We start from the raw sequence: 57,671 nt of genomic DNA on the forward strand, positions 1-57,671 counted from the left end.
TGCATGCGGCTCTTCCAGGTGTCGTTGATACCTTCCAGCTCGGCACTGAGTTCGGCCACTTTCTGCTCCAACTGCGGCAGGCGCTCGGCCTGGCCGGGCATCTCCTGCAGATCGCGGCTGGGAATCCATACGGTGTTGCCATTCACGCCGCGCACCTGGCTGTAATCCCCTTGGGTGCCCAACAGCTCGACCCTCTGCCCGGAAGTGAGCGTACCGACAATGCGGTAGCCGTCAGTCGGACCACTGCGCACATAGGTGCTTAGACGATCGCTCACCCAGCGCGCATTGTCGGCGGTCTCCTCGGCCTGCACCGGGGCACCGGTCGCCAGCAGGCCCCCTAGCAGGCAGGCGCCGAGGGCGAGGGTCTGAAGCGGGAAAACACAGGCGGTGAAATGACGGGATAGGGACATTGGGCAATCTTCACATGACGTTAGAGCGAAACCCTGCAAACGGGCGCGATAAAAGCCGGCCAGGCAAATTGTTGTAGATCGGAATGCGATCGGAGTGAACCGGGGTACAGCGCAGCGGTCCAGGTGTCGAACGGCCATGCAATCCCCCAATGGGCCGACAGGAGACAGACACCAGGCCACCTGCGGGAGTTCACTCGGGGTAATGGGCGTGGGATAGGTGGTATGAAAGGACTGCAGCGAAACACATGCAGCCGTGACTTGGTTCGGGTCATTCCAAACCAGGTCACGGCTTAGAGGCATAAACCTTTGTGCCTAGCCTCAGAGATCACGCAAGGTCGAAGCGATCAAGGTTCATCACCTTGTCCCAGGCTGCCACGAAGTCACGCACGAACACGTCCTGTGAGTCGCTGCTTGCGTAGACTTCAGCGAGGGCCCGGAGCTGGGAGTTCGAACCGAAGATCAGGTCAACGACGGTTCCCGTCCACTTGAGCGCACCCGTTGCCCGATCGCGCCCCTCCAGCACCCCGTCATCTGCCGCCGATTTCTCCCACTTCGTGCTCATGTCGAGAAGATTCACGAAGAAATCATTGGTCAGTGTTTCCGGCCGTTGGGTGAAGACGCCGTGTGCGGACTGCTCGAAGTTCGCATTCAGGGCGCGCAGACCGCCGATCAGCACTGTCATTTCAGGCGCGGTCAGGGTCAGCAACTGAGCTTTGTCCACCAGCATCTCAGCCGCCCATTCCTTGTGTTCCTTGCGCAGGTAGTTGCGGAATCCATCTGAGATAGGCTCCAGCACAGCCATTGCAGCCATATCGGTCTGGTCCTGCGACGCATCCATGCGCCCCGGCGAGAAGGGAACCTTCACGTCGTGGCCGGCTTGCTTCGCCGCTGCCTCGACGGCGGCGCAGCCGCCCAGCACGATCAGGTCAGCAAGCGAGACCTTCTTGCCGCCGGACTGCGAGCCATTGAAGTCCTTCTGGATCGCTTCCAGCTTCGGCAGGACCTTGGCCAGTTCGGCCGGCTGGTTGACTTCCCAATCCTTCTGCGGCGCCAGGCGAATACGCGCACCATTCGCCCCACCGCGCTTGTCGCTGCCGCGGAATGTTGCCGCAGACGCCCAAGCCGTCGTGACCAGTTGGGAGATGGAAAGGCCCGCCGCGAGGATCTTGGCCTTCAGGGCTGCGATGTCCTGTTCCTCGATCAGCTCATGGTCCAGTGCGGGAATCGGGTCCTGCCACAGCAGTTGTTCTGCCGGAACAAGCGGACCGAGATAACGAGCCACAGGCCCCATATCCCGGTGCGTCAGTTTGAACCATGCCCGAGCGAACGCGTCGGCGAACTGATCCGGGTTTTCAAAGAAGCGCCGTGCGATTTTCTCGTAAGCAGGGTCGAGGCGCAGGGAGAGGTCCGTGGTCAGCATGGAGGGTGCATGACGTTTGGACGGGTCGTGGGCATCCGGTATGGAGCCGGCGCCGGCGCCATGCTTCGGTCTCCATTGATGCGCACCGGCAGGGCTCTTCGTCAGTTCCCATTCGTAGCCGAACAGGTTCCAGAAGTAGTTGTTGCTCCACCTCGTCGGTGTCGAAGTCCAGGTGACCTCCAGGCCACTGGAGATCGTGTCCCCCCCTTTGCCTGTGCCAAAGCTGCTGATCCAGCCCAGGCCTTGTTGCTCGATGCCGGCCGCTTCCGGCTCAGGGCCCACCGCCGTCACATCGCCGGCACCGTGAGTTTTGCCGAAAGTGTGACCGCCAGCGATGAGCGCGACCGTTTCTTCATCGTCCATCGCCATGCGAGCGAAGGTCTCGCGGATATCCCGCGCCGCGGCGATCGGATCCGGGTTGCCGTTCGGTCCTTCCGGATTCACATAGATGAGGCCCATTTGCACAGCGGCGAGAGGACTCTCGAGCTGACGGTCGCCGCTGTAGCGCTCGTCTGCCAGCCACTTGCTCTCGGCGCCCCAGTAAATGTCTTCTTCGGGTTCCCAGATATCCTCCCGCCCACCGCCGAAACCGAAGGTCTTGAACCCCATCGATTCCAGGGCAACGTTGCCCGCGAGGATCATCAAGTCGGCCCATGAAATCTTCCGGCCATATTTCTGCTTGATTGGCCAGAGCAGCCTGCGCGCCTTGTCGAGGTTGACGTTGTCGGGCCAGCTGTTGAGGGGAGCGAAGCGCTGGTTCCCGGTCCCCGCGCCACCGCGACCGTCTCCGACGCGGTACGTGCCAGCACTGTGCCATGCCATGCGGATGAACAAGGGGCCATAGTGGCCGAAGTCCGCGGGCCACCAATCCTGCGAATCCGTCATCAACGCATGGAGATCCTTGATCACGGCATCCAGGTCGAGGCTCTTGAATTCCTCGGCGTAATTGAACGCCTCCCCCATGGGATTGGACAGAGCGGAGTGCTGATGCAAGACCTTCAGGTTCAGCTGATTGGGCCACCAATCTGCGTTCGTAGGGCCCGCCGCCGCTGTGTGTTTACCAGCCCCGCCTGAGAACGGGCACTTTGCTTCGTCTGACATGGTTCGCTCCTTTCGTTATCTTCATCCAACCGCTCGATACAGACTGGGCTGTCGGGTACGGACCTATCCAATAAGTTTCGGCAATGGGATTCATAGTAGTCAGGGAATACGAGTCCGATGAGCAGAGCGTCGCCGTCCGGAAGAAATCCTGCACGCGTGGATTCTGGATAACGCCATTGAGCGTGGTGGACAGGTTGTCGACGGCTTTATGGGCAACTCCCGTAGAGCGCTTGCCGTGATCCGATCTTGTCGTGGAGGCGTTCGGCTTTGACCTGGGCAACGGCAGGTTCCTGACGATCTGCGGTATCGAGCGCCGTCAGCTAACCATTGATGCTGGACTCGATCTCAGCCATTCGCCTTTGCAGCTTGGCGCTGGTGAAGTTGCGGTCACGATTGTTGACCGCCTTGAACTTGCTGCCATCGATGGCCACAAGCGCTTCCGCGAATAGGCCAAGCTACCGGCACAGCCCTACGAACTGCCGGCAGACGCCGCGGATTGCCTCGCCGTTATCCTTGCGGAAATTGGCGATGATCTTGAAGTCCGGTATCCGACGTCCGGTCAGCCACATCAATTCGACCTTGCGCTGGGCCTCTGGCTCAAGACGGCGGCGGGACTGGATGCGGTGGAGATAATCGTAGATGTAGATCTTCAGGAGGTCGGCAGGGTGGTCGGCCGGTCTGCCAGTTTGCGCCGGGACGACACCGTCGAAACCCAGCGTGCCGAGGTCGAGTTCATCGACGAACACATCGACCACCCGCACCGGGTTGGTGTCCGCTGCGTAGTCAACCTGGCTCTCGGGAAGCAGCGTGCTTTGGCCTTGACGCTGCTCTCCCTGGATAAAACGCTTCATGGGCCAGGAGCAGCCACCAAGCTCCTTCAATGACTCCTTGCGCAAATTTCCAGAACCAGCTTTCGAAGCCATCGATGAGCTGGGTCAGCACTGAATCGCGGATGCCAAAGCAATGAAACGGTGAACTCCGGAGTACGGACTGGAAGCGGAAAGCTGTACATCCCCTGGCGCAAATTCGCAGTATGGCGTTCGGGAACGCTGGCGATCAGGTCGGATCCACGAGCCAAACCCAGAGCAGTCGAAAAGCCGCCAACGATCGTGACAATCTTTCGCTCAAATCCAAGTGGCAGCAACGCGTCATCAATAGGACCTTTGTCACCTCCCTCTCGCGACACGAAGATATGCTTGCCTGCAGCATACTTCGCCGGTGTGATCTTCCCTCGGCTCAGTGGATGCCCGGATCGCACAACGCCAATGTAATTGTCTCGGAACAACGCTTGTCCCCGTAGCTCTGGAGCGGTCGACAGCTCTACAACACCGGTTTCCAGATCAACAACCCCATCGCGAAGTGGCTTGCTGTCTTTGTCTGGCTTCTGCAAAAAGCACAGCCGCACTCCAGGAGCCTCTTCCCCGATGCGCGCGATAAGCTCCGGCCCAAAACACTCCGCAAAGCCTTCGCTGGTCCTTAGCGTGAACGTCCTGGAGAGTTGTTTGAGGTCGAGTATTTCTGCGGGACGCAAAACCTCCTGCACATCCCGTACGAGTTGACTGACCCGGTCACGGAGCTCCATCGCTCTGGGGGTGGGGACGAGCCCCCTGCCCGCCCTGACTAAAAGTGGATCGCCAGTTGTCTCTCGCAATCGCGAAAGTGCTCGGCTCATCGCCGACGGGCTAAGCCGCAAGCGTTTGGCTGCACGAGCAACACTCCCCTCAGCGAGCACTGCATCAAGAGTAATGAGCAAATTGAAATCTGGAGTCGGCATGCGTTGATGATAGCTCAGCCTGCTGGTGACATAGCGTCAAACGCATCAATAAAGTGCAAATGGTGCGTCTTCCGCCATATCCAAGCACTACTTACAGTCCGATCTATCGGCACATCCGTACCGAACAGGATCGGGAGAGAATGTATGAATTCGTTGGAAAAATTTGTTGGCGGAGTCAGGTCGATTTGGGGAGCTCTCAGCTCTGAAGTGGTTGCAGGCTGCCAGCAGCAACTGGATGAACTCTTGAAGACTCCGCTCACGGAGCAGTGGCTGGCGGCATTGCACCTGGAAGCATTGGCTCAACAGGAAATGTACAGAGATCCGACTAATGGATTTGTGCTGCTGGCGCACACTGAGCCTGAAGGGCTCTACAGACCACCGCATGATCATGGCAGGGGATGGGTCATCTATGCGGTTCAGCAAGGTGAGATCGAAATGGGGACCTATGCCCGAATCGAGGACCAGGACGGCAGGGTGAAACTCGTGAAGCGGGGCTCCACTCTGGTCCGCCCCGGTCAGACTCAGGTGTACCTGCCCGGAGACATTCACGATACACGCTGTATTTCAGGGCCTGCGCTGTTATTCCGCTTTACAGATCGGGATCTGAAGAAGGAGGACAAAGAGGCCCATAGGCTGACGAGGTATGTAGAGCAGGACGGCGTCTGGATCCCAGGGGCGAGGCTGTGAGCCCCCGCCTGGTTAAAGCCATGGAGCTCCGGTTGCCTCCGGAGCCCATTCGCTCTTGCGAAAAGCCTGAACCGATATCGCCTGTGCGACGCCCTTCAGTGCATGCCGCTGACGCGCTGTCAGGTCTGCCTGAGCCAAGGCATGCCATTGCTATCGGCTCCGTGCTGGCTGCCATGGTGCTAGTGGTGCTGAACACGGCGGTAGCAAACGTCGCCCTACCAACGATCGCCGAAGCGCTGCAAGTGACGCCTGCCATGTCCATCTGGATCGTCACGGCTCACCAGGCAGCCCTCCTGATGGCTTTGCTGCCGTGTGCGGCGCTCGGAGAAAGTCTTGGTTATCGACGGGTATTCAGGTGGGGAGTTGCGCTGTTCACAGGCGCCACCTTGATGTGCGCATTGGCGCCGTCCCTGTCTTGGCTTATCGCTGCCCGTTTCCTTCAGGGGCTTGGAGGGTCGGCCGTCATGGCTCTCGGGATTGCACTGCTTCGTCTAGAGGTGCCGCATCGGCAGCTAGGTGCCGCTATCGGCTGGAATGCCCTTGCTGTTGCTCTGTCATCGGCTACCGGCCCGGCAATCGGCGCGGCGATACTCTCAATGACAAGCTGGCCTTGGCTCTTCGCTGCCCACCTCCCCTTAGGGGTGTTGGTGCTTCTGTCTACCAGTGCGCTAGCTGACGTCAAGGGCACTGCTCGTCGAACAGATCTGTTGAGCGTCGTGTTGAATGCCGGAGCCTTTGCGTCGTTGGTCATTGCTGCCGGGCTCTTGGCAGACAGGCCCCTTCTGGCTGGCGCGCTGCTCGCCATATCAGCCATTCAACTGATTTTGCTGGTGAGGCGAGAAATGCCAAAGGAAGCACCACTGATCCCGCTTGACTTGCTCAGATCCAATTCATTCTGCGTTTCAGTGATCGCCTCGACTTGTTGCTTTGCAGGACAGACCGCAGGGATGGTGGCGCTACCTTTTTACCTGCAGAACGGCCTTGGGCAAGAGCCTCTAATGGCCGGCCTCTATATGATTCCTTGGCCATTGACCGTTGCAATTATCGCACCGCTCGCTGGCCGCCTTGCAGACCGATGGCCGACAGCCTGGCTTTGCTCCGCAGGAGGCTTATGTCTTGCGGCCGGGCTAGGGGCCGCTTCACTGTGGCCGCTCAAGGGCATCCCCTTTCTGCTCGTACCATTCACCATGCTGTGTGGTCTCGGTTTCGGCCTGTTTAATATCGCCAACAATCGCAAGATGTTCTTATCGGCACCCATAAAGCGAAGTGGCGCTGCCGGAGGCATGCAGGGCACCGCTCGACTACTTGGACAAACCGCTGGTGCAATAATCATGACGCTGCTCTTCAACCTGCTCCCAATCGACTCTGCGCCTCAGATCGGTCTTGGTGCCGGAGCTGTTTTGACCCTGCTCGCAGCCCTGACGAGCACGCTACAAGGCAGACGGACGGAAAGCACCCATTCGGAAGTTTCATAGGCTCTTTATCGCCGCAATTTGCTCCTGCTCATGTGTTGCCGATGCCTCCTTTGGGTAAAACCCGGCCTGTCATGACTGAAGGTTAATCGCTGGCCGAGCGTCGTAGCGATGACGGGGGCACCCCCAGCAAGCGCATGAAGCTGCGCCGCATGCGCTCGACGTCGCCGAACCCACATTCAGTGGCCACGCGTTGTACCGAGTTGGCACCGTTCTCAAGCGCAGTGCGAGCGGCCTCCACGCGCAGGCGCTCCACGGCCTTGGCCGGGGTGACACCTGTCTTTGCGCGGAACTCCCGCGCGAAATGGCGCGGGCTCATGCAGGCTATGGCCGCGAGGTCTTCGACGCCATGCCGCTGTGCGAGGTGGCAGCGTACATAGTCGAGCAGCACATCGAAGCGGTCGTGCGATCCCTGCATCGTGAGCAGCGCGGAGAACTGCGACTGCCCGCCTGGCCGACGGTAGTAGACGACCAATTCCTGCGCGACGCTGCGAGCGAGTTCGTGGCCATGGTCCTCAGCAATCATTGCTATCGCGAGGTCGATGCCAGCGCTGATACCGGCACTGGTCCACACGGACTCCTCCTTGACGAAGATGCGGTCGGCGTCGAGGTGCACATTCGGGAACTGGCGCTCGAACTGCCCGGTGCGCGACCAGTGCGTAGTCGCACTGCGCCCATCGAGTACACCTGCCGCGGCGAGCAGCAGGCTGCCCGAGCACACGCTGGCAACGCGCACCTGCCGAGCCACCGCGCGGCGCACGAAATCCAGCAGGCGCTCGTCGTTCATTGCCTGGTCGACGCCATCACCACCTGAGACCAGCAAGGTGTCGATGTCGCACAGCCGTGGCAGCTGCTCGGCCTGCCAGGCCACGCGCGACGAACTGTGCACCAGACCAGGTTCGAGGGCGACCACCTGGATGGCGTAGCCCCCCGCCGCCTCGAAGGCCGCGATCGGCCCGGCAGCATCGAGCAGCTGGAAGTCCGGAAACACGAGCATTGCAACGCGGTGCGACATGGCAGGAATAGAGGTTTAGCTAGAGATTCAGCCAGCACGTTAGTCCACGGCGCTAGCCGCGTCAAAACGGCCTGCCTTCCCCCCCGTGGGAAGGGCTCTCACCGGCTTCGATCGCCGAGCCCATCTGGCTGCGCCGGGGCGTGCGGATGCCATGCGGCGCGTCGATGAATGCAACGCTGGCCACACGTCGCGGTTCGCGCATCGCGAGCAGCGCGGCCAAGGTCCCCCCATCGAGCTGCCGGCGATATGGACACGCTTGAGGCCCAGGCGCTCGAGCAACATCACGAGCCGTTGCATCTGCGCGGCATAGCCGTACGACTCGCCGGCCAAGCGGCTGTTGCCGCCGAATCCGGGAAGATCCGGAACGATGACGCGGTAACGATGGGTGAGTTGCCGATCGTAGTCGACCCAGTGGTCCTTCTCGCCGAAGATGCCGTGCAGCAAGACCACCACCTCGCCCTGGCCACCCTCCAGATAGCGCACCTCATGCGTACCCACACTCACCGTTCGTTCCGAGGGCCCGGCGACCTTGCGGTTCAGTTCCACCAGAGGCAGTTTCCACTACGCCGGAGCCCGGTAAAAAGCTGCCACGGCGCTGGTCAGCACCGCGGCGGCAAGGGGGACCACGCGTTTAAGCTTCAAAATGGGATTTCACCTGCAACTCAGCATTCATTGGGTAGCCCGTTGCGAGGCCGAGGTGATCAGGCGGTGATAGAAGGCGATCATCCCGGTGTAATTTTCGATCGAGATGCGCTCGTTGGTGCCGTGAAAACGCGACAGGTCACTCTCGGTGGCACGCACCGGTGAGAATCGGTAGATGTGGTCGGCGATTGGCAGCATGTGACGCGAGTCGGTGGCCGCTACCATCAGGCCTGGCGCAACGATGGTGCCCGGAAAGATCTCGCGGATCGTGGAGTTGATCAGGTGATAAGAATCCGACTGCGTGCCTGAGATCGGCGAGGCTTCCGAGACAACGCCCTCGCGACGCACCAGCACTGACGGGTTATCGATAACAGCATGCGTATGCTCGATCACCTCGTCCTGAGTGTCCCCTGGGAGCATGCGCACGTTCACAAATGCCTCGGCTTGTGCTGGCACCACGTTCACCTTGTTGCCCGCATGAATCACCGTCAACGCCGACGTCGTGCGTGTGAAGGCATTCGAGCTCCTGGTCTTCTCAAGCTCCCGTTTGACCAGCGGACCGAACAACCACAGATTGGAAAGCAGCACGCGCTGGACTCCGCGCATCTCGGGTGCGAGGGTGTCAAACATCTCGGCGGCCACCCCGCCTATCGCGGCCGGCATGGGGACCTGCTCAAGGCGCGCCAGCGCAGTGCTGAGCATGCCGATGGCCGTCTCGCGTGGAGGCATCGAAGCATGGCCGGGGTCGTCATGCGTGGACAGCGATAGCGTCATGATGCCCTTCTCGGCCACGCCGATCAGCGCGACCGGCTTGTCGAGGCCCTTCATCACGCCCTCAGTTATGAGCGTGCCCTCGTCCATCACGAAGTTGAGTTGGACCGACCGTGAGGCCAACAACGCGGCGATCTCTTTCGCGCCGCGACTGCCGCCGACTTCTTCGTCGTGGCCGGCCACGATGTAGATCGTCTGCTTCGGCCGGAAGCCCTGGGCCAGCAGGACTTCTATGGCCTCCAACATTGACAGCAGGTTGCCCTTATCGTCCCAGGAACCTCGGCCCCAGATGTAGCCGTCCTTGATGGTGCCCGCGAATGGATCGACAGACCAGTTCTTCTCCGTGCCCTCGGCGATGGGTACCACATCCTGGTGCGCCATCAGCATGAACGGCTTGGCCTTCGGGTCGCGCCCCTCCCACGTGTAAAGCAGGCTGTAACCTCCCACCAGTTCGCGCTTGAGCGTGCGGTGCACCCGCGGAAACATTTGCTGCAGGTGCTTGTGTAGTTTGAGGAACTCGGGCGCTGCATGGTCCGGCTTGCCGTCGTACGAAACGGTGCGCAGCCGCACCGCCGCAGCCAGCCGTTCAGCGGCTGCCAGGCCATCTATCTCGGTATGCTGCACGGCCTGTACCTCAATCTGCTTCGACTCCTTGAGAAAGGTGTTCGCCAACAGCACGAGCGCCAGGGACACCAGAGCCGCCAGTAGCCCTAGTAACGATTTCTTCAACATCAATGAGCTCCTCCACGAAACTGCTCGATTGCGGCTCACGGGTCATGCTTCGGCAGGGGGCCCGGTTTCGATGGAAGCCGCACAAGGAAGCCTACCCCGGAGATCGCCGGCACACGGCTACAGCCGTACCACCGCTTGGGCGATGCGCGCTTCGACATAAGCCACACGGTCGGCCTGCAGCGCGCTCAGGTGCTCGACCAACGCAGGGCCGGCCTTCTCGGGCGTGCCGCAGTCGAACGGCGGCTCAGGGTCGTACTCGAAGGCCAGCTGCAGTGTCTTGGCCACGTCGTCACCGGCCAACTCGGCGGCCAGGGCGAGGCCGAAGTCGATGCCAGCCGTCACCCCGCCGCCCGAGATGCGATTACGGTCGCGGACGATGCGCCGTGCCACAGGCTCCGCACCAAAGCGCGGCAGGTACTTGCGCCACATCCAGTGGCAGGCCGAGCGGTAGCCCTGCAGCAGCCCGGCGGCGCCGAGCAACAGCGCGCCATTGCACACTGAAGTGACGTAGCGCGCGCTCTCGCCGTGGCGGCGCAAGAAGTCCAGCGTCTGGCTGTCGTTGAGCTGGTCGCCGATGCCGAAGCCACCTGGCACGCACAGCACGGTCAGTGGTGGGCAGTCGGCGTAGGTTGTGGTCGGCACGATCTCGAAGCCAACGTCGGTGAGCACCGGATCGGTGGTCTTCCACACTAGATGCACCTTCGCATCCGGCACACGGCTGAGTACCTGGGCCGGCCCGGTCAGGTCGAGCTGGGTGACATAGGGGAAGAGTAGGAATCCGATGTTGATGGGGGAGTTCATCGTGGCACCTGGCGACGTAATGGGGACCGGTCCCAAGAATCGTCGCCCGGCGCAATGGCTGCAATGTCACACTTACAGCTTTTTCTGCCATCCAAACCGAACCGCACCGAACGCGTTGCCAGTATTACGGATCTCGGCGCCGACTACGAAAATGTCGTGCACCAACCCGACATAAGTTTGCCCTAGCGACGCTTGGCTCCCCGCTGCGCGAACTACAGAATGGCCGGGGCGGTAACACCCACTACCGACCGGATATATGCATGCAACCGCACTGACGGCAGGGCAGCATGAATAGCCTCGGCTTCTCCTGAGCCCGTCCAGTGTCCTTGGCTCGTGGTGTTCTGCCTCGGCTGAGGCTTACGCCGCTATAGCCCCTATCAATTCCCGCCGCCGCGGCCCGTTGCAGCCGTCTGCTTCGTTGCAGCCTGCCCGATATTGGCCAGAAGCAATGGGATGGACTCCCCCTCACTTCGGCATCTCGAGTGACAGACTGAAGGTGCGAACCAGAGTCAACCGTGAGAGGGAGTCCAGACATGAAGCTGCAGAAATCGCCATTGCTGCAGCGGTTCTTGATGATGCCCATCCAGCTTTTGCCAGCCTTGAGGTAGTCCCACATTTGCCCGAATACCTGCTCTGGCATGTCCGGGTGGCGTACCAGGTTTTTGCGGGCTTCCGATCAGTTGCTCGCGGTTGAAGCCGCTGACAGCGGCGAACTCGTCACTGCAGTAAATGATGATGCCGCGGCAATCGGTGACCGAAGTCAGATGCTGCTGGGCCGGGAAGTTGCGTTCCCGTTGGGTGATCGGCATGTTCTTGCGCATCTGTATACCTGCTAATAGCAACGCTGCGGATGTGTATGGGAGCCAGGGAATCCCAGCGTCGACAGGCCAAGGAATATCGGTGTGCAGGGTCACGTTGCTGCGTGACGCAGTCCCGGTCCGGTGCTCAAGACCCTAGGAATGACGGTTCGTCCCGACTTCGCTTTGGCTGCCAGGCCCTTTCTGTTTCGCGACGGACGCCAAAGGGCGGGTTCGTCAGAGACGGGCCGATTGCCCGCCGTCTGTTGGACTGCAGGTACTTGGGAGGCAGCCGCATCAGCGGCTGCAAGGTGGGGGGAGGTATGTCCAGTTCAGGGGACGGGTGTCAGCACCGCAACCGCCAGCTCGTCCAGATCGACGGAGGCGCGATTGAGATAAAACTCGGCACCACCGCTGCCAGCGTTACCACCACTCCTCACCTGCTGCAGTTGCGGACGTACGAACAGGTAGCTGGCCTTGACCTTCGACAACACATCGGCATGCTCGACATGGCGCGCCAGTAACGTCTCGAAACGCTGCTCGATCGTCTGGTCCAGCTCCTTTGCCTGATCTGGCGTCAGCGTCAGGCCACCCTTCCGCGGCAGCGGGTAGAGACGAACCTGATAGTCCAGCAACACCGTGGCCAGGGCCTGGCTTTGCGCCTCCAGGTCGGCGGCGGCCAGATCGGGCCCGGCACTGGCATAAGCAGCGGAGGCGGCTTGCTGCAACTGTTGCTGATGGCCGAGCAGTTGCTGGATCAGCTCCGGGTAACGCTCGCGCTCGGCCGGAGGCAGTCGATCGAGGGTTTCGAAAACTTCCTTCATGGCCCGCAGTGGCTGCACCAACGCCTCGGGCTGCCCCAGCTGTACCATGTAGGTTTCCATTATATTAAGGTGCTCGAAGGTAGCGTTTAAACCTCGCGGGTCCGGTGTGCGTTCGGCCGGATTGAAATAGACCATCGCACTGGCACACATCAATTGGCTGCGACTGAGGATTTCACTCAACTTCCCGGCGCTTCGTCCATCCCCCCAGACCAGCGGGCAAATCAGGCACAACAGGAACAGCAGCAACTTCTTTTGCATGATCCATATCCTCAATTCTTGTTGTTATGTTGGGTTGCAGCGCAAAGCCATGCAGCCCGTCCGACCGGCTCCCCATGCGTCCAGCCTCCGGCGCAACGAGGTTCATCGCGGCTCGCCAGGCCTACAACAACGGGGCATCAAGACTCCTGCACAGGTGAGAAGCTGGTCAGCCAGCTGGCGGATAGTAATCGGGACCCAAAAGGGGGGGCATACTCCAAAAGGAGGACAGATTAATTTTCGCTACTCCAATCTCACCTCATACGCCACGCATCTCCATGCGCCATGCGCCATGCGCCATGCGCGCAGATAAAAAAAGCAGAAAATTAATCTGTCCACGTTGCCCTGGTCAGGCTTGTACGCTCGCCAAGCCCATCGGCCAGGAGTCCGCCTCCAGGCGCGACACCTTGGCGAACACGGCCACCAATTCCTCGAAACGTCGCTCCGTCATGCTGCCCACCGCCAGTTCGCCGAGGTGTTTGCGTGCCGCTGCGGCCACGCCCTGATACACCTAGCCCACGTACTCGCCAATCCACTCGCGGTCGGGAAGATCACCCAGCGCCGCAACACCGTCGGGCGTCAGGTTGCGACCCAAAGCGAACTGTGGGTGGCGAATGGTCGCGTGTACATCGAAGTGTCTCTTGCGGCGATAGCTGATCATCGTGCCCCAAGTAGCGCTGTAGGCCCCGCGGGGGGCGTGCACGCACGTGCGCATTGCCTACTCAGCTAAGTTGGCTGGATATATAGTGCGTGCCCACCCTTCATGCCCACCAAGCAGCGCAACTCGGCACGGCATTGCGAGCGTTCCGAATGTGCGACTGGAAGGACACCCGACAATGCATCCGAAGAACCTCGATGGAGCCACCGATGAAACGCTGCTGCTCGCGGAGCTAAAGCGCTTATTGAAGGATCGCAATATCCGCTATTGCGATATCGCCGAGCAGCTGAGCGTGAGCGAGACAACCATCAAGCGCAAGTTGACCGGGCATGGTCTGAGCGTCGCGATGCTCGAGTCGGTTTGTTCCATTGCAGGCGTCCGCCTCATCGATCTTGCCGAGCTGGCGGCGCGACGCAGCGATACCAAGATTCATGCGTTGAGCATCGAGCAGGAGCAGGGATTGGCCGACGCCCCGTTCACGGCGTTCATCTTCCTACTGTTGCGCTATGACTGGACACCCCGGGAGATACAACAGGAGTTCGAGCTAGACGAGCCGGGCATCTTCCTTCATTTGCGGCGACTCGAAAAACTCCGTTTGCTCGACTTGTTTCCCGGCAACCGTGTCCGTCTGCTGACTGTGCGGCATCCGGAGTGGATTCCGGGAGGCCCGTTGCGACGGGCAGTGGACGATGCGATGCGCCGGCATTTTGAAACGATGGATTTCCACGACCCGCAGTCGCTTTGGCAGCTCGAAACCGTCAAGTTGTCGCGCGGATCAATAGACCAGTTGCGCCAGATGATGGCGTCGCTTTCACAGCGCATGCGAGAACTCGCGACCGACGACCGCTCCCTGCCTGCCGGGCAGACAGACTGGTACAGCATGCTTTACATGGCTCGCCTTACCGATCCCCGAATCTTCTGGGCCAAGTGACACCGGCCGTGGTGCTGCCATTCGTGCGGCGTACCGCAATGCGCCACCGAAAAGTATCACCTTGAGATACTTTATCGAAAGCTCACTATTGGGCGGTTATTGCAGGATCTTCCGCTGATACTTTTCCTCAACGACAACGTGTCGATATACCGAGGACAGGAGAGGCAAAGATGAGCAAGAGCGGATTCCCAGATGGCGCCACATTGGTTTTTGGCGGTAGCGGTGGCATCGGACAAGGCGTTGCCGTTGAGTTCGCCCGCGCTGGAGTACCGGTCGCAGTCGGCTACCGGAGCAAGGCCGACGTGGCACAGCGTGTCGCCGACCAGATCCGGGAAGAGGGCGTCAACGCGAGTACCCACCAGGTCGACGTAACCGATGCCGCCCAGGTCAAGGCAACGCTGGATGCAGCCATTGAAGCCCACGGCCGCGTGCACACCATCGTCTGGGCGGCTGGCCCTTTCGTGAACCAGCGCCATATCAGCGAAATGAGCCGTGACGACTGGCGGCGCGCCATCGATGTCGAAGTCATGGGGTTCTTCAATGCCGCCAAGGCTGCGCTGCCACATCTGCGCGCCTCGGGGGGCGGTTCGTTCGTTACGCTGGGCTCTGCCGGCCATTTGCGCTGGCCGGATCGCGACGGCTTGTCGGTCGCGCCGAAGGCCACCAATGAATCGCTTGTAAAGGGCCTCGCCCGCGAGGAGGGCCGCCACAACATCCGTGCGAATTCCATTCTGGTCGGTGTCATTGAGGCCGGCATGTTCCCGCAGCTCCTGGAGCAGGGTCAGTTCAACCAGAAGTGGATCGACGAAACGATGAAGATGCTTGCACTCAAGCGCTGGGGCAAGCCCGAGGAAATCGGTCGTGCCGCCGTGTTCCTGGCATCCGACAACGCGGGCTACATCACTGGGCAGCAACTGAACGTGTCAGGCGGATACGGCATCTAGGGCATTGGTGATGACGCACATTGCGTGGCGAGGCCGCCAGCTGCGCAATGGCGCCGGTGTACCAAACCAAGGTTGGACCGCTGACGGATCGGTATACCCGTAGCTGGCATTGCCTCGAGCTTGCGACGAATGAATCGCTCCCAATTTCGTAAACACCTCCAAGTCTCAAAATGAGGCCCATTAAGAGGTGTAGTCTGTTCACTCAGTCCGGGACAGACCAGGCCCTGGATGGCGCGTCATTAGGTGCCAGTGCTTTGAGTTGAGCTTTCATCAGGGACACGATCATCAGCGCCTGGTTGGAGCCCAGCAACTTGTCCAGGTGGACCTGCTGCTCGAGCTGGCGCAGATTTTCCGGATTGCGCAGCAATAGCCAACGCGCCTGCTTGATGCCCGTCGCGTCGGTTTGCCATGCTGGCGACGGTTCACCGGACCTCACGAATCAAGCTGCAGGAACAGGCTGGCCTGATGAGTCAGCAGAATATCCAGCAGAGTTGCCGTCGCCGGTGACTTGTAACCCTCGGAGCGATAGCTCACCCCGATTGCCCGAGTCATGGTGGTTTCTGCCAGAGGGATTTCCCGCAGACTGGCTTCCGCCTTCCCACCTAACAGGTGTTCACGTGCAATGAAGCTGAGTAAGTCAGTACGGGCAATCAAACGTGGCATCAAGGAAATCGACGAGCTTTCCACCTGCACCATGGGTGTCGGCAGTTGCCGGCTGATGAAGGCATTGTCGATCCACTTGCGCGCACTGGCTGAGAGAGGCGGTAGCACCCAGCGGTAACGGCACAGCTCGCGCTGGCTGATAGGCCCGCTGAAAAGCGGATGATCGCGGCGTGCCACAACCACAGCTTGGTCCTCCAGCAGAGCATGGGTTTCCAGTCCCTCCACCTTGTCGACGAAGGGGCTAATGACCAGGTCTAAATTTCCCTGTAATAGCCCCTCGCGAAGCACATCATCCATCCCAACTGTAAGCGTCAATGTCACATTGGGAACGAGGCTCAGCAGTGTCGCTGTGAGCTGCGGCAGCAGATATTCGGCCATAGAGACTGCACAGCCCAGTCGAATATTTCCTACCAAACCATTGGCGAAGTCGCGTACCTCACGGCGCGTCTCATCAACGCTGTGCCGTAACTGACGGCTTCGCTCCAGGAGCAAATGCCCCGCAGGGGTCAGCTTGATGCGTCGGCCATCACGCTGGAACAAACTGGCTCCAAGGGATTCTTCTAGGCGTTGAATGCTCTTGGTTAGAGCAGGTTGGCTACGACACAGGCGCTCCGCAGCACGGCCTAGGTGGCCAAGCTCAGCAATGATCTCGAAATAGGAAAGGTCACGCAGATCCATAATCGATAACTCTGAATTATCGGTTCATCACAATTAGAAAATAGACTTGATGAATCAGCACCAGAATACTGCCGTTGCGCGTTGGACACACCCTGCCCCACTGCGCGTACGGAGAATCGCCTTGCCTACCCTTCCCCCTCTCGACTCCATTGCCCTTATGCGGCAGTGGCTGCTTCTACTCGTTCTTGCGGTAATCGCTGGCCAAGGGCTGCGACTGATCGGAATGCCAGCTGCCGACTTCCTCGGCTCCATGCTGGTAGCCATTGGACTTGGCGTGCGGGGGGCGCACATCCGCGTACCAGCGCTCGCTTTCAAGTTCGGTCAGGGTTGCATCGGCTTGCTGGTGGCTCATTCACTGAGTGCCGAAACGCTTGCCAGCATTGCTCATGATTGGCCTGTTATGCTGCTGGCCACCGCGATAACGGTGGTTATGAGCTTGATCGTCGCGCTTTTCCTCGTTCGCTACGGTGACCTACCGGGTAGCGCAGCGGCCTGGGGCCTGTCTCCCGGGGCGGCGTCCGCCATGGTGGCTATGGCCGAGGATCACGGAGCAGACTCCCGAGTGGTCGCCACTATGCAATACGTGCGAGTGGTCTGCGTCGTGCTAATAGGTGCAGTCGTCAGCCACGCCCTCGGTAGCGAAATTACTTCCCTCGAGATCCCGACTGGCACAGCTTCCCTCGGCTTCGCTATGCCTGCCAACGGCATCCTCACTATCCTTGTTCTGATCGGCAGTGTGTTGATCGGTGCTCGCTTCCCAGCAGGCGCTCTGCTCGTTCCGCTACTGGCTGGGGCGGTGATGCAATTGGGCGGTGTATTCATCATCGACCTGCCACAGTGGCTGTTGTGCTTGGCCTACGGCGCCCTTGGTTGCTACGTGGGATTACGATTCGATCGCGAGACCTTCGACTTCGTCGTCCGCCGGCTTCCCGCCATGCTCCTCAGCGCACTTGCTCTGATTGCTCTTTGCGCCCTGTCCGCACTTTTCATTGCGAAACTGCTGGGCAAGGACTTCCTCTCCGTTTATCTCGCCACCAGCCCGGGAGGGCTGGATTCCATGGCAATCATTGCTCTGGATACCGAGGCGGATGTCGGTCTGGTGATGGCCATGCAGACCATGCGCCTATTCGGCGTCATTCTGGTCGGCCCATGCCTAGCGCGACAGATCATCCGCCTGTCCCGATGAGCGCACCGTCAAATGCTTAGATTGATGGCGCCAGTAAGCAGGGCCACAAGAGTCATCACCAAGGAAGTCAGCATTGCCCACTTCCAGGCGAATCTCTGGAAGTCGCCGATATCACGATCCAGCATCCCCACCAGCAACAGTGTCGAAGCTACCAGGGGGCTCATCAGGTGCATCGGCTGGCCGAGGATCGATGCGCGGGCGATTTCTACCGGATCGATGCCATAGGCGGCAGCTGCCTGGGCGAGGATCGGCACTATCCCGAAATAGTAAGCGTCGTTGGACAGCACGAACGTCAATGGCATGCTGGTAATTGCCACCACGAGCGGAAAGAAGCGCCCCCAGGATGTCGGAATCATCTCCACCAGTGTATTAGCCAGGGAGTCCACCATCTTGGTGCCAGAGAAGATCCCAGCGAACACGCCAGCGGCGAACACCAGTAGCACCACAGTCAGGGCATTGCCCGAATGGGACAGGATGCGCTCCTTCTGCTCTTCCAAGCGCGGGTAGTTGATCATCAACGCCACCACGAAACCGAGCATGAACAGGACCGCCGCGTTCATCACGCCGATCACCAGCGCAGCCATCAATGCAATTACCAGCAGCAAGTTGAGCAACAGCAACCGTGGCCGCTTGTGCGGACTGTCGGCCAGGATGGCCTTGATGTAGCAGTCATTACCGCCGATCTTAAGGTGAGTGTTGCCGATCCGTTTCAGTTCTTTTCGCCCAAGAATCCAGGCCGTGAACACCACCCACAGTGCGCCGCCGGCCATGGTCGGCACCATGGGTATGAAGTACTCGCTGGCGTCCAGCCCGAGTACGGCAATTGCACGGGTGGCCGGACCGCCCCAAGGGGTCATGCCGCTCATGACGCTGAGTGAAAGCATGGCGAGGCACGCGAGAATCAGTGGGTTCATGCCGATGCGCTTGTACAGCGGCCACATGGCGGCCACGGTGATCATGTAAGTGGTCGTGCCATCACCGTCGAGCGCCACCATCAATGACAGCACGGCGGTGCCGATGGCGATCTTCACCGGGTTGCCGTTGACGGTCTGCAGAATGCGGCGGATCAGCGGGTCGAATAACCCGGAATCGATCATGATGCCGAAGAACATAATGGCGAACAGCAGCAATGCCGCCGATGGAGCCACGGTCTTGATGCCGTCCAGCATCAACTTGCCGAGGTCGGGAGCGAAGCCGCCAAGAACTCCGAAGACGATGGGAACCACTGTCAGGGCCACTACCGGGGATAGGCGTTTGGTCATGATCAGGTAGGTAAACATGACTACCATGGACAAACCGAGCAGAGAAAGCATGGCGTTGGACTCTTGTAATTATGGGGTTCCCCCCTCGCGAAACCTCCCCAGTTGAACTGCGGTGATCGCGAAGGTGCTCATTCGCCGGGGCGCACAGACGCCCCGGAGGCCACAACTTGAACGGATGGCCGGTTCCGATACTTTCCAGGTGAGGGACCAGACCTCTGCGGCGCTTAACCCGAGGTCTGCTGGATGTGGACGCGCTACTCGCTGCCGAGATTGACTTTTTCTGACTGGCGCTTTTCGATTGCGAACTTCAGCAGCGCGGCGCTGCGAAATATCCCGTGTGCAAACTTGCCGTAAGGCAGTGTCAGGAAGAACGCCATCACGCTTCCCAAATGGATAGCGAGGAGGATTGCCATTGCAGGGCTATCGCGACCAACCAATAGGGCCAGGCCGGTGAGACTCACAAGCAGCAACAGCACGATGAAGCCACGATCCATTGGTTGCTGGGTGATGTCGCCCTGGAGCGGGTCACGGCGATAATTGAGCACCAGAAGGCCGGCGGGCCCGATCAGCAAGCCGACACCACCCAATGTGCCAAGCACCACTGGGAGACTCAGCACCGAATAAGGAGCCACTTTACCTAGCAAGTAGTGATAGCCGGTGGCGACACCTGTAGCGGCGAAGCACAGCATGAAACCGTAGAACGTCAGATGGTGGAAACGACGACGCCAGAGCGTGTATCGATCACTTTCATTGTTGCAGCCCTGTCCATGTCCACCATCCAGGTACTTGAGGGTAAGCACGGCCGCTGAAGCTTCACGGACTGCACCAGGTTGTGTTTCCACTGGGCCGGAGGCAGGTGTCACATTGCGCCAGAAGCGGCGCACCGCCACTGCCAAGGCAAGCACCGCCCCACCGAACACGCCACCGAACATCCACGCCAGGGTGTTATGCGGGAACACTGCGTAGAAGTCACCTTTGAGGCTGCCCGGAAGCAGCGTGCCCTTCATCACCAGGGTCAGTACCAAGAACAGCGAGAGCCCAACCGCCAGCGCAACAGCAAGGAATGTACCGTTGTGTCGGTACAAGCGACCAAACAGGCTGGGCCAGGCGTAGTCACCGTAGGTCTGCACGCGCACCTTGGCCATCGCCTGCGGCACGTTGACCGCGAACTCATGGGGTGCTGCGTACTGGCAAGCATGCAGGCACGCGCCACAGTTGTGGCAGAGGTTAGCCAGGTAATGAATATCGGCCTTGGAGAAGTCCAGCCGGCGCGTCATGGCCGGGAATACGGCGCAGAAGCCCTCGCAATAACGACAGGCGTTGCAGATTCGCATCTGTCGGTCCACTTCGCTCTCGTCAATGTTGAGCAGCGGAATCAACTGGCGGCTCGCCTCTGCGGGATCGACTAATCGTGGTTCAGGCAGTTGCGCAGTCATGTTCGTTCTCTCTGGAAGTGGTTCGGTAGCCAGCAGCCATTGCCGCACTGGTACCCGCTATCCGGCCGAATGCGGTGCCAATGGACATGCCAACGCCCGCGGTGTAGCCCTTGCCAAGGACATTGCCGGCCATCATTTCTCCCGCTACGAAGAGATTTGGGCTGGGTTTTCCGTCGAAGTGCACGGTGGCTGTCTCATCGGTGCGTAACCCGAGGTAGGTGAAGGTCACCCCTGGACGCAGCGGATAGCCGTAATACGGCGGCGAGTCGAGCGGCCGCGCCCAATGAGTTTTGGCAGGTTGGATGCCCTCGGTATGGCAGTCATCCAGGCTGGTGTGGTCGAAGGTCCCGACCCGGCAGGCTCGGTTGTAGGCTTCTACAGTGGCAACGAAGGTAGCTTCGGGCAGCCCAAGCTGGCGTGCCAGTTCATCCAGGGTGTTGGCTGTGGTGCCGGGGAATACTGGCGGCATGAAGCGTCCCAATGCCTTCTGGTCGATGATGGAAAAGCCCACCTGCCCCGGTTGCTGAGCGACCAGACGTCCCCAGATGGCGTAACGCTTAGGCCAGAAATCCTCGCCTTCGTCATAGAAGCGCTCGCCATTGCGGTTGACTACCACACCCAGCGATACGCAATCGATCCGGGTGCAAATGCCTCCGTCGTAGAGCGGCGCGCGAGCATCGATGGCTACCATGTGGGCTTGAGTTGGATCGCCGATAGTATCGGCCCCCTGCCCCATCAGTTCGCGCAGCAGTACCCCATTGTTGAATCGGGTACCCCGAACCAGGAAATTTTCCGCCGGCCATTCGCCTCGCTCATTCTGGCCCCAGGCTTCGCGTAGCCATTCGCGATTGGATTCGAAGCCACCGGCAGCCAGAACACAGGTCCTGGCCTCAAGGCGCTCAGCAGGCAGGCGTCGGCCGTCCACCTCACGCTCACCGATGTGCGCGGCGATGAAGCGGCCACCTTTAACCTCGACGCGAGCCACGGGCGAGTCGTAGCGAATCTCGACGCCCAGCTTTTCAGCGCTGCGGTAGTAGGCGTTCACCAAGGCCTTGCCTCCGCCCATGAAGAAGGCGTTGGTTCGAGCCGTGTGCAGAGCTCCAGACAATGAGGGCTGAAAGTGCACTCCATGGCGACGCATCCAACCTCGGCAGTTGGAGGACGCACGAATTACCAAGCGCGCCAGCTTCTCATTGGTCAGGCCACCCGTGACCTTGAGCAGATCCTGCCAGAACTCCTCTTCGGGATAGGCATCCACCAGCACGTCCTGCGGCGCATCGTGCATGCAGCGCAGGTTGCGGGTGTGTTGCGAGTTACCACCGCGCCAGGCCCGCGGCGCCGCCTCCAGCAGCAGTACGCTGGCGCCAGCTTCTCGAGCCATCAGCGCCGCACACAGCGCCGCGTTGCCGCCCCCTATGACGAGGACATCGATCATCTTCCCTCCTCTGAGCGAGGAGTCGGAAGTTAAGCTGCTCCCCGCAATGGCGAGGACTTTAGAGCGGGGGCGTTTGGCCCGAAACGCGCTGCGGCTGTGCAGGTATTTAGTTTTTCTAAAGATCTACGAACACAAAAGCCGTGCGCCCGGCCATTGGCCACACGTGACCAGATCACGAGCCACATCCAAGAGGACAATACGAGTGGCCAGGGCAGCCGGGGACAGCTCATCGTCCGACAGACTGACCAGCAGATTGCGCCGCTCTGCGTCCACGTCAGCAATCGGGAGAACCCTGAGACCCGCCTGCAACGAACGCGCCACCGTTGCACCAGGCTGAATCGTCGCGGCGTGACCAGCGATAACCGCATCCATCAATAGTGACAGGCCATCAATCTCCATGATTACCCGCGGCTCATGTCCGATACGTTCGAAAGCGGCATTGAGCGTGGTACGCAGGCCGTGCTGTTGGCTGGGCAATACCAACGGCAACTCATCGAGTTCAGCCAATGACAGCTCCTCACCCCATTCGGGTCGAACCAGTTTGGGCGGCACAATGACGAACAGGCGCTCCTGCAGCAGCGGGCGAATACTCAGGCGAGGCCCCACTTCTGACTGGAACAGTACCGCCAAGTCCAGATGACGCGCGTTCAACTGGCTAACCAGGTACCCCGATAGCATCTCGACCAGATGCAGGCGCACCTGCGGATAGCGCTCACGCATGGCGGCAATCAGCGGCAATGCGAGGACCGAAGCTGTAGTCGGTGCCAGGCCGACGCTGGTATAGCCGCTCATACGGCCACTCTGGGCTGCTAGTACGGCGTGCTCTGCTTGACGCAGGGTAAGGCGTGCATGGTGTTCGAAGGCAAGGCCAGCCGCAGTTGGGGAGACACCTGTAGTGGTGCGGTTCAGCAGCCGCGTGGAGAGTTCGCTCTCCAGCTTGCTGAGCTGTTGGCTCAGGGCCGAGGTGCCAACCCCCAATTCCAGCGCTGCGCGTCCCAGACTGCCATGTTCCAGGACACTGAGGTAGTAACGCAGCTGACGCAGTTCCATACAGGACCTCGGCGATGGGTAGAGGGCAGGATGGTAGCCGGATTGCTAGCACTACTGCAGCTTGGATCCCACTCCATACCTGGCTAGCACCGAGATCCAGCAGGCGCGTCGTTTGACTAATTGGCCAGCGCTGATGCTCGCGCACGCAGCAATAGACCAACGCCCATCACCAAGGCAGCGCCACAAGCTGCAGCCAGGTGCTTCGACCAGACATCGTTCGAAACCCAGCTCGCCACGGCGATGTCGGTTACAGCCATACCTCCGGCAATCCAGCCCAGTAAGCCACCACCCAGCGGTACAACCTGCGGGAAGCGATCCATCAGCTTGAGCACCAGTTGGCTGCCCCAGACGATTATCGGGATGCTGATCAGCACACCCAGACTGACCAGGAACAGGTTGCCGCCCGCGGCGCCGGCCACGGCGAGCACGTTGTCCAGACTCATCACTGCATCAGCGACGATGATGGTCTTGATCGCCGCAAGAAAGCTCGCCCCGGCCTTCACCTCATGGGCTTCCTCCGGTTCAGGCAACAACAGCTTGATGCCGATCCACAGCAACAGCGCCGCCCCCACCAGCTTCAGGTACGGCAGGGCCAGCAGTTGCATGGCGAAGAACAGCAATGCAATGCGCAACAAGATCGCGCCTGCCACGCCACCGACGATGGCCTGGCGTCGTTGTTCCTCGGGCAGGTGCCGACAGGCCAGTGCGATGACCACGGCGTTATCACCACCCAGCAAGATGTCGATGGCGATAATCTGCATCAGCGCCATCCAGAAAACTGGGTCACTCAGCCACTCCATAAGTCCGTGTCTCCGCTATCGATAAAAAAATGCCAGGGGCAAAGCCCCCGGCTTCGGAACCTCTGCTGGCGCAACGGTTAGTCGAGACGGCAGGTCGGAAAGCGTGGTTTGAGAAAGAAGGGCCCGCGGGCCTTGTGAGCACGCGGGCGCGGCGCCCGCTCTTCTAAGCGCCACTTCGGGCTGGTAAGCCCGCATTCGAGACCTACCAGAGCGCGATGTCGTAGGTGAAATACAGGCGATTGTTGTCGCGGCCCCGGCTGTAGCTGGAGCGATAGGCGATGTTGCGCAGCTTCACACCAAGCCCCTTGAGAGCCCCCTGCTGCACCACGTAGGCAAGATCAATATCCCGCTCCCACTCGTGGGCGTTCACTTCGCTGCCGCGCAGTTCGGTCGTGCCATCCTGGCCTTTGAAATAGCGAACGCCAACAGTCAGTCCGGGCGCCCCGATGGCAGCAAAGTCGTACGCGTAACCGAGCATCCAGGTGCGCTCGTCCTCCTCGACGAACTTGCCAACACCGGCGTTGCTAAAGCTGTACACCGTGGCGCCATTGACGAATGGAAGGCCACCTTCGCCATTCAGTTGCTGGTAGCCTGCGCTCACAGCATGGCCCTTCCGGGTGTAGGTCAGCAGTCCGCTGTACATGTCGTTGTCCAGTTCGCCATTGCGCGCCTCTCCCGCATCCTGGCTGTGGAAGTAGCGCAAGTCGCTGAGCAAGGTGCCTGCACCGAGCGCAAGGCTGTGCACCAAACCGACATAGTGCTGTTGGTAAAACTCCTCCAGCTCGCCGTAGTAGTAACTGAGCGTCAGCGTCTTGCGAGCTTTGTAGTCGGCACCGGCAAACCAGAACCCCTCACCGTCGTCGCCTGCGTAACCATCGGCAGTGATCGAATGGTTGCCACTGGAATCGCGCATGCGGAATTCGTCGAAGTAACCACCGGTGAGGCTAAGGTCGGCAATTTCGGTGCTGGTGACCTGAGTGCCTTCGAAGGTCTGCGGCAGCAGGCGCGCATCGTTGCGGACCAGAACCGGCAGCTTGGGCTGATGCGTGCCGTGCTTGAGTGTGGTACCGGAGAAGCGCGCTTTGGCGGTGAGTCCCAAGCTGGAAAAATCGTCGGCGGCACGACCGTCGCCATGCACGGGCAGCAGGTTGGTACCAGCTCGGCCGCGGCCGGAGTCCAGTTTCACGCCAAGCAATCCCAACGCGTCGAGGCCAAATCCCACCGTCCCTTCGGTGTAGCCGGATTGAGCATCGAGCAGGAACCCTTGTGCCCATTCCTCGCGCTTGGACTGTGCGCTGGCGGCAGCGCGAGCGGACATGCCCGACTCGTCCTTGAAGTCGTCGTTGAAGTAGATGTTGCGCAGTTGCAATGTTGCCTTGCTGTCGTCGAAGAACCCTGCGGCCCCAACATCAGGAGCAATGCAGGCGGCCAGACAGGCCAGGGATGCGCCGGGCAAGTGGCGCGCTAATGCGAACATGATCTTCACCTCTAAGTCTTTCCGGGCGAACCCGGCCCGCAGGCCATTCAGGTGGCCCGCAGCAGAAGTTGGTCAGGGCGCGCCCGAGTGACGGGCTACGAAGTCAAGCGAACAGGCTGATGGCGCCGGTCAGGAGGGCCAGCACGGTGATGACCAGGGAAGTCAGGATCGCCCACTTGTAGGTGAAGCGCTGGAAATCACCGATATCGCGATCGACCATGCCCACCAGCAGCAGAGTGGAGGCCACCAGCGGGCTCATCAGGTGCACCGGTTGGCCAAGGATGGACGCACGGGCGATTTCCACCGGGTCGATACCATAGGCGGCAGCCGCCTGGGCGAGGATGGGTACCATGCCGAAGTAGTAGGCGTCATTGGACAGCACGAAGGTCAGCGGCATGCTGGTGATGGCCACCACCAGCGGGAAAAAGCTGCCCCACGAGGTCGGGATCATCTCTACCAGGGAGTTGGCCAGGGAATCCACCATCTTGGTGCCGGAGAATATGCCGGCGAATACCCCGGCGGCGAACACCAGCAGCACCACGGTCATGGCGTTGCCCGAGTGGGCGAGGATCCGTTCCTTCTGAAGGTCCAGCTGCGGGTAGTTGATCATCAAGGCCACGACGAAGCCGAGCATGAACAGCACCGCCGCGTTCATCAGCCCTGCCACCAGAGCGACCATTACCGCGATTACCAGCAGCAGATTCAGCCAGATCAGCTTCGGTCGCTTGTTCGGGTTATCGGCCAGGATGGCCTTGATGTAACAGTCGTCACCGCCGGTTTTCAGGTGGGTGTTGCCGATCCGTTTCAGTTCTTTTCGCCCCAGAATGTAGGCGGTGAACACCACCCAAAGAGCCCCGCCCGCCATAGTCGGGAGCATCGGAATGAAGTACTCGCTGGCGTCCAGCCCGAGTACGGCAATTGCACGGGTGGCCGGACCGCCCCAGGGGCTCATGCCGCTCATGATGCTCAGCGACAGCATGGATATGCAGGCGAGGATCAGTGGGTTCATACCGATGCGCTTGTATAGCGGCAGCATGGCGGCCACGGTGATCATGTAGGTGGTGGTGCCGTCACCGTCGAGGGCCACCAGCAGCGACAGCACGGCGGTGCCCATGGCAATCTTCACCGGATTGCCGTTGACGGTCTGCAGGATGCGGCGGATCAACGGGTCGAACAGCCCGGAGTCGATCATGATGCCGAAGAACAGGATGGCGAAAAGCAAAAGCGCTGCCGAGGGCGCCACCGTCTTCAGGCCGTCGAGCATCATCTTGCCGAGCTCCGGCGCGAAGCCGCCGATCAGGGCGAAGACGATGGGCACCACTGTCAGGGCCACTACCGGGGACAGGCGTTTGGTCATGATCAGATAGGTGAACACGACCACCATGGACAAACCGAGCAGAGAAAGCATGGCGTTGGACTCTTGTAATTATGGGTTCCAGCTCCATTTGGGCGTACAAGCCGCCGCACATGAAGCCGCTAATCGCCAGGGCGTGCAAGCGCCCCGCCCAACCTCACGACGAGCGTAGGCGGCCGGTAGCGGCGCAGGGGTGATGCAAGCAGAGTGAGATCAGAAGTTTCATATCAGTTACCCGTCTTGTGATTGTTGTCGGGGCGTTACGAGACGCGTGTCAGTTGAATGCGTTCAGTGGATTGCTTCAGGCATGCGGTAGTAGAGGCGGCCATCCATGATCTTGCGGGCGGTCCTTATTAACGAAACTCGCGCGATGTCCATCGGGTTGCCATTTCGCAACTCAACCCGCAGATCCAGATGACCGGATGGATGCTCGATTCGGATCGACTCCAGAGTGCCTCCGGCTTCCAGACGGCCGCTTTCCTGGACAATGCGCTGGGCTACGCTGCCGGGGACATTCACTGCCGCTCCGAGGGCAATGGCGCCGGTAACCGCCAGTGCCTTGTGGCAGCGCTGCGGCACGAAGTAACGGGCGCAAACCGTCGCCTCACCATTGACGGCCGGTGACAGCAGAATCGGTTTGGGCAACACGGACTGACTGACATCTCCCATACCCATGCGGCGACCAGCTTCGCAGCGGATACGCTCCAGGCGCTCCAGCATGGTGCTGTTGGCATCCAGCAGAGCGGGTTCGGCATGCCCATCAACACCGAGGTCGCTGGCACGAATAATCACCGTGGGAGTAGCGGCATCCAGGCAAGTAACTTCAACACCTTCAATCTGCTCAACGGCTTGGCCAGTAGGCAGCAGCGCACCAGTCTTGGCTCCGGCGACATCAAGGAAGCTCAGGCGGATACCTGCTGCAGAGCCAGGTACTCCACTGATACAGGTGTCACCCTCGTATTCCACTCGGCCCCGCGGAGTCGGTACGAAGCACTCGATGATGCGCTGAGTGTTGATATTGAACACCCGCACCCGGGTCTCCCCGTAGGTCGCCGCGACCAGACTGGTCTCGATCGCGAACGGGCCAACGGCAGAGAGCATGTTGCCGCAGTTAGGAGAGAAATCGACGCGGCGCTCGGTTACGTCTACTTGCGCGAAGAGGTAGTCCACGTCCGCATCAGGGCGATCGGAGCGGCCAACGATGGCCACCTTGCTGGTGAGGGAGTTACCACCGCCAATGCCATCGACCTGAAGGGGATGGCCGGAACCCATGAGATCGAGCAGTACCTGGGCTCGTGCTTCCTGCGATTCAGGCAGGTCGGCCATGTGAATGAAGGGGCCGCGTGAGGTGCCGCCACGCATAATCATGCAGGGGATGCTGTTCATCATTTTGGTCTAACCCGTGACCGATCCAACGATGGCTACAGCTTGTCAGCACCCTTTTAATGCTTCAAATGCAAAGATCATGATCGACTGATAGAATCCAAGCATTAATGCGCAAATCAACGCCAAGCGAGTATTTCCATGCATAGAATAGAATTTCTGGACCTCGCAGCCTTTGTACGAGTTGCTGAATCCCAGTCCTTTCAGGAAGCCGCCCAGGCACTCCATTTGTCACAGCCTGCGCTCTCCCGCCGGCTTCAGAAACTGGAAGAAACCCTTGGCGCCAAACTGCTTGAGCGCACCACCCGACGCACCTGGCTAACCGAAGTAGGCAAAGAATACCTGCCCCGCGCCCGGCGCATGTTGGAAGACTACGAGTCTTCCCTCCAGGGCATCCGAGAACTCAAGACCCATCAAAAAGGTACGGTCACCATCGCGTGCATCCCGACTGCGGCGTTCTACTTCCTGCCCAGCGTGATTCGAGTCTTCAATGAGGCGTATCCGGGCATACGGATCCGAATCCTTGACGTCAGCGCCAATGAAGGCCTTGAGCGGGTGGTAAGCGGTGACGTCGACTTTGGCATCAACATGATCAGCGCCCAGCATCCGGACGTGAGCTTCACGCCGCTCCTTCGTGACCCTTTCGTGCTTGCCATGCGCAGCGACCATCCTCTCGCCGCGCTGCCTGAGGTGAGTTGGCAAGATTTGCAGGGAGTGCGACTCATCACTGTCAGCCGGGACAGCGGCAACCGCATGTTGCTTGACAGCGCCCTATCCGGCCACGGAATTCGTCTCAACGGCTTTTATGAAGTGCAGCATCTGTCCACCTCACTCGGTCTGGTCGAATGCGGTCTTGGTGTAGCAATTTTGCCGCGTATGGCAATGCCCGATGCCGAGCATGAGAACCTCTGCTCCCGGGACCTACCTCCGCCTCACATTGAGCGCACTATCGGTCTGGTGCGTCGGGATGGCGAACCGCTGTCGAGCACCGCAGAGCTCTTTATCGAGATGCTACTCAAGCGATGGCGTGAATAAGCTTCTGCAGCAAGTTCACTTAAGCAAGAAGGGAGGCAGCTACGTCCGTTCATGGACTCCCATTCACTTCGGCATATCGACTACCTGACTTAAGGTGCGAACCAGAGTCAACCGTGAGTGGGCGTCCAGCCACATCAACTCGATGTTGCATTGCGCCTGGCGTTCGATGCGACGGCTGGACTGGATCCGATTGAGGTGGCCGCAGATGCAAATCTTCAACAGAACGGCGAGGTGGTTAGCGGGGTGACCAGTTTCGGCGGGGACCATTCCGCCGAGACCCAGCCGACCAAGGTCGAATTCATCGACGAACACATCGACCACTCGCACCGAATTGGTGTCCGCGACGTAGTCATCCAGGCTCTCGGGAAGCAACATGCCTTGGCCTTGATGCTCTCTCCGGATAAACGCTTCATGGGCCGCCCCTGCTGAGTCTGCATCCATCAGATCACAGCAAGGTCGATGCCAACGTAATGGGATGGTCACCCCCTGCCCACGCCCAAGGCTACGCTTTCGCAGGGCCTTGTATCTTGGAGACCATCGCCATGAATCCAGACGCACAGGTAGGCATTGATCCGGGCAAACACAACTTACACCTGCTCGAGACAGTTGAGATGACCCAGTCCCTGCCTGAGCGTGAGAACCCGGATCCCATAGCACCTACGAAATCCGCATCTGGGCCGTCAGGTTCTGCTGCATGAAGTCGAGGAAGCGGCGCTGGAACAGCATGGTGTGCTCGTGCGCTGCATTCTCGGCGGCATCCGCGTCTCGCGCAGCGATGGCCTCGACAATGTCCTCGTGATCTCGCCACAAGCCCGATGAGGTCGCAGCGCTGACGATGGAATCGAAATGCAGGTGCAAGAGCCGCTGTCCCTCGCCCAAAGAGTACGAGCAGCGTCGCTAACCAATTTTGTGTCGGGCTGATTGTGCCGACGCTGTTCGCACCCGCAGATCGTGATTGCGATTTGCGATCCCTCCCGGCATCGAAATGCCCACGTGCCGGGAGACCCCAGACAGATGTGACTTAGTCGAAGGCCAAAAGCCTGAGACCTCGCCGCCGCCACACTGGCGGCTTTTTATATCTAGTGCACCACGGTGTCCGCTTTCAGCTGCCAGAAGCAGACAGTGGAAATCGTCAATCTTCAGTATTCAACTGCGCGTACTGCCTGAACCAGGATGATGTTCTCTCCAATGCAGCGCTAGCCCTGAGAATCGTGTCCTCATCACCGAAGCGCCCGATCAGCTGAATACCGACAGGAATTCCCTGTTCATTCCAGTACAGCGGTACGTTGGCTGCCGGCTGGCCGGAGGCATTGATGATCGCCAGGAACATGGTGTACCTCGCCGCCTTCAGCCTGAACGTTCTGAAGTCCTCGTTCATCGACAAGGTTCCCAACTTGACGGGGAGCTGCGTGAGCGTTGGAGTCAACACCAGGTCAAAGCCGAGCATGTACTGTTCCATCACACGCGATATCTGATGAAAGCGCGCAATCGCCGCAATGTAATCCGTAGCGCGAAGTGCCTTGCCGTATTGGTAGGCATCCAGGATTGCAGGCTCCAGAAGTCTGCCCCAATGATCAATCCGCTGACTTTTGACTACGGTATCGACGGAAATGACCGCATTGGCAGCAATCACGTTGATGAGTGAGTCTACAAACCCGTCGAAATCGATTTCAGGCGGGTTGACCTCGACGACCTCGTGGCCATTCTGAACCAGTAATTGTTCAGCCCTATCCACGGCAGCCAGGCAGTCAGGGTCGACGTTGATATCGTTCCACGCCGACACCCATTTGGCCACGCGGAGCGGTCGATCGAAAGGTCTATCCAGATTCGCCAGGTACGAGGCTGGAGTTGGCGGCGCCGCGTACGGCGCCCCGGGATCAGGGCCCTTGATCGCATCGAGAACGGCGGCCGTATCCCTGACCGTCCGGGTAATCACGCCGTCCGTGGCGAGGCCTCCCCAGCCCTCCCCTCGAGCGGGCCCCATCGGCAGAAGCCCGCGCGATGGCTTCAAGCCGAATACACCGCAGCACGACGCCGGGATACGGATGGATCCGCCGCCGTCGCTTCCATGCGCAATGGGTACGACGCCCAACGCGACGGCTACTGCCGCGCCGCCGCTGGAACCGCCAGGGGATCGGGTCGCATCCCAGGGATTCAGCGTTGGGCCGCCGTACACGACTGCTTCAGTCGTGGGCGCCATGCAGAGCTCGGGAACCGTCGTCCTGGCGAAACTGAGAAAGCCGGCGGCCTCGAACCGCTCCACCAGGGTGCTATCAAAGGTGAATGGCATATCGCGGAATAGCCGCGATCCCAACGATGCAGGCAAATGCCTGGATGGAAGGCCAGAGTCCTTGAGCAGAAAAGGCAAAGCTCCAAATGGCCCGGTCAAATGCGCCGTCTTTGCGATCTTCAGGGATTCTTCAAAGCGCTGGGAGCACAGCGCATTCAAAGGCATCGCCCTCTCCTGAGCGAGCTTCACAGCGATGCTCATCAGTTCGAACGGAGAGATTTCTCCGCCGCGCAGCATGGAGGCAAGTGCGACCCCATCAAGCTTGTCATAGTCCGCTGGAGACATGGCTCCTCCTGACGAAAGCATTGCTATCGCTGATCCAACTACCTTCGCTGCTTCTCAACTCAATGCTGCCTTCACGACCAGGTCGCTCTGAACCACGGGAGTTGCTGCTATCAACGCGATAGTAACAATCTGGGGCCGTTTTCACTCCCGAACAAGCGGCAGGTGTTATCCCAGGCTTTCGAGTATTACGCTCGCCGAAAGTGCTCCCAACATGCTCGAGGGTTGGACGCCCCCATCAAGATGGAGGAGAGATCCATGAAGATCGTTGTAACGAGTGTGCTCGTTGACGACCAGGCGAAAGCATTGGCTTTCTACCGGGACGTGCTCGGTTTTGAGCTAAAGCACGACATCCCTATGGGCGAGCATCGCTGGCTTACGCTCACATCCCCCGGCGATCCCGACGGGGTTGAGTTGCTGCTGGAGCCCGACGTCCACCCTGCCGCGAGGCCATTCAAATCGGCGATCAAACAGGACGGAATACCCTATACGTCCTTCGGGGTCGAAGATGTGCACGCGGAATATGCCCGGCTTTGCGCAGCCGGTGTCCGTTTCACCCAGCCGCCGACTGCCATGGGGGCGGTCACCACCGCTGTATTCGACGACACTTGCGGCAATCTCATCCAGATCGCCCAACCGGCTTGAACCGCTGACTGCGCCTGCCAACGACCAGAACGGGCGGAAAGCTTCCCTCCTCGCAGGCAGCCTCCGGCTAGCAGCAGCCCCCCCGCCGCCGGCTGACCGAGCCAAAGTTTCGGAGCGCAGCTCATTCAGCGGGTTCCAGGACGCCCCGCAAGCGCTCCTGGTTCTCTGGGAGCGGACGGGGCGAGCGGCCGACATGTTGAGGGCCACAGCGACGCGAATCAGCGCCTCCAACGCCATCTGGCAATCTCGCCCCGGGATTATCGCAAGCGTTTCTCGCGATAGCCCGGTGGAGGCACACGATGCTGCCTGCCGGAAATCTGTTGCTCTGCCATCCGCATCGAGTCGGAAGCTGCCTGCCGGCCATGGCCGCTATGGGCCCAGGAGCAGACGTTTAGAGCAGGAAAAGTAAATGTGTTCCCTTTTTACCGAAGGTGGCCGCTGCACCCTGAAAACTTGAGCAAGCGTGGGCGGATCGGCTTCTTCTGACGTGCTTGCGGATAAGCGTCAGCGCACTGCCGAGGTCTCTGTAGTGGTCTACTGATTCCGGACACCGATTTAGAAATAATGGGGCAGATTTATTCTTCTGCTCCGCCCGCTATAAGCCCAGACCGTTTAAAAACGCACCAAGCGATAGCGATCGACTGCTGAGTGATTTTCTGAGTACCAAGAGGCCGTGGGAGACGCAATCAGGCGCAATTTGTGATTCTGGTTGTTATGAACACTTCCGGCTTCGGCGCGCCTGTTGAGAGGGGACAGGACTCCTAAAGCAAGCCTCAGGCCTTCATCGCGGCCATCACGCTGCCCAGCAAGTTAAATACGCGCTTGAGATTGTAGGCGAGCACATGCAGGCTCATCTCGGTACTCACCCGGTCGAGCGTTCTCGTGAGGAAGTGGGCGGCGCCCATCCAGGACTTCAGCGTGCCGAACGGGTGCTCGACCGTTTGGCGGCGGATCCGCATCATCTCGGGCGCTTGATCCAACCAGCGGGCGCAGCTCACGATTGCGCTCGCTATAGGATTGATGAGCGATCAATCATTACTTTTGGATCGGGCCAGCAACTGAGCCCATAGGGGTATGGGCTCACCAGGAACCATAGGGAATCCCGAACTTCTCAATGTAGGCTTTGGACTCCGGCTCCAATGGCAAGGCATATTGGTCGCCGCTCTGGCCTCCATCCGGGCCTTCCTTCACGACAGTACCCTGCACCCGCGCCACGTCGATGGCAGAGAGGCAAGCGCCCATGAGCCAGACCCTGGCGATGCCTCCAGGCGCGAGTCCAACCGTCAGCACATCGCGATAGCCAGTGATCCACTTAGCGTCGGCTTGGCAGAATGCCTTTTCTCCCTTCACCATCGCCTGCCGCGTGGCCTCGGGAATAACGAGATAGGCCTCGTAGGTCTGCGGCTCGGCCAGCGACTGCCAGCGCACATAAATCAGCCGTGGCAGGTCGGCCCCCAGTACCTGCTTGCCCGCCCCCGCCCCAGGCCGCTCCGGCCAACCGCGAGGATCGCCGGTAAGGTCTTTCGGGGTATTGATCGCGGCAATCCCGCTCATGGCGCGGCGAAACACGCGCTCCTGCACGTCCACCGCGTCGGCGGTCTCGATCCACACTTCCATGTAGTTCGGTGCAAACAAGCCCAGCCGCCACGAATCATACGGCAGCCGATGGGCACCGTTGGCACAGCCAGCCAGCCATAGCAGCAGCCCCAACCACACTGCGGCTCGGAACTTAGTCATTGGGTTGCTCCTTGCGCTGCATGCCCGCAGCCGGGCGGTTGATGAAGACGACATCCAGCGCGCTGTTGTTCCAGCCCTTGGCGGCATTCCAGTGGGCCGAGAGATGGATGTAGCGGCGGCGCAGCAGGGTGGCTTCCTCAGTGGTCAGCGGTGAGAACGCTTCGCGCAGGGCAAAGGCCTGGAGTTTGGCAGCGATAGGTTGCAGCTCGGCGGGCAAGGCGAAGGCCTGAGTGTTCGGCACTGCTCTAAATGCCACCCCAGTGCGCACCGCCAGCTCCCGCATGATTCGCAGGTATACCAGCGACAGCTCGCCGCGCACCTCACGCTCGCTGGCGATGGCGGCGTACACGCGCTTTTCGGCCAGGGTGTCCCGCGCTCGGTGCTGGGCGGGTACCGCCCAGGTGACGATATCGAGCCCCTCGGGCGGCACATAGGCCAGCCAGTGGCGCGCCTCCTGATTGAAGCGCAGTTTGGTGCGCGAAAAGGCGGCACTGCGCTCGTTGGCGAGCAGGTCGAGTTCGACACTGCTGTCCGGCTTGCTCAACAGAAGCTTCTCCCGCATCAAGGGCAGGTAGCCGCCGCCGATGTCCGAATGGCAGCCAGGGAGTACGATGTCCTGCTCGGCCTGGGTCAGGGAGAAATTGTGACGGTACTCATCCCCGGCCACCAAGTGGACCACCTGGCGGGCCATGCCGGGGGCGAGCCGCAGCTGGAGCCCGGGGTTGTCGGCATTGTGCGGGCTGAAATCGCCCTCGCCCAGCGCGACGATGCCGGCCACAGTGTCGAACAGCCCAATGAAGTTGAGGACAAAGTCGCTGCGATGGCGCCAGGTGAACCCGGACACCAAGAAGGGCGAGCCGGCGGGCAGCGACCGGGCCAGCACGCTGTTCGGCCCCTTGAGCAGGTCATTGGCACAGTGGCGCGCCGCCGCCGCGCCCCGACTAAATCCGAACAAATCAATCTCGATCCGACGGATCTTGAGGCTGGGATTAGCATCTCGTAGCAACCGTAATTGCTTCAGAGCCACTGCTGGCATCTGTTCGACCCGCGCCACCACGCCGGTCTCTCCCCGACCGCTGCCCTGGCTGTAAACAGAGTCACCCAGGCCGCTGCGGGTGCCTATGCCTTCGAGATAAACCTTGAGATAGGCCTCTTCTGTCCCAGACGGCAGCTGTTCCTCGGCCTGATCCAGATAGAGGCCGTAGAGACGCGCGACGTTGCTGACTTCATTGCCGTAGCTGTTGTCCGGCGTGTTGCCTTTGCCGTCATAGCCGTAGGTGGCGCAGTATTGGCGAATGTCCTCGCCGACCTCTGCCGACATCCCCAAGTTGACCGCATAGCATCCAGCCGTTGCGGCACTATTGGCCTGGTTGTTGCCGGTGCCGTCGAAGAACAGCCCCAGGCGCAGCACGATGCCGGCCTCCTCCAGCTCCTCCTCTTCTTCCTCCTCTTCCAGCAGATTGTGCGCGGCCGGCTTGGGGGAAGTCCTCAAGGGCGGTGCGGCAAGCGGTACCGCAGCAACGGCGGGCGAAGAGATGGTTGTCGCGGCTTTGGCTTCACCGCGATCCGACTGATAGGTAGCGCTGAACAACGATGGCAGCAGCCTGGCCCTGCACGGGCAGCCGCTGAGGCTATCGAGGGTGCCCGCCACCGGAGATCCGTGGCTGTGGATGAACGAGACTCTGCCTATGATCCGGTAGACCTTTCCATCCTTGCCGCAGGAAACCCGATCCCCCTGGCGAGCATGCGCAATGCCGAACATCATGACGCGATGATCTGCTTCCAGCACAACGCCACCACAGGTGGTCTTGTCGCCGCGACGAATGAAATATCCGATAGCCACTGAATTCCCTCTCTACAAGTCGCCCCACGCGGGTAGGGCGCACCTTTCCATTGACGATGGAGGCACCGACTCACCAGCAGACTGGTGTTGAGCAAGGCACCTAGTCCAAGGCTCTGCGGATGGTGTGTCGCAAGTAAATAGGAAAAGTCCGAAAGCCCTGGGGCAGGGTCAGAATCATCAGTGCGGTGGATCACATTCACTGTATTGGGTGGGTCAGAACCTCCAGCGCCGATGTGTCACAATCACTCGAATTGGGCGTCAACAGCTCTGGAATACACAGTTGGGTGAACGTTCCTTTATCTGCGGCGATCGCTAAAGCATTGCAGATGCACTCCTGACGCCAATGCTCGACGACCTGGCTGCCGTCCCCAGACCGACCGGTTGGCTGGAGCGCTGGCCGCGGCTTCGTACCTTTCGTGACCGCACGCAATCGTGCCCATCCGGCCGTGCCGTGCTACGGGCTCGTGACCTGAAGGACGCGTAGGGAGAATCCGATCCAGTGCTGGTTGGCGTGGGCTGTCTCACGCTACGGCTCGCGCGGCGCGCACTTTCGCGTATTTCGAGAATCCGATCTTGATGCCGACCAGCACGGGGGCGGCGGCTACAAAAAGCAGGGCAACTGCGTTGAACGCGGTGTCGAAGGCAATCACACTGGACTGACCTGACACGAGCCGGCCCAGCAGGCTCGTCGCTGCCCGGCTAGCGGCCGCTGCATCCATCCCTTTCACCGTCAGCATGGCTGTCGTGGTCGTCAACCGCTCGATGACCGAGGTCCCCCCTGCGGTGACGTCAGTGCCGAGAACCACGACATTGGTGACGACGTTGTGGTCGATCAGTGTCTGAAGTCCTGCAACCCCCATCAGGCCACCCAACTGGCGACCGGTGTTGAAGAGGCCGATTCCACAGGCGAGATTTCGGCTGTTGAGGTTGCTGAAAGCGATCAGCGTGATCGATAGAAACAGAAAGCCAAGCCCCAAGCCGCGCAGCAAGATGGCCGCCATCATGTCGTCGGCGCCGCTTTCGCTGGTCGAACCGGACAGCATCCACATCGCCACCATGATCATCAGGATTCCAAAGGGCACAGTAGCAAACGGCGGAACGCGGCGGACCTGCATGAGAAAGGCAGCAAGGAGGAGCGCACCGATGAAAAAAGCGCCACTGGGCAACAGGAGCTGGCCGGCATCGGTAGGCGTGAACGCGAGGACGGACAGGGCGAACGCCAGAATCAGGAACGCGCTGCCGAACAAGGCTGCACCGGCGACAAAACTGACGATAAAGGCGAAGGAAAAATCACTCGATTTGAACAGGTTGAAGTCGAGCATACCTTGGCCTTTGGCTAACACTTGCTGGCCGAGAAATGCCAGCAGGGCGGCTGTACCGATCACGCTCAGCCACAGGATGTGAGGCTCCTCGAACCAGTCCCATCGACTGCCCTGGCTGAGAACATAGGTGAAACAGAAAAGGGTGGCAGCGATCAGCGAAAAACCAATCCAGTCAAACGGACTGGGCCGGGTCTTGATGGGCATTGGACGGTCAGCAATCAGCAGAAGTCCGGTAGCCGCCAATGCAATCGGAACAACGCTGAAGAAAATCCATGTCCAGGATTGGCTGTCGATCAACCATCCTTGGAGGGCCGGGGCGATCGTCGCAGGCGCAACAACGGCCCCCATGGCAAACAGGGCCTGATGGATGGGTTGATGGGCGCGCTGATAGGCGCGAAATATGGCCACTTGGCCCCCGACCAGCAGGGTGCCGCCGGCGAAGCCCTGAACAATGCGAAGTGCGACCAGCAGGTCCAGCCGTGCGCTGATGGCGGCAATAGCGCACGCCAGGCCCATCACCAGGGTCGAGCCGATGATTACATGCCGCGGATAGAAGCGGCTCATCAACCAAGGGGCGGTCATGAACCCGATCAGCTTGAACGCGGTGTAGCCGATATCCAACCAGGCAAACTCATCAGACGTTGCATAGATGTCGCCGATGATGTCGCTGCGTCCGAGAGACAGAACTGTGCTGGCGATCGCTTCTGTCAGTGCGGCAAGCACGATACCCGCAATGAGAAGGACGCCGGTCGTTGCTCTGCCGGTGCTCGGCATGGCGGTGGCAGTCGTGTTCATGAGCCGCCCCCTTGCGCAACCTCGACACGCGCGGACAGGCCAGGAACGATGCGCCCTGGTAACGGATTGTGGGCAAGCCGGATCTTTACCGGAACGCGCTGCACGACACGCACGAAGTTCCCGGTCGCGTTGTCCGTGGGGAGCAAGCTGAACGCCGACCCACTACCCGGAGCAAAGCTGTCGACCACACCTTCAAGTGCCCCGTCGGGGTAGCCGTCGACCGTGATGCGCGCGCTCTGACCGGGGCGGATATGTTCGGCTGGGTTTCCTTGAAGTTCGCCACGACCCATACATCATTGACCGGCACGATATCGAGCAAGGAAGCGCCCGGGGTAACGAACCGGCCGATGCGAACCTGGCGGTTACCGATAACGCCATCGATTGGCGCGCGTACCACCGTGCTGTCGAGATCGATCTGGGCCAGATCGCGGGCGGCTTGTGCCTGTGTCACAGCAGCAACGGCAGCTTCTCGCTGGGCCACCAGGACAGAAATGTGTTGCTGTTGCGCCTCCACCGATGCCGATGCTGCCGATACGACCGCCTCGGCTCTGGATCGTGCCGTGCCGGTTTCATCGACCAGGGCTTGGCTGACCGCGTTGCTGACGATAAGTTTGCGGCTACGATCATGGGTCTTGGTCGCCAGATTCATCTCGGCTGCGGCCGAACGTCTTTGGGCTTGCGCCTGTCGAATCAGGGCCCGCTGAAGCTGGGTCTGGGCATCGACATGGGTCAGGCGAGCCTGGGCAGCGCTGACATTGGCCACGGCTTGCGCAAGCCGTGCGCGATAGTCCCGGTCATCGATGCGGAACAGGACGTCGCCCGCCCGGACGGTTTGATTGTCCTCCACCTCCACCGCCGTGACGTAGCCGGCAACCTTGGCGGCGAGAGAGGTGACGTCTCCGCGCACATAGGCGTTGTCGGTCGAGACCTCGCCGCTCGACAGAGCCATGGCCCCCCCGGCAGCCACAACCACGACTGCGCCTACACACAGCAGCAAGCCGATCATCTTTCTCTTGTTTTGCCGCACCACTACGACACCATTCTCTGAGCTTGCGCCGGTGGCGATGGCGATCTTGCCCTTGAGCGATTTCATTTCTCGTGTCCTGTTCAATGCCAATGACCCCGGCAGCCCAGGCGGAAGTCGCCTGGGCTGCCGAGCGTCGACCGGCGCGTAGATCAACTATTTCTTGGCGGGCGTGACGAGTTCCTTTTCGTTGCTGTCGAGGACGAACACGGCCAAGAGGCGTGCAGGTTCCGTATCACTGGCGTTCGCACTTACGCCGTGAAAGGAGCCAGGCTCTTCGACGAAGTTTTCGCCGACCTTGTAGACCTTCTCCGGGGTGCCGTTGACGCTGCTGCGGACCGCACCCTCAAGGACCGTTGCATAGATGAAGGCAGAGCGCGGATGCAGGTGGGCCGGCGACGCGGCGCCCGGCGCGTACTCGACAAGCACCCCCTTCATGCTCTTGCCAGGGACGTTCGGAAGGGGGCGATCGAATACGACCGTCACCTTGCCTGGGGGCGGGTCACCGGCCGAAGCTGTGGTGATCGAGAACGCTGCGAAAACAGCGGATAAGAGATAGCGAGTGAGCATGGCAACTCTCCTTGGTCGATATGTTTCGTGGAGGCGCGGCCCGGGAGCAGGTCGACGCTTTGCTGGTTTGTCCTTGGGCGCCTCAGCGCCCCGCTTGCGCTGTTGACTGGCCAAGCCAGTCCTCGAAGTGGATTACGCCCAGGCGCGGGTTCTTGCCGGGGGTCAACGATTGATCGTCGAGCAAGGCGCCGAAGTAGCGCGCATGCACGTCCGGCACGACCTTGCGCGTGTCTTGAGTTGCCCTCAGAAAGCGCCTGACCAGCTCGTCAAGTGGCATGGCCTCGGGACCGGCGATTTCGACCGTGCCATTGACCGGTATTGCCAGTGTGAGATCGGCGAGTGCCGCCACCACGTCGTCGGACGCTATCGGCTGGATCAGTGCCGGCGACAGGCAAATCTCCTCGCCAACGGTGGCCGACTGCGCGATACCGCCGACAAACTCGAAAAACTGCGTGGCACGCACGATGGTGTAAGGAATGCCGGACGCCTTGATGAGGTTTTCCTGCGCGACTTTGGCCCGGAAATAGCCGTTCTCGGGAAGCCGTTCGCTACCGACAATCGACAAGGCAACGTGATGGCGGACGCCAGCGGCCGCTTCCGCAGCCAGCAGGTTACGGCCCGACGTTTCGAAAAATTCGAGGACGGCCTTGTCCTCCCACGAGGGCGCATTCGCCACGTCGACGACGATCTCTGCACCATCCATCGCTTCGGCCAGGCCCACGCGGGTGATGCTGTTCACGCCCGTATTGGGAGAGCCTGCGAGCACGTCGTGGCCGCGCTCGCGGAGGTTCTTCACAAGTTTCGATCCGATGAGGCCAGTGCCTCCGATGACGACGATCTTCATGGCTTCTCTCCGCTTTCCGACGGCAACCATTTGCTGTCGATCTAGAGAAAGAGTGCCTGCGCATATGGGGGAAGTCCTTGTGGCGTCCTTGAGTTTGCCTCCGGCCATGCTTGTTTTTTCGTCCAAAGGCGCCGTTGGCAGACGGGCATTCCTTGCCGTGGGCAATGCGGCGACTCAGGCGCTGCCGTAATATCGATAGCACCTACTAATCGCCAACTTGGACACGGAGTCGAGGGCGCTCGACTCGGGGATACTCACCTTGCAATTCGCCTTTGAAGACTACGTGCTCGATCAGGAGCGCCGGGAACTGACCTTGCGCGGGCAAGTCGTGGCCGTCGGGCCGCAGGTCTTCGATCTATTGCTGCAGCTTGTCAGCAACCACGATCGCGTCGTCAGCAAGGATGACCTGCTCCAGGCGGTATGGGGCGGCCGGATCGTCTCGGAATCGACCGTCACCAGCCACATCAACGCGGTGCGCAAGGCAATCGGCGATACCGGTGAAGAGCAGCGCCTGGTGCGCACGGTCGCCCGCAAGGGTTACCGCTTCGTCGGCCAGATCAAAGTCGACGAGCGCGACGAAACGCGACAACCGGACTGGCCAGGCACCGGCGAGCGCGCGGCCATTGACTCGACGCAAACGCCTCCAGCCGCGCTCGTGCTGCCGGACAAGCCCTCCATTACCGTCTTGCCCTTCCACAACCTGAGCGGCGATCCAGATCAGGACTATTTCGCCGACGGCATGGTCGAGGACATCATCGCCGCCCTGTCGCGTATCCGTTGGCTGTTTGTCATCGCGCGCAATTCGAGTTTTACCTACAAAGGCCGGACGGTGGACGTCAAGGGCGTCGGACAGGAACTCGGTGTGCGCTACGTGCTCGAAGGTAGCGTGCGCAAGTCCGGGAACAAGGTACGCATCACCGGACAGCTCATCGACGCGACGACCGGGATGCATATCTGGGCGGAGCGCTTCGAAGGGATGCTCCACGACATCTTCGAGCTGCAGGATCAAATTACCGAAAGCGTCGTCGGCGCTATCGCGCCGCAGCTCGAACGGGCGGAAATCGAACGTGCCAAACGCAAACCGACAGAAAGCCTGGACGCCTATGACTATTACCTGCGTGGAATGGCAAAACTGCACAGCGGCACCCGCGAAGCCATCGAGGAGGCACTGCCGCTGTTCTACAAGGCCATCGAGCTCGATCCAGAGTTTGCATCGGCCTATGGCATGGCGGCCTGGTGCCACTTCTGGCGCAAGGTGAATGGCTGGATGACCGATCGGACGCGCGAGATCACCGAGGGCGTACGACTCGCACGTTTGGCGGTGGAGCTCGGCCGAGATGATGCGGTGGCGCTGACGCGAGGCGGACATGCACTTGGCCATCTCGCCGGCGATGTCGATGGTGGAATTGCCCTCCTCGACAGGGCACGCCTACTCAATCCCAACCTCGCCCCCGCCTGGTACCTCGGCGGTATCCTGCGCGCACTTCGCGGTGAAACAGACGCCGCGATTGAAAACCTGACGCATGCCACTCGCTTGAGTCCGCTAGATCCGGAAATGTTCCGGATGCAGATCGGGATGGCGCTCGCGCACTTCTTCGCCGGGCGCTTCGACGCCGCTTCAACCTGGTCGGAAAAGGCTCTGGGCAACCTGCCGAGCCTCCTGGTTCCGGTTGCCCTGGTGGCGGCCAGTCATGCGCTAGCCGGACGGATGGACAAAGCGAAGCAGGCGATGCAGCGCCTACACGAGCTGGATCCAGCTTTGCGCGTCTCCAACCTGAAGGACTGGCTGCCAATCCAACGGCCCGAGGATCTCGCGCGGTTCGCCGATGGACTGCGGCTGGCTGGGTTGCCCGAGTGACCGGCCGGCGAACGTGATCTGGGGGCCAATCGCGCCAGATCGAGTACTGGAGCGCCATCACTGATCCTCCAGCCTTTCTTGCCCGTGCCGCAATCCGCTACAGCAGGTTGGATCCGCCGGATTTCTCTAGAAGTATTTCAACCAGGTCATGTCTCGGCGGAGCGCCTTCAACCGGGCAAACCAACACACCGGCAGATACAGCCCCACCGCCAGTAGCGCCGTCGTCAACCACAATGCCGAAACCGAGTCGAACCCGAAGTACTGCCCGTGGTTGGGGCCCCAGATTGCCAGGCAGGCCACGTAGAGCGCCTTCAACACATAGAGGTGGAGCAGGTAGAAGAACATCGGAGCAGCACCGAACCCCGCCAGCCATCGGACCAGATGGCCATCGCCGCGACGCTCGAGAACCACCAGCAGCAGCACGCCCACCCCCAGCGTCAGCGCCAGGAATAGCAGGGATGGCGGATACTTGGTGACGTTAAGGAAGCTCATCAGCGTCTGGACGACGGTTTCCCCAGTGAACCAAGGCTTCTCGCCATAGCCGTTGAACAGGCGCAATACCAGGAACGCAACCAGCGCAGAGACGCCTGACGTGAGCAGCCAACGGTAACGCCGGTCAGCATCGCTCGCTCGGGCGAACCAGGGGCCGATGGCATAGCCCAACGCAATCACACCGATCCAGGGCAGCACCGGATAGGAGGTGCGTAGGCGCAGCCCCTCGGACACCTCGATCCAGCTGCGGTCATGCAACACTGCCCATGGGATGTGAAACCAGGACGCCGCGGAGAAATGCACGCCATCGAGCAGGTTGTGCCCGCCAATGAGCAGGAGCGCCAGGGCGATCAGAAACGCTCGCGGCAGCCAGATCAGCGCAGAGAGTGCCAGCATGCTCAAGCCGATGGCCCAGATCACCTGCAGATAGATCACACTGGGCGGTAGTTGGAAAGTCCAGGCGAAGTTCACCAGGGTGATCTCCAGCATGACCAGAAACAGCCCGCGCTTGAAGAGAAAGCTGGAAACCGCGCTGCGCCCGGCCTGCCTCTCGCCGTAGAGGAAGGCCGATAAGCCGGTCAGGAGAATGAACACGGGTGCACAGAGATGCGCAAGCGTACGACTGGCGAACAGAGCGGGATCAGTCTGCAGGACGTCCATGGGATCTAATACCTGCAGGTGCAGGTAAAAGGTCTCTCTGACGTGATCCAGCAGCATGAACAGAATGACCAGACCACGCAGGGCGTCGATCGAATGGAGGCGGGTCGAGGGGGATAAGGTCATGGAGGGCAACTCATGAAATGTAATATAATTACATTTCATTTAGCCCCTGCCAATTCGCCTTGATCAAGGCTTGACGATACCCCGTCGCAGACCTGCCCTACTCCCCGCCAAGCGCGCCGCATAGCGACCGGGCTCCGCGAGGGTGGCTGCCGCTTGGGCCCACGCATCCCACCCACGCCCCCATTGGAGATCCACCGCCTGCATTACGCCGAGTCTTCGCCGGTCAGATTGGCCCGCTCTCGGTCCAGGTGGGAGCAAGCGATCCAGAATTTGCTGTCTCAGCCCGAGAGCAAGGGGTACCTACCGTCGGCAGTTGACCAAGAGCAGGCATTTGTATAGGCCTACGAAACTGGGGACCACCAATGGTGATCGATCACTGGACGATCTTTGCCATCTCGCTGGTAGCCACCCAGCCCAGTCCTTCATAGACGGGTTTACCGCTCGCGGTCGCATGCAGTACCGCGAAACTCAGCCCACGCTGGACAAACTCAGCTTCGGCCAACTTCATCAGCGCAGAAGCCAGTCCCCGGCGTCGGTAACCGGGTTCGACGTACACATTGAGCACATAGCCGCGCTGATCCAAGGTCGGATGGGACGGATGGGGCGGCCAGTCGATATTCATCAAGCCTATGGCAGCCACCGGCTGCTCGTCCTCCATCAGCGCGAAACCGTAGTAGCGCCCATCGAGCAATCGCTCGCGCAACCAGGGCCGGAAGTGCTCGGTCATCAATCGCAGTGCCGATGGCTCTCCTCCCGCTTCCAGGAACATCGTCTCGCGCTGAACACAGATGAGTTCGAGGTCATTCGGAACCAACCGACGCGCCGTCAACCCTGAAAAATGAATACCACCGGGAATCTCATTCATCGCAAGCACCTTGGTAAGGGAGACGATGCTAGATCGGATCAAATGGCAATGTCAGACACAGAGTGAACTCAAATTTTTCATACAGTGATCACAGCACAGACCGGCCGCACGTGGTTTCAACGGCGTGCCGGGTCTGGAAATCGGTAAGTGGCTAGCAAGGCAAGCGTCTGCCACAGGAATGTTTGGCTACGGGTCTCACCCCTTCTTTCCTATCAGAGCGACAGGGTTCGATGTCTGCTTTCTTTGGGCAGCATGTTGGGACACGATCCTTGTGAGCGTACCGCCTGCCCACACGGCCATTCGACAAGCCCCTACGCCAATGCAGGAACCGCTCCTGCTGATCGGTTGAAGCCCTGCGGCCCGTCTGGAAGCGCAGAGGACTGACCTCAATCCGAGGCTCCTACCCAGGCTCCGACTGATGTCTGGACCAAAACCTGCTGACTGGCGAACAACCGATTCAGAAAAGGCCGAGCTGTCCATCGATCAAGCGGCTGAAGTCTGCCTGCACGAAGGGCAGAATCGCATCCGCCACTGGTTGCAGCTGGCGGGTCACGTAGTGGTCGTAGTCGATGGGCGCGCGCCGGGTTTCCAAAGGCTCCGGACCGGCTGTGGTGATCACATAGCTGATCCATCCACCGCTCTGGTACTGGAGCGGCCGCCCCTGGCGGGCGTTGTAGTCATCGGCGATGCGCGCCGCGCGTACGTGCGGCGGCACGTTGCGCAGGTAGTCGTCCAGTCGACGGCGCAAGCGCTTGCGATACACCAGCAGGTCGTCCAGTTCGCCCGCCAGGGTACGGCGCACGTATTCGCGCACGTAGTCCTCGAAGGGCTGCTGGTTGAAGATGCGCTGGTAAAGCTCCTGCTGGAACTGCTGGGCCAGCGGTGACCAGTCGGTGCGCACGGTCTCCAGCCCCTTGAAGACCATCTGCTCGCTGCCGTCCGCACACCTGACCAAGCCGGCGTAGCGCTTCTTGCTACCCTCCTCCGCCCCACGGATGGTCGGCATCAGGAAGCGCCGGTAATGCGTTTCGAACTGCAACTCCAACGCACTATCCAGGCCGAACTCATCCTGCAGGTATTCACGCCACCACTGGTTGACCCGCTGAACCAACGCCCGGCCGATGCGCGTTGCGTCCTCTTCCGCGTGGGCGCGGCGGAGCCAGACGAAGGTGGAGTCGGTGTCGCCGTAGATCACCGCATAGCCCTCGGCCTCGATCAGCTCCCGCGTGCGGCGCATGATCTCGTGGCCGCGCATGGTGATGGACGAGGCCAGGCGTGGGTCGAAGAAGCGACAGCCGCTGGAACCGAGCACACCGTAGAAGGCGTTCATGATGATTTTGAGCGCCTGCGAGAGCGGCTTGTTGTGCTCGCGCTTGGCTATATCGCGGCCCTCCCACACGCGCGCCACGATGGCCGGCAAGCAATGCCTGGTGCGCGAGAAGCGCGCCCCACGAAAGCCTGGTACCGAGTCGGTGTCGTCAGGATGTTTGAGGCCTTCCACCAGCCCTATCGGGTCGATCAGGAAGGTGCGAATGATCGACGGATAGAGGCTTTTGTAATCCAGCACCAGCACCGACTCGTACAGACCGGGCCGCGAGTCCATCACGAAGCCGCCGGGGCTCGCCTCCGGCATCCGCTCGCCAAGGTTGGGTGCGACGAAGCCCTGACGGTGCATCAGCGGCATGTACAGGTGAGTGAAGGCTGCCACCGAGCCGCCGCTACGATCCGCGGGCAGGCCGGTGACCGTGGCGCGCTCAAGCAGGAAGGTCAGCAGCTCGGTCTTCTCGAAGATGCGCGTCACCAGCTCGCAGTCCTTGAGGTTGTAGCGCGCCAGGGCGGGCTTGTCCTCGGTAAACATGCGGTCGATTTCGTCCATGCGCTGGTAAGGGTTGTCGATGGACTTGCCTTCGCCGAGAAGGGTCTGTGCGACGTTCTCCAGGCTGAACGAAGGGAAGCTCCAGGTGGCTGAGCGAAGTGCCTCGATGCCATCGATGATCAGCCTTCCGGCGGCGTCCGCGAAGTAGTGGTTGTTGCGACTGCCGTGCTCGCGCCAGCCCATCTCATCGCCACCGCGGCCAAGCCGCAAGGGTACCTTCAGGCGCTGGGCATGGTCGCGCAACACGCGCAGGTCGAACTGCACCAGGTTCCAGCCGATGATTGCATCAGGATCATGGCGGGCCAGCCATTCGTTCAGCCGTTCAACCAGCTGGCCACGGCTGTCGCAGTACTCCAGGCGGAATTCGAGCGCATCGCCCTGCCCGTTCGCCGGGCCGAGCATGTAGACCTGGCGCTGACCGCAGCCTTCGAGGGCTATGGAGTACAAATCGCCATGGGCATTGGTCTCGATGTCGAGGGAGACCAGCTTCAACGCCGGGCGATAGTCCGGCGCGGGCTTCATCTGCGCGTCGAGCAGCACGCCGCTGCCGTCTGGCGTACCGCCGAACAGCACCGGCGCGGTGATGAAACGCTCCATCAGGTAACGTTCTGGCGGACGGATGTCGGCCTCGTACACGTCCACACCCGCGCCCCGCAGCAGCTTGTCGAGGCGCATCAACTGGCGGTGTTGCTGACAGTACAGACCAACCACGGGGCGATGGCGAAAGTCACACAATCCCAACGGGCGCAGTTCGACGTCACGCTCGCCGCGCAGCAGCGTCTCGGCGCGTTCGCGTTGTTCCGCCGGAATGAAGGCAACCGAGGTCTGGAGCGGTATACGAATTCGCCGGGAGCCTTCATCGGTCGCCAGCCAGAACTCGACTTCCGCGCCGGCGGACGTATCGCGCCAGTGTCGGGTCAGGACGAAACCCAGATGTAGATCCACCGCAGCAACCTTGAAAAAACCTTCAATGGCGTGATTCTACTTGTCTTCAACCGTGGGGCCTCATTCGTCGGCGTCTGCTGGCCACAATTGCCACATGGGATGGATCGGAACGGTACCCATCGCTCGCGCCTGGTCACTCCGAGGATGCCGAATCAGCAGTCGCAAACTCCATCCCAAGCATCCAGTCGATCCTCAGGGCCGACAACAGCAGACGCTGAACCGGGTCGGTGGATGGAGCCATCGCCAGGTGTAGCCGCCATGAGCGCCCGTCGCCGGATTGCGCCTCCAGCTCCCAGACGTCGCCGGGCAAGAACTCAGTGACGAAGTGCGCGATGACCGACTGCGCCACAGCACGGGTTGAAAGCAGGACTGTCAGGGACATGGAGAACTCCTGGGAGTCGCTTGTGCATGAACGACCGCCCCGTCGTTCGACGGGGCGGAAACTGCATTGACCAGAGGTCTGCCGTGATCAGACCACGGGGATCATCGGATCCGCCGCCGCCAGCGCTTCGGCACGATTTGCCGCCGGCGGGTAGATCCAGATGCTGTTGATCTGGGTCTTGAGCTGCTTGCCGGCCTCCCGCACGAACTTGATCTGGCGATCCCAGCCCTCGGTAAAGACCGCGCCCCAGCCACCCAGGTCCAGGCAGGTCACATACTTGGGCTGGCTGTAGGGGATTGGCTCGACGCCGAGCAGGCTGGCGGCCACGTTGTTGCCGGCCGAACGGCCCAGGGCGATTGCGTGCTGGCAGGTCATCAGCGCGTAATTGCCCTCGTCATCGGTCGCGGCGTAGGCGACATCGCCAGTGGCGAACACATCGGCGTGGCCGAGCACCTGGAGGTTGCGATCCACATGCAGGCGGCCGAAGCGGTCACGCTCTGCCGGAACCTGTTCGGTCAACGAGCTGGCGCGCACGCCTACGGTCCAGATTACCGTCTTGGCCTCGATGCGTTGGCCATCCGCCAGGGTGACACCGTCAGCGTCGACCGACGCCACCGTGCTATTCAGCCTCCACTCGACGCCCAACTCTGCCGAAGCCTCCGCAATGAGCGGACGCGGGCCGTCGCCCAGGGCGGCGCCGATCTCGCTGCCACGATCCACGACGATCACGCGGATGTCGGCATCCGCGCCCAAGGCGGAACGCAGGCGGGCCGGCATTTCGGTGGCGGTCTCGATCCCGGTGAAACCACCACCCGCGACGACCACGGTATTGCGGGCGCTCGACGCCGGCAGCTGGCTCAGGGATTTGATGTGTTGCTCCAGGCGCACGGCTTCTTCGATCTGATCGACGTCGAAGGCATGCTCGACACCTGCCAGGCCCGGGCGGAGGACTTTGCTGCCACTGGCCAGGACGAGCCGGTCATAGACCAGTTCGCCGGCCACGCCCTGCCCATCGCGGTACTCGACTTTCTTGCCTGCCACGTCGATCCGATCGGCCATGCCTTTGACGAATCGCACTCCGACGGCTTCGAAAAGCTCACCGAGTGGCGCGCTCATCTTATGCACGTCCGCCTCATAGAAGCGCGGGCGAATGCGCAACTCGGCCTGGGGTGCCAGGACTACCACCTCGGTATCTGTGTGACCGTGCAGGTCGAGCAGTCGAGCCGCGCTCAGGGCGCTCCACATGCCACCAAAGCCAGCGCCGACGATCAGAATGCGTTGTTTCATGCTTGTCTCCAGATTGGGAAAGGAATCGTGTTCCAAACGAATGCACACAGGCATCGAGTCGAACGGTACGGGATGGGCAGGCTTGTCAGCAGTGCTGGTTTTGCGTCATCGCTCATCTCATAACTACGACTTTAATAGTCGTAGTTAATGTGAGCAAGCTTTTTCCCTTGCTCCGGCCGCCGCTCGTCGCCATCATTTCTCCAGCGAGGCTCGTGAACAGCACTGAATCTTATAAAATGCGAACATTAAGCAGAGGAAAAGAGCCGCATCGGCGGCAACAAACAACCGCTTCCCGGGGTAAAAGGCTTGTGAAGGCCCTGGATAAGCCGCAGATTAGTACGACTACTATTGTCGGAGTTAAAGATGGCTCTTTATAGCGCAGGGGTGGAGTACGGCATCCACTGCCTCCTCTACCTGGCGGATGAGAAGGGAGACAGCCGCGAGTCCAGCGTCCGCGCCCTGGCCGAACTGCAGGGTGTGCCTCAGGAGCTGCTGGCCAAGGTGTTCACCAGACTGGCGAAAGCGAATCTGGTGGTCGCCACCGAAGGCGTGCGGGGAGGCTTCAAGCTGGCTAGGCCGGCCGATGAGATCACGGTGCTCGATATCGTTCGGGCCATCGATGGGCAGAAATCCATCTTCGAGTGTCGCGACATCAGGGGGCGGTGCGCCGTCTTCGATGGCTCGCCTCCGGACTGGGCTCTGAGCGGCACCTGCGCGATTCACGCGGTCATGCAGACGGCCCAGAAACGAATGGAAGAAGCGCTGGCCCAGCAAACGGTCCTCGATCTGGTGCGACGGGTTGGTCGCAAGGCTCCCCCCGGTTTCAATGAGGAGATCGTCCGCTGGATGGATATGCGTCGCGAAAGCAAGGCAAATGCTGACTCATAGCGGCACCCGCACAGGGCAAAAGGTAGGGCCTGGGCGCCTTCAATTCGAGTGCGCAAACGTAATCCGGAACCAGCTACTTCCGCCCCCACATCCCTTGCCCCCAGGTCAACTCCAAGGAAACGCGCCATGACCACTGCACTCCTGATCATCGACGTCCAACAAGCACTTTGCACCGGGGAAGAAGTAGCCTTCGATATCGACCGGGTCATTGAACGAATCAATGCGCTTAGCGAAAAAGCACGAAACGCTGGCGCGCCGGTCCTTCTGATCCAGCATGAAGAAGTCGACGGGCCTTTTCAGTTCGCCACGGATGGTTGGCAGCTCGCCGAAGGGCTGAATGTGCAGCCGGAGGACATTCGAGTTCGCAAGACGACGCCAGACTCCTTCCACCGGACCGAGTTGAGCCAATTGCTAAAGGAGCGTGACATCACCAGGCTTGTGATGTGCGGCTTGCAGAGCGACTTCTGTGTAGACACGACCGTCCGGCGCGCACTGGCACTGGGATATGACGTGGTGCTCGCAGGGGACGCGCATTCGACTGTGGACAACGGCGTCCTGACTGCTGCGCAGATTACGGCCCATCACAACATCACCTTGGGGAACATGACGAGCTTCGGCCATCGGGCGGTCATCACCCCCGCGAGCGACGTACGAATCGAAGCCTGACGCATCGCCCGGGAGCGGGTCCCGGTTCATCCATTAGCCACCGCTCCCGTCGGCACTTCCAGTCCAACCTTGACGTTGCCCATGGAGACCAGCGTCTTGAAGCGTTTGACGTTGTTGTTCTCGAAGAACAGTTGCCGGGTCAGCTCGGTGTACTGCTCCATGCTGGTCACGCTCAGCACCAGCACGAAGTCCCACTCACCGGCGACGTAGTAGCACTGCTGCACCTGTGGGCACGCCGCGAAGCTACGCTTCATGGCGTCCAGCAGGTCGATGCGCTCACTTTCCACCTCCACCTCGGCAATGATGGTCAGTGGGTGGCCCAACGCTGCCGGGTCGACCAGGGCGACTCGCTTCCTGATCACACCTTCGGCGCTGAGACGTTTGAGGCGGCGGTTGACTGCAGCAGGTGAAAGGCTCACCCGCTCTCCCAGCTCGCTCTGCTGCAAGTCGGCATCCCGCTGGACTTCGGCCAGCAGCTTGAGGTCGTAGGCATCGAGACTCATGTCAGCTCCTGAAATTCTATTGATCAAACACCCCAAAATTAGAAATCAGAGTGCGGAGTATCTCGCAAAAGTGAGCATGAAAGGCGCAACCCAAGCAATAAAATTTCACTTCAGACGCAGCGGCACCTGAACCGAGGAGAAAGCAGCATGCACGAGCCCGAGCTGAAACTGGATGGGGCAACGCTCCTGACCCAGATCCGTGAACTGGGCGAGATCGGCCTGGATCAGGAGTTGGGTGGCCGCACGCGCATCGCACTGACCGATGACGAAAAAGCCGGCCGCGACCTGGTGCGCCGCTGGATGCACGAGCTGGATCTGGAGGTACGAATCGATCGTATCGGCAATATCTTCGGCACCCTGCGCTCGCCCAGCGATGACGGCTCGCAAGCGCCGCTGATGCTGGGGTCCCATATCGACACAGTGACCAACGCCGGCGCGCTGGATGGTTGCTATGGCGTGCTCGCTGGCCTGGCCGTGATCCGTGCTTTTCGCGCAGCCAGGCTCATACCGACGCGCTCGCTGTGCATCGCCGCCTTCACCAACGAAGAAGGTGTGCGCTATCAGCCGGACATGATGGGTTCGCTGGTCCACGCTGGCGGTCTGACGCTGGAGGCGGCGCTGGCCAGCATCGGCACTGACGCCAGCCGCCTGGGCGAAGAGCTGGCCCGCATTGGCTACGCCGGGGACCTGGAGCCAGGCTCGATCGTGCCGCACGAGTACCTGGAACTGCATATCGAGCAGGGCCCGATTCTGGCAGCGGAGAACACGGTCATTGGCGTGGTGGAGAACCTTCAGGGCATTTCCTGGCAGCAGATCACCATCCACGGCAGCGCGAACCATGCCGGCACTACGCCGACGAGGCTGCGGCATGACGCTGGCTGGGTCGCCAGTGCCGTGGTTCATCACCTGCGCGAGATCGCCGAAGACTCCGGCGGCAGCACTCTGGCCACCGTTGGCTGCATGCGTTTCGAGCCCAATGTGATCAATGTGATTCCGCGCAAGGCAACCTTCACCGTGGACCTGCGCGACCCGGACGAAGGGCGCTTGCAGGCCGCCGAGCAGCGTCTGGCAGACTTCCTAGCCCGCTCCGCCGAGGCAGAAGGCGTGGGCATCCACAGCGAGCAGTTGGCGCGCTTCGAACCGGTGACCTTCGACGCGCAACTGGCCGACGAAATCGAAGCTTCGGCCAGCCGGCTGGGGCTTACCCACCGTCGCATCACGTCCGGGGCCGGCCACGATGCCCAGATGATCGCCCGCATTGCACCGGCGGCCATGATCTTTGTGCCTAGCCAAGACGGGATCAGCCATAACCCCCGCGAACACACTGACGACGACCAGCTGATCAAGGGAGCCGAGGTGCTGCTGGACGTAGCGCTGCGGCGTCTCGACGTGACCCGCTGAATCGATCAGCCCTTCTCCCGTCTGCGGGAAAGAGGCCAGGCGCTCACCTTCATTATTTGCAGCGAATCTGGAGCATCCGATGCTGACCCGCAACCCGCAAGCCACCTTCGCCCCCTACCCTGCCGATCTGCAGCAGTTCATGAACGTGCACAAGGCTCGCGAAAGCCGCGCCTGGCTGTCGAGCTGGAAGATGCTCCGCCCCAGCGCAACGCCGCTCTGGAGCCTCCCGGATCTGGCCAGCCAACTGGGCCTTGGCGGGTTGAGCGTCAAGGATGAGTCAATGCGCTCGCCCCTGGGCAGCTTCAAGGCACTCGGCGCACCGATCGCCCTGGTACGCCTGATCCTGCGACTGTTCCCGAGCCTGAGCTTCGACCCTCAGCGGCTGCTGGCCGGTGATTATGAAAGACAGTTGGACAACTTCACGGTGATCAGCGCCACCGACGGCAACCACGGCCGCGCCCTGGCAGCAGCTGCGCAGAGCGTCGGCTGTCGCTGCGCGATCGTGCTGCATGCCCACGTCAGTCAGGAGCGCGAGCAGGCCATCGCGGACTACGGCGCCAAGATCGTGCGGATCTCCGGTAACTACGATGCATCGGTCACCGAAGCGGCCCGCCTGGCCGCTGAAAACGGCTGGCAGGTGGTCTCCGACACCTCCTATGACGGCTACGAAATCATCCCGTGCGATGTGATGCAGGGCTACGGCATCATCGCTGCCGAGATCGTCGAGCAGGCCGGCAATGGGGCCTTCACGCACGTATTCCTGCAAGGAGGTGTCGGCGGGCTGGCGGCAGGCATCGCCAGCTATTTCTGGGAAATTGACCGATCGGGCCGCCCGACCTTTATCGTGGTCGAGCCGCAGCAAGCTGACTGCCTGTACCAGAGCGCGCTACGGGGCGAGGCAGCGAACGCGACCGGCTCGGTGGACTCGGTGATGGCGGGCCTGGCCTGCGGTGAAACCTCTCCCCTGGCCTGGAAGTTCCTGCAACCCGGAGTCGATTGGTTCATGACCGTCGACGATTCCGACGCCGTGGCGGCGATGCGCACCCTGGCGGCAGGCAACGAGCGAGACATACCGATCGTCTCGGGCGAGTCCGGCGCGGCCGGACTGGCAGGGCTTGCCGCGCTATGCCGCGATTCCCGACTGGCCGAGCAGGTCGGGCTGAATGCCGGCTCGCGCGTCCTGCTGATCAGTACCGAGGGAGATACCGCGCCTGGGATGTATCAGGAGCTGACTGGCGAATCCGGGCAGTCGGTGCGCAGCCGCCAGTCGGCCTGGCGGCACGACAAACGCTGCCCCGAATGCCTTCACGACCAATAGCATTTCTCGATTCCTGCGATGGACTAGATTCAGCGACGAAGTCTGAAAATTCACATATGATGACCGAAATATAAAGAACCACCCACGCAGGAGAACAACATGCGCTACACCACATTTGGACGCCGGACCGGCCTTCGCGTTTCCGAACTGGCCTTGGGTACGGGTAACTTCGGTACCGGCTGGGGCCACGGCGCAGAACGGGAAGAAGCCAAGAGGATTTTCGACGGGTACGTCGAGGCCGGTGGCAACTTCTTCGATACCGCCAATGGCTACCAGGCGGGCCAGTCGGAAGTCCTTCTTGGCGAGTTCATCGCCGCGCAGCGTGATGACTTCGTGATCGCAACCAAGTACACCATGGGCACGACACCTGCTGCCGGTCTTTCACGGACGGGCAATAGCCGCAAGAACATGGTTCGTGCCGTCGAGGAAAGCCTCAAGCGCCTGAACACGGATCGCATCGACCTGCTCTGGGCGCACATTACCGACGGCGCTACACCGATGGACGAAATCCTTCGTGGCTTCGATGACCTGGTCAGCGCCGGCAAGATTCATTACGCCGGGCTTTCCAACTTCCCGGCATGGCGTATCGCACGCGCCGATCTCCTGGCAGACGTACGGGGTTGGGCACCTCTGGCGGGGATCCAGCTGGAATACAGCCTGGCCGAGCGAACCGCTGACCGGGAGCTGCTGCCGATGGCCGAAGCCCTGGGGCTGGCGGTCACCCAGTGGTCGCCCCTCGGCGGTGGGTTCCTCACCGGCAAGTACCGCACCAGCACCGATGACACCCGTGCCACCAAGCTCGGCATGCTGGTCCATGGCGAGAAGAGCGCGCGTGAAACCGCCATCCTCGACGCCCTCCTCGCCGTGGCGGCCGAACAAGGCACGACGGCAACCCAGGTCGCCATTGCCTGGCTGCTGCACAACGCCCGCCGCTCCAGCACTGCGATGATTCCGATCCTGGGTTCGCGTACCCGCGAACAGTTCGACGCCACCCTCGGCGCGCTGGACGTAGCACTCACCGAGGAGCAGTTCGACCGGCTCAGCGCCGCCAGCGCAGTGCCGCTTGGTGTGCCCCATGAGCAGGCGGGTGAGATGGCACAGCAACTGGCTGGAGGCCAGGACCTGCGACCACCGATAATTCCGGTCGTCTAATCACGCAAACACTCACGCAGGCCGCCTAGGTTCACCGGCTGCCGGAGTCACTCAAGGCCTCCGGAAAAATCATCCTGAACCCCTGGGCCGAATGATTATCGCGCGATGCCCTGCCAATTGCCGGGCATTGCGCTGCCAAACCACGGGGAACGTCCAATTTTCCATGGACTATAATTGCCATGGTTTTCGCCCTTGATCGACAGGGAATATTGCCAAGTTGTTCGGGAAGCTGACGGACAGTCAGCCGATGTTATCGGGTGTCGCTACATCTTCATGGCCAGCTAGCAAGCGCCACAGGATGAAGAGAACATGGCGATCGCAATCATCTTGATGCTGCTGGTCGTGGCATCAGTCCTGTTTCACCTGCTGGCTCCCTGGCATCTGACCCCGGCTGCATCCAATTGGGGCTCGATCGACACTACCCTACTCATTACGCTGGTCATCACCGGTATCTTTTTCATCGCCGTTACGGTTTTCATGGCCGTAGCCGTGATCCGATTCCGTCACCGGGAAGGGCTCAGGGCAGCCTACCAGCCGGAAAACAAGCGACTGGAATTCTGGCTGATCGTCGTGACCTCCCTGGGCATCATGGGCATGCTGGCCCCGGGATTGGTGGTCTACAAGGATTTCGTCCAGGTCCCGAAAGACGCCTATCAACTCGAAGTGATCGCCCAGCAATGGCAATGGGCATTTCGCTTTGCCGGGCAGGACGGAAAGCTCGGCCGCGCAGGTGTGAACTGGGTCGATAGCGCCAACCCCTTGGGGCTCGACCGCGATGACCCCACCGGGCAGGACGATGTCCTCATCCGCAGCAACGAAGTTCGACTTCCGCTCAATCGACCGATCAAGGTGCTGCTGCGCTCCAAGGATGTCCTGCACAATTTCTACATCCCGCAGATTCGCGGAAAGATGGATATGGTTCCGGGCATGGTGTCCCATTTCTGGTTCACGCCGACCCAGCCCGGGAAGTACGAAATATTGTGTGCCGAGTTCTGTGGCGTGGGGCACTTCAATATGCGCGGCCACCTGGTGGTCGAGCAGCCGGATGCCTTCGGCCGGTGGCTCGCCGGCCAGCAAACCTTTGCCCAGACGTTGCAAGCGGCCGCGCGCCCCAGCCAAGACAGCCTGCTGGAGAAAGGCCGCCAATTGGTGGATAGCCACGGCTGCAGCGCCTGTCATAGCCAGGATGGCAGCACCAGCCTCGGCCCGGGCTGGAAAGACCTGTACGGCCGTACCGAACAGTTGGCCGATGGCAGCAGCGTCAAGGTCGACGACGCCTACCTGGCCGAGTCGATCCTCGATCCGAAGGCCCGCCTGGTCCAGGGTTTTCCCCCGGTGATGGTGCCCTATACTTTCAACCGGGATGAGTTGGGCGCTGTAGTAGCCTTCGTCAAGTCGTTGAGCGAGGCTGGCCGCAAGGAACTGGACGCACTGCGCAGCAATGACACGCCTTCGGTCAAGGGACAGCAGCTGGCCGAGAAGCATGGCTGCCTGGCCTGCCACAGCGTCGACGGTGCCACGGGTGTCGGCCCCAGTTGGTACGGACTGTACGGCCGCACGGAAACCCTGGCCGATGGCAAGCAGGTGAAGGTCGACGAGGCGTATCTGAAACAATCGGTCATCGAGCCGGCAGCCATGATCGTGAAGGGGTTTGCACCCGTGATGCCCGCCTACACCCTGAACGACGAGGAGCTGAATGCGCTGATTGCGTACATTCGGTCCAGAACCCCAAACGACGCTGATCCCGGCAAGGGAGCCCCGAGCCAGTCGCCTTAAGGAGCCGATACGACTCCGCAACCTCCCTGGAGGATGTCCTCATGGCGTATGTGGAACAGGCTGAAGCAGATGTACTGCACGAACCCAAGAGCTTCCTGACCCGCTATATCTGGAGCCAGGATCACAAGGTCATCGCCATTCAATATGCCTTGACGGCCATCGCCGTGGGCCTTGTCGCCCTTGTGTTGTCGGGCCTTATGCGCATGCAGATCGGCTTCCCTGGCAGCCTGGAATTCATGGACGCCAGCGCTTACTACCAGGCCATGACCATGCACGGGATGATCATGGTCATCTACCTGTTGACGGCCCTGTTCCTGGGCGGCTTCGGCAACTACCTGATTCCGCTGATGGTTGGCGCCCGGGACATGGTCTTTCCCTACGTCAACATGTTGAGCTACTGGTTCTACCTGCTATCGGTGCTGGTCCTGCTGGCGAGCTTCTTCGTGCCAGGCGGCCCCTCCGGTGCCGGCTGGACGCTCTACCCGCCCCAGGCCATCACCCCGGGCACACCGGGGACCGAATGGGGCATCGTGCTGATGCTGGTGTCGCTGGCGATCTTCATCGTCGCCGCCACCATGGGCGGCCTGAACTACGTGACCACGGTGCTCCAGGCGCGCACCCACGGTATGACGCTGTTCCGCATGCCGCTGTCCGTATGGGGCATCTTCATGGCCTCGATTCTGGCGCTGCTGGCCTTCCCTGCCCTGTTCGTCAGTGCCGTCATGATGCTGTTCGACAAGCTGCTGGGCACCAGTTTCTTCATGCCGGCGATCATCTCCATGGGGCAGGCGCTCGAGCATCAGGGTGGCAGCCCGATCCTGTTCCAGCACCTGTTCTGGTTCTTCGGCCACCCGGAGGTCTACATCGTCGCCCTGCCCGCCTTCGGACTGGTCTCGGACCTGATCAGCACCCACGCGCGCAAGAACATCTTCGGCTACCGCATGATGGTCTGGGCTATCGTCGCCATCGGCGTGCTGAGCTTCGTGGTCTGGGCACACCATATGTACGTCAGCGGGATGAACCCCTACTTCGGTTTCTTCTTTGCCGTCACTACCCTGATCATCGCGGTGCCGACCGCGCTGAAGGTCTACAACTGGACCCTGACCTTGTGGCACGGCGATATCCACCTGACGG

46 protein-coding genes and 6 pseudogenes (2 of these 52 only partly in view) are annotated in these 57,671 nt (G+C 60.8%); 15 read left to right on the forward strand and 37 right to left on the reverse strand.

Annotated features, from left to right (window positions below):
- From OXH74_RS23090 to OXH74_RS23105, 4 genes and pseudogenes are all read right to left on the reverse strand, one after another.
- On the reverse strand, nucleotides 1-410 hold the 5' portion of the coding sequence (locus OXH74_RS23090) for a TIGR04211 family SH3 domain-containing protein (RefSeq protein WP_375739033.1). 259 nt of this gene lie to the left of the window's left edge; only the first 410 of its 669 coding nucleotides appear in the window; its start codon is at nucleotides 408-410; its stop codon lies off the left edge, out of view.
- A 325-nt stretch (nucleotides 411-735) separates the two neighbouring features.
- Complete coding sequence (gene katG / locus OXH74_RS23095; protein WP_375739034.1) at nucleotides 736-2,931, reverse strand: catalase/peroxidase HPI; 2,196 nt, start codon at nucleotides 2,929-2,931, stop codon at nucleotides 736-738.
- A gap of 236 nt (nucleotides 2,932-3,167) precedes the next feature.
- Nucleotides 3,168-3,782, reverse strand: a pseudogene (locus tag OXH74_RS23100) (transposase); the annotation flags it as partial.
- A 26-nt stretch (nucleotides 3,783-3,808) separates the two neighbouring features.
- The gene (locus OXH74_RS23105) at nucleotides 3,809-4,705 is read right to left on the reverse strand and encodes a LysR family transcriptional regulator (protein ID WP_375739035.1); all 897 of its coding nucleotides are present in this window, start codon (nucleotides 4,703-4,705) and stop codon (nucleotides 3,809-3,811) included.
- A gap of 144 nt (nucleotides 4,706-4,849) precedes the next feature.
- Here OXH74_RS23105 and OXH74_RS23110 point away from each other — a divergent pair, with 144 nt between their 5' ends.
- Nucleotides 4,850-5,392, forward strand: coding sequence for a hypothetical protein (locus OXH74_RS23110; RefSeq protein ID WP_375739036.1), 543 nt, complete (start codon nucleotides 4,850-4,852; stop codon nucleotides 5,390-5,392).
- A gap of 173 nt (nucleotides 5,393-5,565) precedes the next feature.
- Complete coding sequence (locus tag OXH74_RS23115; protein WP_375741669.1) at nucleotides 5,566-6,867, forward strand: MFS transporter; 1,302 nt, start codon at nucleotides 5,566-5,568, stop codon at nucleotides 6,865-6,867.
- Between the two features lie 82 nt (nucleotides 6,868-6,949).
- Here OXH74_RS23115 and OXH74_RS23120 read toward each other — a convergent pair whose 3' ends face one another.
- From OXH74_RS23120 to OXH74_RS23150, 7 genes and pseudogenes are all read right to left on the reverse strand, one after another.
- The gene (locus tag OXH74_RS23120) at nucleotides 6,950-7,861 is read right to left on the reverse strand and encodes a GlxA family transcriptional regulator (protein ID WP_375739037.1); all 912 of its coding nucleotides are present in this window, start codon (nucleotides 7,859-7,861) and stop codon (nucleotides 6,950-6,952) included.
- 57 nt (nucleotides 7,862-7,918) lie between these two features.
- Nucleotides 7,919-8,425: an alpha/beta fold hydrolase gene (locus OXH74_RS23125; protein WP_375739038.1), complete on the reverse strand. Its 507-nt coding sequence runs from the start codon at nucleotides 8,423-8,425 to the stop codon at nucleotides 7,919-7,921.
- 123 nt (nucleotides 8,426-8,548) lie between these two features.
- Entirely contained in the window at nucleotides 8,549-10,024 is a 1,476-nt protein-coding gene (locus OXH74_RS23130; RefSeq protein ID WP_375739039.1) for a M20 family peptidase, read from the reverse strand.
- 117 nt (nucleotides 10,025-10,141) lie between these two features.
- Nucleotides 10,142-10,825 carry a DJ-1/PfpI family protein gene (locus tag OXH74_RS23135; RefSeq protein ID WP_375739040.1) on the reverse strand — a complete coding sequence of 228 codons (684 nt, stop codon included), beginning with the start codon at nucleotides 10,823-10,825 and terminating at the stop codon, nucleotides 10,142-10,144.
- 547 nt (nucleotides 10,826-11,372) lie between these two features.
- Nucleotides 11,373-11,646 (reverse strand): annotated as a pseudogene (locus OXH74_RS23140) (PAS domain-containing protein); the annotation flags it as partial.
- A gap of 308 nt (nucleotides 11,647-11,954) precedes the next feature.
- Nucleotides 11,955-12,704 carry a hypothetical protein gene (locus OXH74_RS23145; protein WP_375739041.1) on the reverse strand — a complete coding sequence of 250 codons (750 nt, stop codon included), beginning with the start codon at nucleotides 12,702-12,704 and terminating at the stop codon, nucleotides 11,955-11,957.
- Between the two features lie 346 nt (nucleotides 12,705-13,050).
- Nucleotides 13,051-13,296 (reverse strand): annotated as a pseudogene (locus tag OXH74_RS23150) (thiaminase II); the annotation flags it as partial.
- 241 nt (nucleotides 13,297-13,537) lie between these two features.
- On the opposite strand from OXH74_RS23150, the gene OXH74_RS23155 reads away from it, so the two are divergent.
- Both OXH74_RS23155 and OXH74_RS23160 read left to right on the forward strand, forming a co-directional pair.
- Entirely contained in the window at nucleotides 13,538-14,290 is a 753-nt protein-coding gene (locus tag OXH74_RS23155) for a helix-turn-helix domain-containing protein (RefSeq protein ID WP_375739042.1), read from the forward strand.
- A 170-nt stretch (nucleotides 14,291-14,460) separates the two neighbouring features.
- Nucleotides 14,461-15,234 carry an SDR family NAD(P)-dependent oxidoreductase gene (locus OXH74_RS23160; protein WP_375739043.1) on the forward strand — a complete coding sequence of 258 codons (774 nt, stop codon included), beginning with the start codon at nucleotides 14,461-14,463 and terminating at the stop codon, nucleotides 15,232-15,234.
- Nucleotides 15,235-15,436: 202 nt separating this feature from the next.
- Here the strand turns inward: OXH74_RS23160 and OXH74_RS23165 are convergent, their stop codons facing one another.
- Both OXH74_RS23165 and OXH74_RS23170 read right to left on the reverse strand, forming a co-directional pair.
- Nucleotides 15,437-15,670 (reverse strand): hypothetical protein, encoded by a 234-nt coding sequence (locus OXH74_RS23165; RefSeq protein ID WP_375739044.1) that lies wholly within the window; start codon nucleotides 15,668-15,670, stop codon nucleotides 15,437-15,439.
- Nucleotides 15,667-16,575, reverse strand: coding sequence for a LysR family transcriptional regulator (locus OXH74_RS23170; RefSeq protein ID WP_375739045.1), 909 nt, complete (start codon nucleotides 16,573-16,575; stop codon nucleotides 15,667-15,669). The genes OXH74_RS23165 and OXH74_RS23170 overlap by 4 nt, the downstream gene beginning before the upstream one ends.
- A gap of 157 nt (nucleotides 16,576-16,732) precedes the next feature.
- Here OXH74_RS23170 and OXH74_RS23175 point away from each other — a divergent pair, with 157 nt between their 5' ends.
- The gene (locus tag OXH74_RS23175; protein WP_375741670.1) at nucleotides 16,733-17,761 is read left to right on the forward strand and encodes an AbrB family transcriptional regulator; all 1,029 of its coding nucleotides are present in this window, start codon (nucleotides 16,733-16,735) and stop codon (nucleotides 17,759-17,761) included.
- A gap of 8 nt (nucleotides 17,762-17,769) precedes the next feature.
- Here OXH74_RS23175 and OXH74_RS23180 read toward each other — a convergent pair whose 3' ends face one another.
- The 8 genes from OXH74_RS23180 to OXH74_RS23215 all read right to left on the reverse strand — a co-directional run bounded on the left by OXH74_RS23180 (nucleotide 17,770) and on the right by OXH74_RS23215 (nucleotide 27,961).
- The gene (locus OXH74_RS23180; protein ID WP_375739046.1) at nucleotides 17,770-19,074 is read right to left on the reverse strand and encodes a CitMHS family transporter; all 1,305 of its coding nucleotides are present in this window, start codon (nucleotides 19,072-19,074) and stop codon (nucleotides 17,770-17,772) included.
- A 203-nt stretch (nucleotides 19,075-19,277) separates the two neighbouring features.
- Nucleotides 19,278-20,459 (reverse strand): tricarballylate utilization 4Fe-4S protein TcuB, encoded by a 1,182-nt coding sequence (tcuB, locus tag OXH74_RS23185; RefSeq protein WP_375739047.1) that lies wholly within the window; start codon nucleotides 20,457-20,459, stop codon nucleotides 19,278-19,280.
- On the reverse strand, nucleotides 20,440-21,894 hold the full coding sequence (gene tcuA / locus OXH74_RS23190; protein WP_375739048.1) for an FAD-dependent tricarballylate dehydrogenase TcuA: 1,455 nt from the start codon (nucleotides 21,892-21,894) through the stop codon (nucleotides 20,440-20,442). Before tcuA ends, tcuB begins: the two co-directional genes overlap by 20 nt.
- A gap of 123 nt (nucleotides 21,895-22,017) precedes the next feature.
- Nucleotides 22,018-22,944 carry a LysR substrate-binding domain-containing protein gene (locus tag OXH74_RS23195; RefSeq protein WP_375739049.1) on the reverse strand — a complete coding sequence of 309 codons (927 nt, stop codon included), beginning with the start codon at nucleotides 22,942-22,944 and terminating at the stop codon, nucleotides 22,018-22,020.
- A gap of 116 nt (nucleotides 22,945-23,060) precedes the next feature.
- Nucleotides 23,061-23,744, reverse strand: a complete 684-nt coding sequence (locus OXH74_RS23200; RefSeq protein WP_375739050.1) for a TerC family protein — start codon at nucleotides 23,742-23,744, stop codon at nucleotides 23,061-23,063.
- 202 nt (nucleotides 23,745-23,946) lie between these two features.
- Nucleotides 23,947-25,221, reverse strand: coding sequence for an OprD family porin (locus OXH74_RS23205; RefSeq protein ID WP_375739051.1), 1,275 nt, complete (start codon nucleotides 25,219-25,221; stop codon nucleotides 23,947-23,949).
- A gap of 103 nt (nucleotides 25,222-25,324) precedes the next feature.
- Complete coding sequence (locus OXH74_RS23210; protein WP_215374958.1) at nucleotides 25,325-26,629, reverse strand: CitMHS family transporter; 1,305 nt, start codon at nucleotides 26,627-26,629, stop codon at nucleotides 25,325-25,327.
- Nucleotides 26,630-26,863: 234 nt separating this feature from the next.
- Nucleotides 26,864-27,961 carry a 4-oxalomesaconate tautomerase gene (locus OXH74_RS23215; RefSeq protein ID WP_215374955.1) on the reverse strand — a complete coding sequence of 366 codons (1,098 nt, stop codon included), beginning with the start codon at nucleotides 27,959-27,961 and terminating at the stop codon, nucleotides 26,864-26,866.
- 138 nt (nucleotides 27,962-28,099) lie between these two features.
- On the opposite strand from OXH74_RS23215, the gene OXH74_RS23220 reads away from it, so the two are divergent.
- Nucleotides 28,100-28,993: a LysR substrate-binding domain-containing protein gene (locus tag OXH74_RS23220; protein ID WP_375739052.1), complete on the forward strand. Its 894-nt coding sequence runs from the start codon at nucleotides 28,100-28,102 to the stop codon at nucleotides 28,991-28,993.
- Between the two features lie 126 nt (nucleotides 28,994-29,119).
- On the opposite strand, the pseudogene OXH74_RS23225 reads toward OXH74_RS23220, so the two are convergent.
- The 3 genes and pseudogenes from OXH74_RS23225 to OXH74_RS23235 form a co-directional block, all read right to left on the reverse strand.
- A pseudogene (locus OXH74_RS23225) lies at nucleotides 29,120-29,434 on the reverse strand (transposase); the annotation flags it as partial.
- Nucleotides 29,435-29,650: 216 nt separating this feature from the next.
- The gene (locus tag OXH74_RS23230; protein ID WP_375739053.1) at nucleotides 29,651-29,851 is read right to left on the reverse strand and encodes an FCD domain-containing protein; all 201 of its coding nucleotides are present in this window, start codon (nucleotides 29,849-29,851) and stop codon (nucleotides 29,651-29,653) included.
- 274 nt (nucleotides 29,852-30,125) lie between these two features.
- On the reverse strand, nucleotides 30,126-31,568 hold the full coding sequence (locus tag OXH74_RS23235) for an amidase (protein ID WP_375739054.1): 1,443 nt from the start codon (nucleotides 31,566-31,568) through the stop codon (nucleotides 30,126-30,128).
- Between the two features lie 255 nt (nucleotides 31,569-31,823).
- Between OXH74_RS23235 and OXH74_RS23240 the strand changes: the two genes are divergently transcribed.
- Nucleotides 31,824-32,210: a VOC family protein gene (locus OXH74_RS23240; RefSeq protein WP_375739055.1), complete on the forward strand. Its 387-nt coding sequence runs from the start codon at nucleotides 31,824-31,826 to the stop codon at nucleotides 32,208-32,210.
- Between the two features lie 773 nt (nucleotides 32,211-32,983).
- On the opposite strand, the pseudogene OXH74_RS23245 reads toward OXH74_RS23240, so the two are convergent.
- The 7 genes and pseudogenes from OXH74_RS23245 to OXH74_RS23275 all read right to left on the reverse strand — a co-directional run.
- Nucleotides 32,984-33,190 (reverse strand): annotated as a pseudogene (locus OXH74_RS23245) (transposase); the annotation flags it as partial.
- A 100-nt stretch (nucleotides 33,191-33,290) separates the two neighbouring features.
- Nucleotides 33,291-33,947: a DUF2931 family protein gene (locus OXH74_RS23250; protein ID WP_375739056.1), complete on the reverse strand. Its 657-nt coding sequence runs from the start codon at nucleotides 33,945-33,947 to the stop codon at nucleotides 33,291-33,293.
- Nucleotides 33,940-35,790, reverse strand: a complete 1,851-nt coding sequence (locus OXH74_RS23255) for a PAAR domain-containing protein (RefSeq protein WP_375739057.1) — start codon at nucleotides 35,788-35,790, stop codon at nucleotides 33,940-33,942. Before OXH74_RS23255 ends, OXH74_RS23250 begins: the two co-directional genes overlap by 8 nt.
- A gap of 521 nt (nucleotides 35,791-36,311) precedes the next feature.
- Nucleotides 36,312-37,907, reverse strand: a complete 1,596-nt coding sequence (locus OXH74_RS23260) for an MFS transporter (protein ID WP_375739058.1) — start codon at nucleotides 37,905-37,907, stop codon at nucleotides 36,312-36,314.
- Nucleotides 37,904-39,000 (reverse strand): annotated as a pseudogene (locus tag OXH74_RS23265) (HlyD family secretion protein). Before OXH74_RS23265 ends, OXH74_RS23260 begins: the two are co-directional and overlap by 4 nt.
- Before the next feature lie 87 nt (nucleotides 39,001-39,087).
- Nucleotides 39,088-39,501 carry a cupin domain-containing protein gene (locus OXH74_RS23270; protein ID WP_375739059.1) on the reverse strand — a complete coding sequence of 138 codons (414 nt, stop codon included), beginning with the start codon at nucleotides 39,499-39,501 and terminating at the stop codon, nucleotides 39,088-39,090.
- A gap of 82 nt (nucleotides 39,502-39,583) precedes the next feature.
- Nucleotides 39,584-40,345 carry an SDR family oxidoreductase gene (locus OXH74_RS23275; protein ID WP_375739060.1) on the reverse strand — a complete coding sequence of 254 codons (762 nt, stop codon included), beginning with the start codon at nucleotides 40,343-40,345 and terminating at the stop codon, nucleotides 39,584-39,586.
- Nucleotides 40,346-40,604: 259 nt separating this feature from the next.
- Between OXH74_RS23275 and OXH74_RS23280 the strand changes: the two genes are divergently transcribed.
- The gene (locus OXH74_RS23280) at nucleotides 40,605-42,203 is read left to right on the forward strand and encodes a winged helix-turn-helix domain-containing tetratricopeptide repeat protein (protein ID WP_375739061.1); all 1,599 of its coding nucleotides are present in this window, start codon (nucleotides 40,605-40,607) and stop codon (nucleotides 42,201-42,203) included.
- Between the two features lie 126 nt (nucleotides 42,204-42,329).
- On the opposite strand, the gene OXH74_RS23285 is transcribed toward OXH74_RS23280, so the two are convergent.
- From OXH74_RS23285 to OXH74_RS23305, 5 genes are all read right to left on the reverse strand, one after another.
- Nucleotides 42,330-43,478, reverse strand: coding sequence for a DUF1624 domain-containing protein (locus OXH74_RS23285; RefSeq protein ID WP_375739062.1), 1,149 nt, complete (start codon nucleotides 43,476-43,478; stop codon nucleotides 42,330-42,332).
- Nucleotides 43,479-43,851: 373 nt separating this feature from the next.
- Nucleotides 43,852-44,343 (reverse strand): GNAT family N-acetyltransferase, encoded by a 492-nt coding sequence (locus OXH74_RS23290; RefSeq protein ID WP_375739063.1) that lies wholly within the window; start codon nucleotides 44,341-44,343, stop codon nucleotides 43,852-43,854.
- Between the two features lie 457 nt (nucleotides 44,344-44,800).
- Nucleotides 44,801-47,164 carry a DNA polymerase II gene (locus OXH74_RS23295; protein ID WP_375739064.1) on the reverse strand — a complete coding sequence of 788 codons (2,364 nt, stop codon included), beginning with the start codon at nucleotides 47,162-47,164 and terminating at the stop codon, nucleotides 44,801-44,803.
- A gap of 133 nt (nucleotides 47,165-47,297) precedes the next feature.
- Nucleotides 47,298-47,546 (reverse strand): hypothetical protein, encoded by a 249-nt coding sequence (locus tag OXH74_RS23300; protein ID WP_375739065.1) that lies wholly within the window; start codon nucleotides 47,544-47,546, stop codon nucleotides 47,298-47,300.
- Between the two features lie 87 nt (nucleotides 47,547-47,633).
- Nucleotides 47,634-48,833: an NAD(P)/FAD-dependent oxidoreductase gene (locus OXH74_RS23305; protein WP_375739066.1), complete on the reverse strand. Its 1,200-nt coding sequence runs from the start codon at nucleotides 48,831-48,833 to the stop codon at nucleotides 47,634-47,636.
- Nucleotides 48,834-49,196: 363 nt separating this feature from the next.
- Between OXH74_RS23305 and OXH74_RS23310 the strand changes: the two genes are divergently transcribed.
- Both OXH74_RS23310 and OXH74_RS23315 read left to right on the forward strand, forming a co-directional pair.
- Nucleotides 49,197-49,721, forward strand: coding sequence for an RrF2 family transcriptional regulator (locus tag OXH74_RS23310; protein WP_375739067.1), 525 nt, complete (start codon nucleotides 49,197-49,199; stop codon nucleotides 49,719-49,721).
- 126 nt (nucleotides 49,722-49,847) lie between these two features.
- Nucleotides 49,848-50,387 (forward strand): cysteine hydrolase family protein, encoded by a 540-nt coding sequence (locus OXH74_RS23315; RefSeq protein WP_215374896.1) that lies wholly within the window; start codon nucleotides 49,848-49,850, stop codon nucleotides 50,385-50,387.
- Nucleotides 50,388-50,413: 26 nt separating this feature from the next.
- Here the strand turns inward: OXH74_RS23315 and OXH74_RS23320 are convergent, their stop codons facing one another.
- Nucleotides 50,414-50,890, reverse strand: coding sequence for an Lrp/AsnC family transcriptional regulator (locus tag OXH74_RS23320; protein WP_375739068.1), 477 nt, complete (start codon nucleotides 50,888-50,890; stop codon nucleotides 50,414-50,416).
- Between the two features lie 147 nt (nucleotides 50,891-51,037).
- Here OXH74_RS23320 and OXH74_RS23325 point away from each other — a divergent pair, with 147 nt between their 5' ends.
- The 5 genes from OXH74_RS23325 to ctaD all read left to right on the forward strand — a co-directional run.
- Nucleotides 51,038-52,291, forward strand: a complete 1,254-nt coding sequence (locus tag OXH74_RS23325; protein ID WP_375739069.1) for a Zn-dependent hydrolase — start codon at nucleotides 51,038-51,040, stop codon at nucleotides 52,289-52,291.
- A gap of 79 nt (nucleotides 52,292-52,370) precedes the next feature.
- Nucleotides 52,371-53,609, forward strand: a complete 1,239-nt coding sequence (locus OXH74_RS23330; RefSeq protein WP_375739070.1) for a diaminopropionate ammonia-lyase — start codon at nucleotides 52,371-52,373, stop codon at nucleotides 53,607-53,609.
- 99 nt (nucleotides 53,610-53,708) lie between these two features.
- Complete coding sequence (locus OXH74_RS23335; protein ID WP_375739071.1) at nucleotides 53,709-54,761, forward strand: aldo/keto reductase; 1,053 nt, start codon at nucleotides 53,709-53,711, stop codon at nucleotides 54,759-54,761.
- Nucleotides 54,762-55,070: 309 nt separating this feature from the next.
- Nucleotides 55,071-56,537 (forward strand): c-type cytochrome, encoded by a 1,467-nt coding sequence (locus tag OXH74_RS23340; RefSeq protein WP_375739072.1) that lies wholly within the window; start codon nucleotides 55,071-55,073, stop codon nucleotides 56,535-56,537.
- 41 nt (nucleotides 56,538-56,578) lie between these two features.
- Nucleotides 56,579-57,671 carry the 5' portion of a cytochrome c oxidase subunit I gene (ctaD, locus tag OXH74_RS23345; protein ID WP_375739073.1) on the forward strand. 683 nt of this gene lie beyond the right edge of the window, so only the first 1,093 of its 1,776 coding nucleotides appear in the window; the start codon lies at nucleotides 56,579-56,581; its stop codon lies off the right edge, out of view.

This window comes from Metapseudomonas boanensis (genome assembly GCF_042232855.1).
Lineage (GTDB): Bacteria > Pseudomonadota > Gammaproteobacteria > Pseudomonadales > Pseudomonadaceae > Metapseudomonas > Metapseudomonas boanensis.

Coding starts and splice junctions, on each gene's coding strand:
- katG (WP_375739034.1), bottom strand. CDS start 2,931: ATGTCAGACGAAGCAAAGTGCCCGTTCTCAGGCGGGGCTGGTAAACAC.
- OXH74_RS23105 (WP_375739035.1), bottom strand. CDS start 4,705: ATGCCGACTCCAGATTTCAATTTGCTCATTACTCTTGATGCAGTGCTC.
- OXH74_RS23110 (WP_375739036.1), top strand. CDS start 4,850: ATGAATTCGTTGGAAAAATTTGTTGGCGGAGTCAGGTCGATTTGGGGA.
- OXH74_RS23115 (WP_375741669.1), top strand. CDS start 5,566: ATGGTGCTAGTGGTGCTGAACACGGCGGTAGCAAACGTCGCCCTACCA.
- OXH74_RS23120 (WP_375739037.1), bottom strand. CDS start 7,861: ATGCTCGTGTTTCCGGACTTCCAGCTGCTCGATGCTGCCGGGCCGATC.
- OXH74_RS23130 (WP_375739039.1), bottom strand. CDS start 10,024: ATGTTGAAGAAATCGTTACTAGGGCTACTGGCGGCTCTGGTGTCCCTG.
- OXH74_RS23135 (WP_375739040.1), bottom strand. CDS start 10,825: ATGAACTCCCCCATCAACATCGGATTCCTACTCTTCCCCTATGTCACC.
- OXH74_RS23145 (WP_375739041.1), bottom strand. CDS start 12,704: ATGCAAAAGAAGTTGCTGCTGTTCCTGTTGTGCCTGATTTGCCCGCTG.
- OXH74_RS23155 (WP_375739042.1), top strand. CDS start 13,538: ATGCATCCGAAGAACCTCGATGGAGCCACCGATGAAACGCTGCTGCTC.
- OXH74_RS23160 (WP_375739043.1), top strand. CDS start 14,461: ATGAGCAAGAGCGGATTCCCAGATGGCGCCACATTGGTTTTTGGCGGT.
- OXH74_RS23170 (WP_375739045.1), bottom strand. CDS start 16,575: ATGGATCTGCGTGACCTTTCCTATTTCGAGATCATTGCTGAGCTTGGC.
- OXH74_RS23175 (WP_375741670.1), top strand. CDS start 16,733: ATGCGGCAGTGGCTGCTTCTACTCGTTCTTGCGGTAATCGCTGGCCAA.
- OXH74_RS23180 (WP_375739046.1), bottom strand. CDS start 19,074: ATGCTTTCTCTGCTCGGTTTGTCCATGGTAGTCATGTTTACCTACCTG.
- tcuB (WP_375739047.1), bottom strand. CDS start 20,459: ATGACTGCGCAACTGCCTGAACCACGATTAGTCGATCCCGCAGAGGCG.
- tcuA (WP_375739048.1), bottom strand. CDS start 21,894: ATGATCGATGTCCTCGTCATAGGGGGCGGCAACGCGGCGCTGTGTGCG.
- OXH74_RS23195 (WP_375739049.1), bottom strand. CDS start 22,944: ATGGAACTGCGTCAGCTGCGTTACTACCTCAGTGTCCTGGAACATGGC.
- OXH74_RS23200 (WP_375739050.1), bottom strand. CDS start 23,744: ATGGAGTGGCTGAGTGACCCAGTTTTCTGGATGGCGCTGATGCAGATT.
- OXH74_RS23205 (WP_375739051.1), bottom strand. CDS start 25,221: ATGTTCGCATTAGCGCGCCACTTGCCCGGCGCATCCCTGGCCTGTCTG.
- OXH74_RS23210 (WP_215374958.1), bottom strand. CDS start 26,629: ATGCTTTCTCTGCTCGGTTTGTCCATGGTGGTCGTGTTCACCTATCTG.
- OXH74_RS23215 (WP_215374955.1), bottom strand. CDS start 27,961: ATGAACAGCATCCCCTGCATGATTATGCGTGGCGGCACCTCACGCGGC.
- OXH74_RS23220 (WP_375739052.1), top strand. CDS start 28,100: ATGCATAGAATAGAATTTCTGGACCTCGCAGCCTTTGTACGAGTTGCT.
- OXH74_RS23235 (WP_375739054.1), bottom strand. CDS start 31,568: ATGTCTCCAGCGGACTATGACAAGCTTGATGGGGTCGCACTTGCCTCC.
- OXH74_RS23240 (WP_375739055.1), top strand. CDS start 31,824: ATGAAGATCGTTGTAACGAGTGTGCTCGTTGACGACCAGGCGAAAGCA.
- OXH74_RS23250 (WP_375739056.1), bottom strand. CDS start 33,947: ATGACTAAGTTCCGAGCCGCAGTGTGGTTGGGGCTGCTGCTATGGCTG.
- OXH74_RS23260 (WP_375739058.1), bottom strand. CDS start 37,907: ATGAACACGACTGCCACCGCCATGCCGAGCACCGGCAGAGCAACGACC.
- OXH74_RS23270 (WP_375739059.1), bottom strand. CDS start 39,501: ATGCTCACTCGCTATCTCTTATCCGCTGTTTTCGCAGCGTTCTCGATC.
- OXH74_RS23275 (WP_375739060.1), bottom strand. CDS start 40,345: ATGAAGATCGTCGTCATCGGAGGCACTGGCCTCATCGGATCGAAACTT.
- OXH74_RS23285 (WP_375739062.1), bottom strand. CDS start 43,478: ATGACCTTATCCCCCTCGACCCGCCTCCATTCGATCGACGCCCTGCGT.
- OXH74_RS23290 (WP_375739063.1), bottom strand. CDS start 44,343: ATGAATGAGATTCCCGGTGGTATTCATTTTTCAGGGTTGACGGCGCGT.
- OXH74_RS23300 (WP_375739065.1), bottom strand. CDS start 47,546: ATGTCCCTGACAGTCCTGCTTTCAACCCGTGCTGTGGCGCAGTCGGTC.
- OXH74_RS23305 (WP_375739066.1), bottom strand. CDS start 48,833: ATGAAACAACGCATTCTGATCGTCGGCGCTGGCTTTGGTGGCATGTGG.
- OXH74_RS23310 (WP_375739067.1), top strand. CDS start 49,197: ATGGCTCTTTATAGCGCAGGGGTGGAGTACGGCATCCACTGCCTCCTC.
- OXH74_RS23315 (WP_215374896.1), top strand. CDS start 49,848: ATGACCACTGCACTCCTGATCATCGACGTCCAACAAGCACTTTGCACC.
- OXH74_RS23320 (WP_375739068.1), bottom strand. CDS start 50,890: ATGAGTCTCGATGCCTACGACCTCAAGCTGCTGGCCGAAGTCCAGCGG.
- OXH74_RS23325 (WP_375739069.1), top strand. CDS start 51,038: ATGCACGAGCCCGAGCTGAAACTGGATGGGGCAACGCTCCTGACCCAG.
- OXH74_RS23330 (WP_375739070.1), top strand. CDS start 52,371: ATGCTGACCCGCAACCCGCAAGCCACCTTCGCCCCCTACCCTGCCGAT.
- OXH74_RS23335 (WP_375739071.1), top strand. CDS start 53,709: ATGCGCTACACCACATTTGGACGCCGGACCGGCCTTCGCGTTTCCGAA.
- OXH74_RS23340 (WP_375739072.1), top strand. CDS start 55,071: ATGGCGATCGCAATCATCTTGATGCTGCTGGTCGTGGCATCAGTCCTG.